This is a genomic window from Nesterenkonia sp. LB17, assembly GCF_022565915.1.
GTDB lineage: Bacteria > Actinomycetota > Actinomycetes > Actinomycetales > Micrococcaceae > Nesterenkonia.
The window spans coordinates 1-57,112 of sequence record NZ_JAJOYX010000001.1 but is presented as its reverse complement, the minus strand read 5'-3'; the positions used below and the strand labels follow the sequence as shown (position 1 = coordinate 57,112).

Sequence of the window (57,112 nt, the reverse complement as noted above, 5' to 3'; positions counted from 1 at the left end):
GCTGGTAGAGCGCAGTCTGGTACGGGAAGCGATCGGTCAGTCCGCGCAGCTCCGACTCCTCCACCACGGCGTCGGTCAGCCGCGCGGTGCCGGAGCCGGTGGTGCGCTGTCCAAAGCCGTCCCAGTCGTCGTCGATCTGCACTCCGGGCTGGTCCCGGCGCACCAGCACGGCGAGCTCATTGCCCGCGGCGTCCCGGGCGGTGACGTCGAGCCAGTCCGCGAAGATCGCACCGGTGGTGTAGTACTTCACCCCTGTGACCCTGGGCCCGTCGTCGGTCTCGCTGACCACGGTGCCGGACTGGTGGAAGCCGCCCTTGCCCGGTTCGGTCCAGGCGTTGCCGACCAGCTCCCCTGCGGCCAACCTGGCGAGCCAGCGCTGCACGACGCGCCGGGCATCGGGCCCGGCGTCAGGCGCGGAGTCAGGGGCGGGGTCAGTTCGGGCGTCGCAGCGCCACAGCAGATCCTCCTGGACCGCGAAGTGGCCGCGCAGCACCTGCGGGATGTTGCTGTCCTGGGCGGCGAGCTCCAGGAGGACCTCGGTGGTCTGCACCCAGTCCAAGCCGTATCCACCAGCCGGCTCCGGCACGCGAAGCCGTCCGATGCCACCTGCCACGAGGTCCGTGACCTCATCGCGGGCGAGCTCACGGCTGCGCTCTCGGTCGAGCGCGGAGAGGCCGACACGCTCAATGGCGTCGCGCAGATTCTGGGGCACAGGCAGCTGAATGTTCATTCTTTCCTCCATCGATTCTGGCGGTAGCACCCGGCATGTCCGGGTTGCTGCGACGTCTTCGGGCCAGATCCCTCGGTCGCTCTGGATGGTGATGACGCTAAATATAGAGGGTGTGGGGGCTCATTCGTCAAGTTCGGACGACGGCGGAAGCCAGACTCCGACTGACGGGCCAGCGCCGAGCCGGGCGAACCATATCCATGAACGTCGTCCACCCTGACCTCCGTTGTGACCAGGTGTGTTCATCCAGCAGATCAAGGACACGTTCGGTGGTGACACCAGCGCCGAATGTCATATGGCGTCTCACAGTGCGAACGATTCTTGCTGGTCGGCGAGACGACGCGTAGCGTTGAGGTGTCACCATCCCGAGCGGCTGAGAGATCTGGCTCAGAGACGCCGCAGCAACCCGGATTCGCCGGGTGCTAACGCCAGGACCGATGGAGTTGATCTGCATGTCTGTTCCTGCTCGCACCCTTGAGAACCCCACCGCCGCGTCCCGTGTGGACTCCTTTGCGCTGCGCCACGCCCTGGCACAGTTTCCGCAGGGCGTCGTCGCCGTCGGCGCGGAGGTCGATGGGACACCTGAGGCGATCATCGCATCCACCTTCACGGTGGGCGTCTCGCTGGAGCCACCCCTGGTCACCCTGGCGGTGCAGCACGATTCCTCCACCTGGCCGAAGCTTGAGCGCAGCGGCGGCGAACTGGGCATCTCGGTGCTCGGCCGCGATCAGAACGGGCTGTGCAGGCAGATCGCGTCCAAGGACCGCGCCAACCGATTCACCGGGGTGGACTACCAGCTCCACGGCTCGGCGCTGCTGCTCGATGGGGTCCCGATGTGGCTGCGCACCCGGATCTACGACCGGGTCCGCGCCGGGGACCACGACATCATCGTGCTGGAGATCCTGGACCTGGGCTTCACCGAGGGCGCTCCTGGGCTGGTCTTCCACCAGCACGAGTTCAAGACCCTGACCACCCTGAGCTGACCCGAAGGACCCTTGTTGAGCATCCACCCTCGATCCACCGTGCCCGCAGCCGCGGCCACTCCCGAAGAGCCGACGCACCGCGCCACCCCCGAAACCACACCCTCGTGCAAGGCCCAGCGCTCCGCGATCGTGCCCTCGCATCCGTTGAGCGCCGACGTGCACGCCTGGACGGACCCGCAGGACGAGGACCAGCGCATGGCATTCTGGTCCGCGGCCGCCACCCTGTTGGACTGGTCGACCCCGTGGGAGACCACCCACTCCTGGACCCCGCCGAACCCGGTCACCCAGCGCGGCCCGAAGATCGGCTGGTATGAGGGCGGGACGCTCAACGCCGCGGTGAACTGCGTGGACCGCCACGTCGCCGCGGGACGCGGGGATAAGATCGCGCTGCACTTCGAAGGCGAGCCCGGAGACCGCGAGGACGTCAGCTACGCCGAGCTGGGCCGTCGGGTCAACCAGGCGGCGAACGCGCTGACCAGCATGGGCATCACCCGCGGGGACCGCGTGGTGATCTACCTTCCGGTGCTGGTGGAGACCATCGTGATCACGCTGGCCTGCGCCCGGGTCGGCGCGGTGCACTCGCTGGTCTTCGGCGGATTCTCCGCCGAGGCGCTGAAGTTCCGTGTCGAGGACACCGGGGCGAAGCTGCTGGTCACCACCGATGGTCAGTTCCGCCGCGGCAGGGCCGTGCCGGTGAAGGCCAACGCTGATGCCGCCGTCGTCGAGGCCACCGCCGAGCACGGCGGCAACCTCGAACACGTCCTGGTGATCAACCGCACAGACTCCCCCGTGGAATGGACGCCGGAGCGGGACCTCTGGTGGCACGAGGTGGTCGAGACCGCCTCCCCCGAGCACACCCCGGAGTTCTTCGACGCCGAGACCGAGCTGTTCATCATGTACACCTCCGGGACCACCGGCAAGCCCAAGGGACTCGTCCACACCACCGGCGGCTACCTCACCGGGGCCCTGTACACCTACCTGCGGCTCTTCGCCCACCCTGACCCGGAGCGGCGCACCCAGGACGTCCACTGGTGCACCGCCGACCTGGCCTGGGTCACCGCGCACACCTATGAGATCTACGGCCCGCTGGCCGCCGGCGCCACCCAGGTGATCTTCGAGGGCACGCCGAACACTCCGCATGAGGGCCGCCACTTCGAGATCATCGAACGCCACCAGGTCACCACCTACTACACCGCCCCCACGCTGGTGCGTTCCCTGATGGGCTGGTTCCCCGACGGTGTTCCGGCGCAGTATGACCTCTCCTCGATCCGGCTCGCCGGGACCGTGGGCGAGGCGGTCAACCCCGAGGCCTGGCACTGGATCCGCCGCGAGATCGGCCGCGACACCACCGACGACGCCGGCCGACCGGCGCTTCCCATGGTGGACACCTGGTGGCAGTCCGAATCCGGGTCCACGGTGCTCTCCCCGCGGCCCGAGGACGCCCGGTCGACGCACCCAGGGCTCAAGCCCGGGGCCGCGACCCGTGCACTTCCCGGCTGGGGCGCCGCCGTCGTCGATGAGGCCGGCCAGCAGGTGCCCGCGGGCACGCAGGGCAACATCGTGCTCACCCACACCGGCCCCTCGATGGCCAGGACCGTCTGGGGCAACCCGGAGCGGTACTTCACCTCCTACTGGGAGAAGTACGCGGAGCAGGGATGGTTCCTCGCCGGGGACGGGGCGCGGAAGGACGAGGACGGGGACATCTGGATCCTGGGCCGGATCGATGACGTCATCAACCTCTCCGGACACCGGCTCTCCACGATTGAGATCGAATCGGCGCTGATCTCCCACCCCGATGTGGTCGAGGCCGGGGTCTGCCCGGTCTTCGATGCCATGACCGGTCACGCGGCCGTCGCGTTCACCGTGCTGACCACCGCCGCCCGCGAGCGCCTCGACGCCGTGGGGGGTGCGGGCAGCGCGGCCGAGCGGGAGCTGCTCGGGACGCTGCGCAGCCATGTGGGCGAGGTGATCGGCCCGGTGGCCAAACCACGCACGGTGATCCCCGTGCCCGAGGTGCCCAAGACCCGCTCCGGGAAGATCATGCGCCGGCTGCTGACCCAGCTGCATGACGGCGAGACCCTGGGAGACACCACAAGCCTGCAGAATGAACCCTGTGTACCGAAGATCGAAGAGATCTGCCAACGGCGCGGAACCGCGCCGAGAAGAGAAGAGGTAGCTACATGAGCGATCGCCAGTTCGGCTTCCGCACCCGCGCCCTGCACGCCGGGGCCGTCCCCGATGCCGTCCACGGATCGCGTGCTGTGCCCATCCACCAGTCCACCTCCTTCGTGTTCAAGGACACCGACGACGCCGCGAACCTCTTCGCGCTGCAGAAGTACGGGAACATCTACTCCCGGATCGGCAACCCCACCGTCTCGGCGCTGGAGGAGCGCGTCGCGTCGCTGGAGGGCGGCATCGGCGCGGTGGCCACCGCCTCCGGGATGAGTGCTGAGTTCCTGGTCTTCGCCGCACTCTGCGGCTCCGGGGACCACATCGTGGCGAGCTCGAAGCTCTACGGCGGCACGATCACCCAGCTCGACGTCACGCTGCGCCGCTTCGGGATCGAGACCACCTTCGTGGACTCCCTGGAACCGGAGGACTACGAGGCCGCGATGCAGGAGAACACCAAGGTTCTCTACACCGAGGTCGTCGCGAACCCCAGCTCTGACATCGCTGACCTGCGCGGACTCTCAGAGGTCGCGCACAAGCACGGAGTCCCGCTGGTGGTGGACTCCACCCTGACCACCCCGTACCTGATCCGCCCGTTCGAACACGGCGCGGACATCGTGATCCACTCGGTCACCAAGTTCATGGGTGGCCACGGCACCACCCTGGGTGGAGTGATCGTGGAATCCGGCGAGTTCCCCTGGGACAACGGGAACTTCCCCGCGATGACCGAGCCGGTGGCCTCCTACGGCGGGCTCTCCTGGTGGGGCAACTTCGGCGAATACGGCTTCCTGACCAAGCTGCGCGCCGAGCAGCTGCGCGACATCGGACCCTCACTGGGCCCGCAGGCCGCGTTCAACCTCATCCAGGGCATCGAGACCCTGCCGCAGCGTATCGACGAGCACGTCGCCAACGCCCAGAAGGTCGCCGAATGGCTCGAAGCCGATGACCGGGTGGTCTACGTCAACTACGCCGGTCTGCCCTCCCACGCCGATCATGACCGGGCCAAGGAGATGCTGCCCAAGGGTGTGGGCTCGGTGTTCAGCTTCGGCATCCGCGGAGGCCGGGCGACCGGCGCCCGCTTCATCGAGTCCCTGCAGCTGGCCAGCCACCTGGCTAATGTGGGGGATGTGCGCACCTTGATCCTGCACCCAGGATCAACCACCCACCAGCAGCTTTCCCCGGAGCAGATGGCCGCAGCCGGGATCCCGGAGGACCTGATCCGCATCTCGGTCGGCATCGAAGACGTCGATGACATCATCTGGGACCTGGACCAGGCGCTGAGCACCGCAGTCGAAGGAGACAAGTGATGAGCGAGCAGACCCTGCAGCACCACGACGAGGCTACGGCCGAACATCCCCACGGCCGCTGGGAAGCGCCGTCGCCCTCCCGCCGGCTGCAGCTGCTGCGCAGCGCCAAGTCGGTGGCGATCGTGGGCATGTCGGACAAGCCAGCCCGGGCCAGCTACTTCGTGGCGACCTACCTGCTGAGCTCCTCGAGCTACACGGTCTACTTCGTGAATCCGCGACTCAAAGAGGTGCTCGGCCAGCCGGTCTACGCCTCACTGAAGGATCTCCCCGAGGTCCCCGACATCGTGGACATCTTCCGCCGAGCCGAGGATGTTCCCGACATCGCCCAGGAGGCTGCCGAGATCGGCGCCAAGACCATCTGGGCCCAGCTCGGCATCGAGACTGAGCAGGCCATGCAGCTGGCCCAGGACGCCGGGCTCAACGCGGTGCAGAACCGGTGCCTGAAGATCGAGCACGGCCGCTTCCACGGCAACCTTCACCTCGCCGGCTTCAACACCGGTGTCATCTCTGCGAAGCGGCAGATCATCGACCGCTGAGTGAGACACGCTTCGAGGGCGCGGCACTGAGGGACTCCGTCTCCGGGTGCCGCGCCCTCGTCCGTCGGTGCTGCAGCAGCCCGAAGAACAGCGCGAACAGCGCGAAGCTGCCGAAGTGGTTGTAGTTGATGAAGAGGAACTCTGTGGGTGACGCGATCAGGAAGATGACCATCACCATCAGCAGTCCCACACCGGTGCGCGTGTCTGTGCTGCGGGCGTAGAGATACGCCCAGCCGGTGGTGCAGCCCAGCACCAGGATCAGCAGCAGCAGGCCCAGCAGACCCAGGTCGACGCCGGTCTGGATATAGGAGTTGTGGAAGTGCGCGATGGCGTAGTCGTCGAACTGCGGCACATACAGGCTGGGAACTTCACCCTCAGGCGAGTGGAAGTAGCCGGTGAAGCCCCACCCCGTCACCGGCCGTTCGGCGATCGCGCGGTAGCCCCATTCCCAGAGCACCGTGCGTCCGGTCAGCGTCGGATCGCGCCCGATCGCCTCCAGCAGAGGCACCCAGACCTGGTTCAGCACCGCCCCAGCGGCCACGCCCACCGGCACCAGGACGGCGAGCAGGCCTCCCAGCGGGATGCGCGGGACCAACAGCTGGGCAAGCGGCACGATGATCACTGCGGCGCCCGCGAGCAGGACCCCCGTGGCGGAGCCGGCCCAGAGGACGAAGAGGATGAACGCCGCGAGCACCAGCACCCGGCGAAGACCGCGCAGCAGCGTCATGGCCAGGACAGCGCCGGTGGCCCCGTAGAAGCCGGCCATGATGTTGTGCTGGAAGAAGCCGCGGATCGGATCTCCGCCGAGGAGGTTAGCGCGGCCATGCGGATCGATGTACAGCACCTGGTCAACGCCGACGAGAGCGAAGGCCATGCCTGCCAGCACCAGCACGGTCAGCACTCGGAGGAACACCCGGGCAATCTGCTGCAATGAGTATTCGGCGGCCAGCATGCACGCGACGAGGATGTTTCCGGCGGCCATGACTCCATAGACCAGTGAATCCGTTGGAGAGACGGACCAGGCGGCGCTGAGGACCACGAGTCCCCCGATACTCACGGCGATCGTGATCGGCACCGGGCTCAGTGACCGTGAGGTCAGCAGGACCAGCACCGAGATCAGGTGAAGCAGGACCCAGCTTGCGGAGAAGATCGAGTTGTCCACGACGCCACCGGCGGGGTCGTACGAGATCAGGATGACGGCATTCGCCCCGAGGGTGCAGGCGATGTAGACATAGAAGAACCAGGTCCGCAGCGACCTCACCAAGGCACTCCCTGCGCGAGCTTCCGCACCGATCCGTGGATGCGCGCCAGCGACTCCTGGACCTGTTCGGCGGACGCTCGGTAGACCTTCGGGGCATGCCCGTAGGGGTCGAGCACGTCCATGGTGTCCGGATCACGGGGTGGAATCATCCCGCGCTGGGCAGCCGCACGCTCGACTCCCTGGCGCAGCTGGTCCGGCAGCAGCGGCGACGCGAGACCCGAGCGAGGTGAGGGCAGCGGCTGGAACCGATGAGCCGACGCCCGCTCGACACCTTCGAGAAGGTCGGCAAACTCGGTCAGCAGGAATGCCTTGCGTGACGCCCGTGGTGCAGCGCGAACCACCTCACTGCGGTGTTCACGCGCCATGCCCAGGACGAGATCGGCTTCCTCGACCATGGTCGGGGTGAGCTGCCTGGCTGTGTGGCCGGTGGCATCGGCTCCCAGTCTCACGGAGAGCGCTGCCGCCTGCTCATCCATGGGGGCTCCTTCCAAGGCTCGGGTCCCCGCACTGGCGATCACCACCGCCGAGCGCCAGGACTCCCCGGCCTGCGCAACCGCGGCCTGCAACAGCTGCGCAGTCTGGGGCGAGCGGCAGATGTTCCCGGTGCAGACCACCAGGACCCTGAACGGGTCGTCACTGACCGGCATCATCGCGGAACCACCCCCACCTGCTGACGGTATGGAGTGCTGTAGCCGTCGACTGCCTTCGGGGGCAGCATCGTGGGCACCACTCCGAACAGCGTCACGTCCACTATGCGCATCGCCTCGATGGCCTTCTGCAGCTGCGGCTTGTGCACCCTGCCAACCGCCACCACCAGAAGCACTCCGGAACACAGGGCGCCCAGCACTCGGGCGTCGCTGACCGGCAGCAGCGGCGGGGCGTCGAAGATGATGATCTCGTACTCACGCTGAAGCGCCGCGACCAGCTCTTCCATGGCCTCGGAGCCGAGGAGCTCGATGGGATTCGGAGGCACCGTCCCGGCTGGCAGCATCTCCAGGTTATCGGGTCCCCAGAATTGGATGACGTCGGGCAGCTCCACGCGTCCGCTGAGCACATCGGTGAGTCCCACCGCGCCCTCGAGTCCGAGCATCTGGGCGGCCATGGGCCTGCGCAGATCTGCATCGACCAGCAGAACCCGGTGGCCTGCGGCGCGCAGGCTGATGGCGAGGTTGACCGCTACCGATGACTTCCCCTCCGCCTCGATCGAGGAGGTGACGACGAAGCTGCGCGCCGACTGTCCCACGGCCAGGAACTGCAGATTGGTCCCGAGCGTGCTGAAGGATTCGGTCAGCGGACTGCCCACATCTGCCTGGGCTATGAGCCGACCCTTCTGCAGCTCCCGGTCGAACTGCACGCCTCCCAGCACTGCCTGATCGGTGACCTCCGTGATGTCCTGCTCGCTGCGGACCTTCGTGTCGAGGACTTCGCGCAGCGCCAGAATCACGATCCCGATGGCGAGGCCGGCCAGCAGTCCGAGTCCCAGGATGCTGATCGGCTGCGGAAAGCTGGGAGCATCCGGGACGAAAGGTTCTTCCACGGCGGTCAACGTGACGTTTCCGTCGCCCTCCGTCGATGTCGTGAGACCCTGGACCACATCATCGAGCGCAGCAGTCATCGACGTGGCGATTGCGGCAGCCCGCTGAGGATCCTCGTCGGCGACGGTGACCTCCAGGATCACCGTGCCGGTCTGCGCGGCCACCGTGATCTGTTCGGCGAGCTCTCGCGGGGTGTCCTCAAGCTCCAGGTCCTCCACCACAGGTCCAAGAACGGCTGAGCTCCGGGCGAGCTCGACGAAGCTCCTTACGAGTTCCTGGCTGTAAATCGACCGCTGGCTCAGGTCGTAGGCCTCGGCATCCTCCACCGCGACGTAGATGCGCGTCTCCGCCTCGTAGGTCGCCGGCAGCAGCGCGACCAGCGCGGCCGCGGCACCGACGGTCACGACCACGGCCAGGACCAGGGTCAGCCATCCTCGCTTGAGGACTCGGACATATTGCTGGAGCTCCATTGAGAAACCTGCTCTTGTAGAGAAACGACGGCTACAGACTTAGATTACGGTGCAGAATGCGAATCGAGAAGGGTTTTTCGCGGGAGAAGCCAAGGTCAGTCACGATTTGACAGGTTCGTCCACGGCCTGGCGACCTGTTTTGTCTTGACCCCGCAGAGATGAATGAGCTGCAAGAGAAGCGCTGCCCGTGAGCGCGGGGCGGCAGGCTCCCCGCAGGGCCCGCCGCGAGCGGCCGCGTGCCGGGTGAGGCATCACGCAGTCGGTGCCGAATCTCGTAGCGGGACGAGACGTAGACCTTCGTCATCGCATTGCGCACATGGAAATCTACGGTGCGCAAGGACAACCCCCAGCGCCTCGATGATCTCCTTGTTTGTCCAGCCGTCAGTGATGAGCACGGCGGCCTGGCGCTCTCACGCCGAGAGCCCCTCCAAGACTCCTGCCCCATCGACAGCGACCTCGGCGCAAGCTTCCTGCGGAGGCGTCTCCACGGATTTCACCGCTGAGGGTCGGAGCGGAGCCGTCTCCTGCGCGCGTGAGATCCAAGGTTCCCAGGGCAAGGAAATTGAACGCCCGAAATACGCGGTGGGCGCCGAAATCCGAGACGTGCTGCGCGGAATGGATCGGCTGAGTGCGCGGCCCGCACCACGAGCAGCATCAAATCTGCTCCAACGTTCCACCACGCCCCGGACTCGCCTCGAAGGCGCAACAGGTGCTTCACGGTCTGCTTATGACCCGGCTCCACGATGGCCTCCAGGCATGGAATCGCTCTTGCCCGGCCGAGACCAGCACTCCGGATTCCCGGCGCACGGCGGTGATCTCGGCAATCATGGGCTCGGCGTCGTCGCACTGGCTCCGACTGATCGAAATCAAGGCCCAGGTCAGGTTCGCGACAAAGACCCCGGCATCCTCGCATCCGGGGACACTGTCACGGCAGTGGAAAGATCGGCAAAGGCCGCGATGGGGTCACCCAGCTGGCGAGAGACGTCTTCCTCTGCTTCGCGGATCTTCCCGGGCCCCGATGACGCTGCAGGCCGGGGCCTCATTCTTCTGCCTCACCTGAAGGCCTACACGCGATGCTCGGCGGTGTCGCCCCGATGCAACCACGCGACATCTAGACACTATGCCCAGCTACCAAAGACCTTCTGGTCGTCTGAGAAAATAGATCATTGATGGAATTGCATAGATCATGGAATCTGAGAAACGTCGACATATGGCCATCCGCTTCACTGATATCAGCTCCAGTTACCGCGCCAAAAATCTAGTCTTTCTACTAGAAGATACTTGAAACAAGCAACAAGTTGCTGCTCCGTATCACACCCTCGAGAGCGCACGATTCGACGAGTCACCAGACTTTCTTCGGAAGACTGCGGACAATCACCCAGAATCCCCCTTGCGCCCCACCTGGTTTCATCCTTATGCGGACGCGTGTACGCATTACCGCGCGGGAGATCTAGTCGGAATGGCCAGCAGCTCTTGTGAGTCATATCACTACACTGCGTTGCGGTTACCTGCCATTTTCCTCAAAACCTTGAATACTGCACTTGATTGTGTTTTAGTTAGAACGTCTAAGCGTCTTGCACCGCTTGGATCTGTCACCAGCAGCGAATGCGCGAGTACTTCGCTCCACCCTTGTCCGTTTACTTTTCCGTCCACTGTGCCGTGGATTCATCCGGTACAGCATGCCTGCGCCCAGGAGATCATCCATGACTGCAACACCCCCTGCCTCACGCCCAGAAACCTTCGAATCCCAGACCCGCGCTCACTCACGCCGCCGCAAGATCAAAGCCGTCGTCGCCGCAGGCACCGTCCTCGGCATCGGCGCCGTGGCCACCCTCGCGACCTGGAACGACTCAGAATTCGCCCAAGGCCTGTTCGGCGCCGGGTCATACAACGTAGAGAGCTCCGAAGACGGCAACGGTTTTGCAGAGCACCCCGAAGGCGAACCCGCACAGCTGCAGTTCTCGGCGGCCAACGCGGCCCCGGGCGACAAGTTTGCGGCCCCCCTCTGGCTTCGCACTGATGAGGAAACCACAATTGACGGCATGATCACCGGCATCACATCTGTGGGCACTGGCCAGGTTGAGAACTTCGTCGATGTCCGGGTATTGGAAGTGACCGGTGGCACCTGCGCCGCAGGAAGCAATTCCGGCAACGTCATCGCGACTGGAGCCCACCTCGGAGAGCTCGAGGGCGCGCTTAGCAAGGATGAGCAAATCCGTCTGGTCAACGGCGAGTCCGACACCGCAGGCACCTCCGTTCAGCTCTGCTTCCAGGTGACCGCCGCTGACGAGAACATCCTGGAGCCCAAAGCGAAGGCTTCCGCCACATGGAAGGTGCAGACCGAGTCCGTCGAAGACTGACCTGAGCCCCGATAAGCTCAGTCAATGAAGATGTCCGCCGCTGGCCCCACGCATGACCGCGTATGTTCCCCACGTGGCAGGCGTCTCGCGAAGTTGCGAGCCCTGCTGGCGAGCGGCAGCGTTCTGGGTCTGGGCGCGTTCGCCACGGTGGCATCCTGGACTGATCAACAGGATGCCACCGGCACGCTGACCGCGGGGGAGTTCGTACTGACCAGTTCGACCAATGGTGAAGACTTCTCTCAGTACAGCCCCGATGCCCCGGCTCCACTGTTCATCGATGCCGCAGAAGTGGACATGATCCCTGGATCTCCGGTCTACGCCCTGCTGAGCGTGAGCACTGATGAGGGTTCGGTCGGCGGCGCAGTCGCCCTGCTGGCTCACCCGGACAACATCACGGGACTGGGCGCGCACCTGACCTACGGAGTCCAGCGGCTCCCCCCGAGTCCGGCCGGCCCCCCTTCCTGCAATGCCGACAGCTTCACAGCCAGTGAGACTGCGGTCGTCCCGCTCGGGTCATCCTTGGCCGATGGCGGCGGTCCGGGCAGTGAACAGGCACTTCAGGCACAGGGGTCCGACCAGGTCGACTTCTGCTTCGCCATCACTCTGCCGCCCGAGATCAGCCCCAGCCCCGACGCGACCTCAGTGGAGGCCTCGTGGGAGCTGGCAGGAACCGCGAATGGAACTGGCAGCAACCAATGACATCGAACCCCCGCATGCTCAGCGCCTGGGCCGCGATCCTCGGCGTGGCCGCGCTGGCTCTGGCCTCCGTGCACCATCCGGCCGAGCTCACCGAAGCGTCCTGGACCGACTCCGAATATGCGGCGGCAGAGCTGCGCTATGAAGCTCCTGAGCCTGAGGAGACGGAGGAGCCCCCGGAATCTGACGCGCCCACCGAGCCAGAGGATCCCTCCGAGACCGAAGACCCTGCTGATCCGTCGGAACCCGAAGACCCCCGAGACCCCGAAGACCCCGACTCCTCCCCAAACCCAGAAGACCCAGATGAGGGCGAACCAGAGACCCCCGACGTTCCCATCGCAGACGGTGGCGCCGAGGTGGATCAAGCCCGCGTCGACGAGATCAACACACTCCCCGCCCTGCAACCCAAGAATGACCTCGCCGCAATGGGGCTGACCTTCCAGACCACCTCGGTGACCCCCCTCGGAGGACGCACACTCGACTTCTGCCACGACTTCACAATCAGCAACTCGTCTGAAGAGCCCGTGGAATGGGAGCTTGAGTTCGACACATCTCAGGCACCGCTCTGGGGCTGGACTCCCTACGCCACATCGGGGGAACCACGCTTCCAGACCCAGGGAAACCCTCGACAGGGGGCCTTCACCGGCGATTTCGATACAACCTCATCGATCTGGAGCATTCGCGGGCAAGACTTCAGATCTGACGCTCGGCAGTCTTGGCTCGGTGACACTCGCACCATTGAGCCCGGGGCCGATATGGCAATCCGCTTCTGCACGCTGCGCGATTCCGTGCCATACCCCGAGGTTGACACAGCGCTGTTCACCTGGGACTTGAGCAATGATGGCGGATGGTCACTTGGCATCAGCGCAGACGTGCAGACTCCAGTGGAGACGTACATTCCCTGGGCGATCACCATAGATCTGTCCCAGATCGTCTGCCCCGAGTTCCTGGACGACGCGACCCTCCGCTGGCAGGGCGGCGAGGTGACTGCCCTGGATGATTCCGGGCATCGGTTCTCCTACAGACTTTCCCAAAACGATGAGTTCGACCTCATTCGCGCCGATGCACCGGTCCATCGGGGCATCGTTCGCGTCCAGCTGCCCGGTCGATCCGCGGGCGCCAACCTGCAGCCCAACTGCTGATGGGCGTCCAGCGCTTCATGAAACGCGCCCTCCACCTTCTGGGCGAACTCTTCCTGTGGCTGGCTGCGGTCCTCGGCGGAATCTCGATCCTGCTGGTCGTCCTCGGGTGGGCCATGAACATCTCACTGATCATGTTCCGCACCGGGTCGATGGAACCGACGATCCCCACCGGAGCTGTCGCCGTCGTCCAGGAGATCTCAGCCGAGGAGGTGGAGGTCGGCGACATCCTGACGGTCGACCGAGACGACCAGCTTCCAGTGACGCACCGTGTGACGAGCATCGAACCCGGAGCCGGGTCCGCTGAGCGCGTCATCCGCATGCAGGGAGACGCCAACGAGACGGAGGATCCTTACCCGTACACGATCACCGAAGCGCGACTCTCGCTGTTCCACATCCCGCACATCGCCAACGCGGTCAACCAGCTCAACAACCCCTACCTGCTGGGTCTGATCACGGTCGTGGCGGCGGCTGGCGTGGGCTGGACCTTCTGGCCCCGAGAAGAAGATCGACCGCGCAGCTCCGCTGCGCCTTCCCCTGCTCCCGCCTCACCGCCTCCACGGCACCGGCCGCGCCATACCTCAGTGGAGTGACGCTGACCGGTCTGGCTCAGTCCTCGATCAAGTCGTGGATCGCGATCACCTGGTCGCGGCCAGGCCCCACGCCCACGCCCGAGATCCGGCAGCCGCTGAGCTTCTCCAGCGCAAGCACGTAGTTCCGCGCGTTCTCCGGGAGGTCCTCCAGTGTGCGGGCGCCGGAGATGTCCTCGGTCCAGCCGGGGTAGTTCTCGAAGACCGGCTTCGCGTGGTGGAACTCGGTCTGGGTCATCGGCATCTCGTCCTGACGGACGCCGTCGACCTCGTAGGCCACGCAGACCGGGATCTCTTCGATGCCGGTGAGCACGTCGAGCTTGGTCAGGAAGAAGTCGGTGAAGCCGTTGATGCGGGAGGCGTAGCGCGCCATCACCGCGTCGTACCAGCCGCAGCGCCGCGGGCGTCCGGTGTTGACGCCGAACTCGCCGCCGGTCTTCTGCAGGTACTCGCCCCACTCGTCGAAGAGCTCGGTCGGGAACGGGCCGGCACCGACGCGTGTGGTGTAAGCCTTGACGATGCCGATGGAGCGCGTGATCCGGGTCGGCCCGATGCCGGACCCGACGGACGCGCCGCCCGCCGTCGGGTTGGAGGAGGTCACGAACGGGTAGGTGCCGTGGTCGACGTCTAGGTAGGTCGCCTGACCACCCTCCATCAGCACCACTTCGCCGCGGTCCAGCGCGTCGTTGAGCAGGATGGTGGTGTCCACGACCATGGGCCGCAGTCGCTCGGCGAAGTCCAGGAAGTACTCGGCGATCTCATCGACCGCGATGGCTCGGCGGTTGTAGAGCTTGACCAGGAGCTCGTTCTTCTGCCGCAGCGCCCCTTCGATCTTCTGCCGCAGGATCGACTCGTCAAAGATGTCCTGGACCCGAATGCCGAGGCGGGCGACCTTGTCCATGTACGTGGGACCGATGCCGCGACCGGTGGTGCCGATGGCGCGCTTTCCGAGGAACCGCTCGGTGACCTTGTCCATGGTCTGGTGATAGGGCGCGACGAGGTGCGCATTGGCCGAGATCTTCAGCTTCGAGGTGTCGGCGCCGCGCGCCTCGAGGCCATCGATCTCGTGGAAGAGCGCCTCCAGGTTCACGACGACGCCGTTTCCGATCACCGGCACGGCGTTCGGGGACAGTATCCCGGCCGGAAGGAGCTTGAGCTCGAACTTCTCGCCGCCGACGACGACGGTGTGACCTGCGTTGTTGCCGCCATTGGGCTTCACCACGTAGTCGACCCGGGAACCGAGCAGGTCCGTGGCTTTGCCCTTACCTTCGTCGCCCCACTGGGCTCCGACGATCACAATGGCTGGCATGGCAGTCCTTTCCCGAGCTGAGCTGGTCTGGGAGCACCCGCAACCGCAAAGGCGTCCTTGTAGATCCTACCAACGTCGACCGAAACCAGGATTGGTCCTGACACGGTCAGCCCAGTCGACCGCCCGAAGCCTCGAGATAGCAGGCGGCGCAGAGGGATTCGTACCAGATGTCGGTGCCGTCGATCGCGACCTGATCACCGTCGAAGATGATCGCGTCACCGGCGCGTCGGGTGTTGAACACCGCCTTGCGCCCGCAGCGGCAGATGGTCTTGAGCTCCTCGAGTGCATGGGCGAGGTCCATCAGCCGCGCCGACCCGGGGAACGCCATCGTCCGGAAATCCGTGCGGATGCCGTAGGCGAGCACCGGAACGTCATCGAGCACGGCGATGCGCAGCAGGTCCTCCACCTGCGCCGGGGTGAGGAACTGGGCCTCATCCACGAGCAGACAGGCCACGGGTTTGATCTGCCGGTTCAGCGCCCCTGACTCCGCTTCCATGTCATCGAGCAACGTTCCCGGCGTGGTCCCCGCCGCATGCTGTGCCACCAGTTCGCGCAGCGGAGCCTGCGGCGGGATCAGGAAGTCCACGTTGCGGGTCACGCCGAGACGGGAGACGATCTCGTCCTCGCCCTTGGTGTCTACCTGGGGCTTCGCCAGCAGAACCCGCTGACCGCGCTCCTCATAGTTGAACGCGGCCTGCAGCAGCCCGGTCGACTTGCCCGAGTTCATCGCGCCATAGCGGAAGTAGAGCTTAGCCATTCTCAGAAGAACCCTTCGGCTTGGACAGCGCAGGGCTCAGCGCAGGCGGCTGATCGCCTCGGGTGCGGAAGCGTCGCAGTCGCGCAGCAGCTTGGTGATGCGTTCAACCTCGGCGGTCTCGCCGATGGCGGCCGCAGCCTGGCCCAGCGCGCCCAGGGAACGCAGGAAGCCGCGGTTGGGCTCGTGGCTCCACGGCACAGGGCCGGCACCGCGCCAGCCGGAGCGGCGCAGCACGTCGAGGCCGCGGTGGTAGCCGACCCGGGCGTACGCGTAGCCCTCCACGGTGTATCCCTGGTCCAGCGCGTCCTCTGCGAGCAGCGCCCAGACCAGGGAGGACTCCGGGTGTTTCGCCGCGAGATCCACGGGCTCCTCGCCGGTGGCCAGCGATTCGGAGACTTCGGGTTCAGCCGGAAGCAGCGTGGGCTCCGGCTCCATCAAATTTTGACCAACGATGCTCATGGCCACATCCTACTGCCAAGATTCCTCACCGGGATTCGCATCCAAAGCCGCTCCCGCACGGGCTGTGCGGCCCTCTCGACGTGAAGATCTCGGCCGGCGCCCGGCGACGGCCCGCGTGGACTCCAGCGGGCCGCCGCCTGATGTGGCTGCGCGAATCACTTCTTCTTGCGGCTGGACCTCTTGCCGGAGTCGACGAGGGCGATGGCGATCGCAGCGAGCCAGGCGTCCTTTGCCAGCGGAGTGCCGTCCTGGGTCGGGCGGACGCCGTCGGACTGGGTCATGCCGTCATTGCGGAAATACATGCTGAGCATGCCTGCGGTGAAGGTGCCGAGTGCGAGACCTGCGACCCGGTTGCTCACGAAGGGTGCCAGCAGCGCGCCACCGAGGGCGATCTCTCCCCATGCCAGAGCCTTGCCGAACTGCTCCGGCGAGAGCTGCTTGACTGCGGGCACGCCGGTGGCGGCCATGCCCTGCATGCCGGCGGCGGAATCGGCATCAAGGCCGAGCTTGCCGATCCCGGCGTTGAGGATGAAGGCACCGGGGACGGTGCGCAGCGCGATCGTGGACATGTTCATGAGGTTCTCCGACCTGTTGGGGACGTCCGGCCGCCTGAGACGGCGGCCGTTGAAGACGATTTCCCAAGGCTCAACCCTACCGAGGGCGCGGCCATTCCCACGCTCGGGACCAGTCAGCGGCCCGGTCGGCTGGGAACGACGACGGCGGCCGCCGCTTCACGGAGAAGGGACGGCCACCGTCGTCGTCGTTGCTCGGCGCGGGACGCTGAGCGAGAAGTATTACTTGATGGACTTGCCGGCGGAGCCGAGGCGCTGGGAGGCCTCCACGATGCGGGCGGCCATGGACTCTTCGGCCTTGGCGCCCCAGACGCGCGGGTCGTAGGTCTTCTTGTTCCCGACCTCGCCGTCGATCTTCAGCACGCCGTCGTAGTTGGCGAGCATGTGACCGGCCACCGGGCGGGTGAAGGCGTACTGGGTGTCGGTGTCGATGTTCATCTTGATCACGCCGTAGGAGACCGCGTCGGAGATCTCCTGCTCGGAGGAGCCGGAACCGCCGTGGAAGACCAGGTCGAAGGGTGCCGCCTTGCCGTACTTCACGGCGGCCTCCTCCTGGATCGCCTTGAGGATCTCCGGGCGCAGCTTCACACCGCCGGGCTTGTACACGCCGTGGACGTTGCCGAAGGTCAGCGCGGTCATGTAGCGGCCGTGCTCGCCCAGGCCGAGCGCCTCGATGGTCGCGGTGGCGTCTTCGATGGTGGTGTAGAGCTTCTCATTGATCGCGTTCTCCACACCGTCCTCTTCACCGCCGACGGTGCCGATCTCTACCTCGAGGATCTGCTTGGCGGCCGCGCTGCGGGGAAGCAGCTCGGCGGCGATGCGCAGGTTCTCCTCGAGCGTCTCTGCGGAGCCGTCCCACATGTGGGAGTTGAAGATCGGGTCGCGTCCGGCCTTGACCTCGGCCTCGGAGGCTTCGAGCAGCGGCAGCACGAACCCGTCGAGCTTGTCCTTGGGGCAGTGGTCGGTGTGCAGCGCGATGTTTACGCCGCAGCTCTTGGCGACCTGCTTGGCGAAGGCGGCGAAGCCCAGGGAGCCGACCACCATGTCCTTGACGCTGGCGCCGGACCAGTACGCGGCACCGCCGGTGGAGACCTGGATGATGCCGTCAGACTCGGCCTCGGCGAAGCCGCGGATGGCGGCGTTCAGGGTCTGCGAGCTGGTGACGTTCACCGCGGGGTAGGCGTAGCCGCCAGCCTTCGCGGAATCGATCATCTGGTTGTACTTGTCCGGGGTTGCGATAGCCACGTGTGAGCTCCTTATTGCATAAGTCAGAGACGGCAACGTCATTGGTGCGCTGCCGTCATCCTATCGGGGTTGAGCCGCCAGAGCCGAGGAATCTTTCGCTCGATCTGCAGAATCTTCAGGTCCCGACGTGGTCACAGGGTCGTTGCTCCAGCGGTCGCCTCTGCCGATCTTCGAGGGCCACCAGAACCGATGACCGAGGTCCACGCCGATCGCCGGGACCTGCAGGGTACGCACGATGAAGGTGTCGATCAGCACGCCCAGTGCGACCAGGAAGGCCAGCTGCACCATGAACATCAGCGGCAGCACGCCCAGGGCAGCGAAGGTCGCGGCCAGCACGATGCCGGCGCTGGTGATGACTCCGCCGGTGATGACCAGTGAGTAGAGCAGCCCCTCCTTCGGCCCGCGGCGGATGGTCTCCTCCCGGGCTCGGGTGGCCAGGAAGATGTTGTAGTCCACCCCCAGGGCGGTGAGGAAGACGAAGCCGAACAGCGGCACCGTCGGGTCGGCTCCTGGGAATCCGAAGATGTAGTTGAACACCAGCGCGGAGATGCCCAGTGCTGCGGTGTAGGAGAGCACCGTGGTGACCAGCAGGATCAGCGGGGCAGTCACCGAGCGCAGCAGCACGATCAGGAAGGCCAGGATGACCAGCAGCACGATCGGGATGATCGTGATCAGGTCACGCTGGGCGGTCTCGTTGGTGTCCAGCTGGGTGGCGGTGGTGCCGCCGACCAGCGCTTCGCCGTCGAGCGCGTTGAGCTCCTCGCGGAGCTCCCCGATGGTGCGCTCAGCCTCCAGGGAGTCCCCGGAGTCGGTCAGCGTGACCGAGAGCTGGTTGTAGCCGTCGACCTCATTGGCATCCTCAGGACCCTGGGCCGGTGCGCCGTTCTCGGCCACCGCGTAGACCTCGCCTACGCCGTCGCGGGCATCGACGATCTCGAGTGCCGCGGCAAGCTCATCCGCAGGCACGAAGACGTTCGCGGGGGCACCGGTGCCGGCATCGAAATGCTCCTCGAGCATCGCCTGGCCATCTTTGGCGTCGGTCTGGCCCAGCACCTGTTCCGACTGCGGGACGCCCTCGGCGCGCAGATCCAGCACGCCCACCGAGGCGATGAGCAGCAGGCCGGTGACCACGAGCCAGATGAACCGGGGACGGGCGCGGACCTTCTCCGCGACCACGGCCCAGAGGGTCCGACGCCGCGAGGTGTGCTTCGTGCGGCGCGTCTCCAGGTCTGGGTTCGCGGCCAGGGCCTCCTCCACGGCGGGCTTGGGCGCATGCGGGACCTTGGGCCAGAAGACCGGGCGGCCGAAGAGCGCGAGCATCGCGGGCAGGAAGGTCAGCGTGGCGAGCATCGCGAAGACGATGCCGGTGCTGGCCACGGGGCCCAGTGCCCGGTTGGAGTTCAGATCGGAGAAGAGCAGGCAGAGCAGCGCGGCGGCCACGGTGCCGCCGGAGGCGAGGATCGCAGGGGTGGAGCGGCGCCAGGCTTCCCAGAGCGCATCGAAGCGGTTCTCTCGGGCGAGCAGCTCTTCGCGGTAGCGGGCGACCAGCAGCAGCGAGTAGTCGGTGGCGGCGCCGATGACCAGGATCGAGAGGATGCCCTGGGCCTGGCCGTTGAGCGTGATCCACTCCCACTTGGCCATCTGGAAGATCACGGTGATGGCGCTGGAGAGCGCGGCGATGGAGGAGAGCAGCACCAGGAAGGGCAGCAGCACCGAGCGGTAGACCACCACCAGGATGACGAAGACCGTGATCACGGCGACCAGCAGGAGCAGCCCGTCGATCCCGGCGAAGGCGTTGGCGAAGTCATCGGAGAGCGCCGCCGGTCCGGTGACGTGGGTGGTCCACTCATCTTCCGTGAGCTCGGAATCGACGAGGTTGCGCAGCTCTTCGACAGCACCGTCCTCGACCGCGGCCTCTTCCATGAGCACCAGCACCTGGAAGGCCTCCCCATCTTGGGAGACCTGCGGGGGCAGGGAGCGGTCGACGCCGCCGAGCTCGTTGATCTCGCCCACCAGAGCCTCCAGGGAGACGAGCGCCTGCTCATCAACCTCACCGCCGGCGGGTTCACCGATGAGGGTCGCCGGGACGGAGTCATCGTCGGAGAAGCCCTGGCTGAGTTCGAGCGCCTGGGTGGACTCCGCGTCGGCGGGAAGGAAGGTGGTCTGATCATTGGTGGTGACCTCGCTGACCTTCCCGAAGGTCTGACCGCCCACGGCGGTCACCCCGAGCCAGACCAGCACCAGAATCGCGGGGATCAGGATCCGGATCCAGCCGGGCTGGGTGCGGCTGCGCCCCTGCTGAGTCTTGTTCTTCACGTCTTCTCGCTATCGTTCCCGCCGTACCTAGACGCTGCGCCGCGCCACATGGCACGAAACGCTGCACCGTTCGGGCATAACCTCGGCCTTCACCGGCAGGTGTTCATTCCTGCGTCGAAGACATCTGACGAAGACACTGTACTGCGCTCGAGTATTTCTAATTTGTAGCAGATTCCCAGGCTTGGGTGGACGTGCGAGATGCGACTGTCGACTCCCCCACATCTCGGCTCGCTTCGCGCGGGACGCGGAGACGCGGCACGCGCAGCGTCACCTGTAGGCCCGGAGGTGGCTCAGGTGACGCTGCGCGGTCGGCGGCGTCGAACAGAGGGTGAGGTGCTCGCGTGCTGACTATTCGACGACGACGAGCAGATCTCCGCCGTCGACCTGCTGCACCCCGCTGATCACCGCTCGGGTCACGGTGCCCGCCACCTGGGTGGTGATCCCAGCTTCCATCTTCATCGCCTCGATGGTGGCCACGTTCTGTCCGGCCTCCACGGTGTCACCCTCCTCGACCGTGAGCGTGACCGCTCCGGCGAAGGGTGCGGCGACATGGCCCGACTTGGAGGCGTCGGCCTTCTCGGCGACCGCCACGGTGGCTTCCACGGAGTCATCCCGGGCGCCGACCTGGCGGGCCTGCCCGTTGAGCGTGCACATGACGGTCCGCACACCTTTGGGGTCAGGGTCTGAGACGGTCTGCAGCGTGACCAGCAGCCGCACACCTCTGCCCAGCGAGATGACGTGTTCGTAGCCGGTGCGCATTCCGTAGAGGAAGTCCCGGGTGTGCAGGACTTGGACGTCGCCGTACTTGTCCCGGGCGGCCTCGAAGTCCTTGGTCGGGCCGGGGAAGAGCAGCCGGTTCAGCGTGCGACGCCGGACGGCGGCGTCGTCGGAGCGCAACGCTGCGGAGTCCTCCTCGGTGAGATCCTGATCCAGCGGCTTGATCGTGCGGCCCTCCAGCGCCTTTGAGCGGAACGGCTCGGGCCACCCGCCTGGCGGGTCTCCGAGCTGTCCGGCGAGGAACTGGATCACCGAATCGGGCAGGTCGAAGCTCTGCGGGTTCGCCTCGAACTCCTTGGGGTCGACGTCCATGCCGACCAGCTGCAGCGCCAGATCCCCGACCACCTTCGAAGACGGGGTGACCTTCACCAGCCGGCCCAGCATGGTGTCGGCTGCGTGGTACATGTCCTCGATGTTCTCGAACCGCTCCCCCAGGCCCAGCGCGATGGCCTGCTGGCGCAGGTTCGAGAGCTGACCACCCGGGATCTCGTGCCGGTAGACCCGGCCGGTGGGGCTGGTCAGCCCTGATTCGAAGGGCGTGTAGATCGAGCGCACGGCCTCCCAGTAGGGCTCCATGGAGGCCACGGCCTCCAGGCCCAGCCCGGTGTCGCGCTCGGTGTGCTCCAGGGCTGCCACGAGCGCCGAGGCCGGAGGCTGCGAGGTGGTCGCCGCCATCGAGGCCACCGCGACGTCGACGGCGTCGACGCCTGCCTCGGCGGCGGCCAGCAGGGTGGCCAGCTGTCCGCCGGCGGTGTCGTGGGTGTGCAGGTGCACGGGCAGGTCGAAGCGTTCCCGCAGGGCGGTGACCAGGGTCTTCGCCGCGGAAGGGCGCAGGAGCCCGGCCATGTCCTTGATTGCGAGGATGTGCGCGCCGGCGTCGACCATCTGCTCAGCCAGGCCGAGGTAATAGTCCAGGGTGTAGAGGTCCTCATCCGGGTCGGAGAGGTTGCCGGTGTAGCAGATGGCGGCCTCGGCAACGGCTGTACCGGTCTTGCGGACCGCCTCGATGGCCGGGACGATCTGGTTCACATCGTTGAGCGCGTCGAAGATCCGGAAGATGTCGACCCCGGTGGCGGCGGCCTCGGCCACGAAGGCGTCGGTGACCTCCAGCGGGTAGGGGGTGTAGCCCACAGTGTTGCGGCCGCGCAGCAGCATCTGGATCGGGATGTTCGGCAGCTCAGCGCGCAGCAGGCGCAGCCGGTCCCAGGGGTCCTCGGAGAGGAAGCGCAGCGCGACGTCGTAGGTCGCGCCGCCCCAGGCCTCGACCGAGAGCAGACCGGGGGTCACATGCGCGACGGCGGGCGCGGCGGCGAGCAGGTCGCGGGTGCGCACGCGGGTGGCGAGCAGCGACTGGTGGGCGTCACGGAACGTGGTGTCGGTGACGGCCAGCGCGGTCTGTTCGCGGAGCTTCCGGGCGAAGCCCTCGGGGCCCTCGCTGATGAGGACCTGGCGCCAACCGTCGGGCTTGGGGTGGTCCGAGGGGCCGTCGAAGGGACTGCGGTCCGGCTCGTCGCGCTTGTCGCCGGGGAAGTGCGGGAGCTTGTCGCGCGGGTCGATGCCTTCGACCCGGGGGCCGTAGGGCTGGTTCACGGTGACGTCGGCCAGGTACTGCAGGGCCTTGGAGCCGCGGTCCTGGGAGCGGTTGATCTTGGCCAGCTCGGGGTGGGCGTCGATGAAGTCGGTGGCCACGTCCCCTGCGAGGAACTCCGGCGAATCCAGCACGTTGAGCAGGAACGGAATGTTGGTGGCGACCCCGCGGATCCGGAATTCCGAGAGCGCGCGACGGGCGCGGGCGATGGCGGTCTGGTGGTTGCGGCCACGGGCGGTGAGCTTGACCAGCATCGAGTCGAAGTGCGGGCTGATCTCGGCGCCGGCGTAGACGGTGCCGCCGTCGAGCCGGATGCCGGAGCCGCCGGCGGAGCGGTAGACGGTGACCGTACCGATGTCCGGGCGGAACTCGTTGGCCGGGTCCTCGGTGGTGATCCGGCACTGCATGGCGGAGCCGCGCACGCGCAGGTCCTCCTGCCGGATGTCGAGGTCTTCGAGGGTCTCCCCTGCAGCGATGCGCATCTGGGCGGAGACCAGGTCGATGTCGGTGATCTCTTCGGTGACGGTGTGCTCCACCTGGATGCGCGGGTTCATCTCGATGAACACGTGCTGCCCGGCGCGCTCACCGACGGTGTCCACGAGGAACTCCACCGTGCCGGCGTTGCGGTAGTTCATGGCCTTGGCGAACGCGACGGCGTCACGGTGCAGCGCCTGGCGGATGTCCTCGTCCAGGTGCGGGGCCGGGGCGATCTCCACGACCTTCTGGTAGCGGCGCTGCAGCGAGCAGTCGCGCTCGAAGAGGTGGACCACGTTGCCTTCGCCGTCGGCCAGGATCTGGACCTCGATGTGGCGGGGACGCAGGACAGCCTGTTCGAGGAAGACGGTGGGGTTGCCGAAGGCGGTCTCGGCCTCGTGCATGGCCGAGCGCAGCGATTCGGCGAGGTCTTCACGCTTGTCCACCCGGCGCATGCCGCGTCCGCCGCCGCCGGCGACGGCCTTGACGAAGATCGGGAAGCCGATCTCCTCGGCGGCCTTGATGAGCTCTTCGGTGTCCTTGGAGGGCTCGGAGCTCTGCAGCACCGGGACTCCGGCCTTCTTCGCGGCACGCAGGGCCTTGACCTTGTCTCCGGTGGATTCCAGGACGTCGGCAGGCGGACCGATGAAGGTGATGCCCGCCTCGTCACAGGCTCGGGCCAGGTCAGGGTTCTCGGAGAGGAAGCCGTAGCCGGGGTAGATGGCATCCACGCCGGCGTCCTTGGCGACGCGGATGATCTCTTCGATGTTCAGGTAGGCGCGGACGGCGTGGCCCTCTTCGCCGATCCGGTAGGCCTCGTCGGCCTTCTGCCGGTGGAAGGAGTTGCGGTCCTCATGCGGATACACGGCGACGGTGCGCGCGCCGAGTTCGACGCCGGCGCGGAACGCGCGGATGGCGATCTCCCCGCGGTTGGCGACCAGGATCTTCGAGAACATAACTGCGGTCTCCCTCACTTCGTGGCGCCGCCACCTCATTGTGGCGGCGTTGGAGCGATCCTACCGGGCTGGGGGTTCGAGGAGGAGGGTCTCCCTCAGTCGCGCGGGTCTCCTCGTGTTCACTCGTGGTGTGAGAGGCCCGGCACCGAGATCTGATCCACCGGGACCGAGAAGCAGATGCCGTGAGACTCCCCGCGCTTGAAGAGGACCTGATGCAGGGAGTCCGTGATGGGCTGCACCTTTTCCTCCTGCACGACCATCATGAGCACCGACTGCGCGCCCGTGAAGCGGACCCCGAAGAACGTCTTGTGCGGATGAGCGCCCACGCCTCGGGCCGACAATGCTGTCACGCCGGTGGCTCCGGCGTCCTCGACCAACGAGATGGCTCTCTCCTCCTGATCGTCCGGGATCACGACGAAGACGACTCGGTGCGGCATCAGGTCTCCTTGGGGGCGGTCGATGAGGATCTTCGAGCTTGCGCCGTGGCGGCGAATCTCACGACGCAAGCATAGGCGAGGACCGCGATGACCGGACCGACCGAGGCGAACGCGATGAGCCCGAAACCGTCCATGAGCATGTCCCTGCCGGGCGTCGCCGTAGCCAGGCCGATTCCCAGAGCGGTGATCAGCGGGACGGTGATCTCGCTGGTGGTGACTCCACCGAGGTCGAAGGAGAGCGGAACCAGGTCCTTCGGCGCCAGCAGCAGCAGGAGCAGCGCGAGCAGGTACAGCCCGATGATGATCGCCACGAATGACCCCCCGGTCAAGATCCGCAGCACGCCTACTCCGATGCCCACCGCGACGCCGCAGGCCACCAGGACCCTGAGCGTGTTCGCGCTCAGACGCTTCTCGGAGATCTCCTGCGCCTCCTCGCTGATGGCCATCAGCGCAGGCTCTGCCATGGTCGTGGCGAACCCGATCAGCACGCCGAAGGCGACGATGAGCAGGACCTGGTCCGTCTCGATGAGCTGCTCCGCCATCCGACTGCCCATCGGCAGGAGTCCGATCTGCAGCCCCACGATGAACCCGTAGAGGCCGAGGACGACCATCGCGAAGCCGACTGTGACCCCGATGGGGTTGCCGAGTCTCCTGCGCAGCACGACGAACTGGAAGAAGAGCACCACGGCGATCACCGGAAGCACGTCGCGGATCACGGTCATCAGGCCCACCAGCAGATCCAGCCACCATGCCGCTTCATCCGCTGAGTCAGTCGAGACGACGGCCGCGGCATCTCCGAGCTGGTAGACCACGATCCCGTAGAGCTGGACGCTGATCATCGGAACCATCACGCACAGCGCCACGAGACCGAATCCGTCTCCGAGGCGACTCCTGCCGGTGATAGAGGCGGCCATCCCGATGCCGATCGCCGCGATGAGCGGGACCGTGACGATGTTCGTGGTGACCCCACCGGAGTCGTAGGCCAGGCTGGCGACCTCCTCTGGTGAGATCAGGGTCAGCCCGATGACGACGGTGTAGCCGATGAGAAGGACTCTGTGCAGGGCCCAGCCCAGGAACACGCGCAGCGCGCCGATCACCATCACAAGCCCCACGCTCAGCGCGATCACGAATCGCAGAGTCATGCTGTTGATCCGGCCCTCGCTGACCAGCTCCGCCTGATCTGCGACCGAGATCAGCGCCGGCTCGGCAATGACCGCTGCGAACCCGATGAAGAAGCAGAAGGGAAGAAGCTTCCACAACGACGCCGTCTTCACCAGCTTGTTGGTGATCGACTTCCCGACCGGAAAGACGCTGCGCTCCAGTCCCTCGAGGAAGAGCGCGATCCCCGCGGCGACGATCAACAGCCCGATGAGGATGGAGCCGGCCCCCTCCGGGACCTGTCGGAAGACCGCGGCCTGGAAGAGGACGACGACCAGAAGGATGGGCAGAAGTGCCCTGAGCGCGTGGATGAACCGTCGTCGCAGCGAACCCAGCAGCTTCACATCAGATCCCTCCCGTGCAGCTGCTGCACCTCGACGTCGAAGAGTGGAGCTAAGGGGAGTCGAACCCCTGACCTCGTCGATGCGAACGACGCGCTCTACCAGCTGAGCTATAGCCCCGCGCCCTGCCGCCGTGCTGCAGACCAGACTTCTCCGGCCATCTGGACCCGCGGCGTCGGCCCTCACAGGATAATGGACAGGAGACGCCGGCTGCTGAGGCTGCCGCCGCCGATCCCACGCCCTAGGGTCTCCACCCCAGCCCGTGGTAACGTCTCTGACCCTCCGCAGCACTTGCGCCAGCAGCGACACGAGCAGGTCTGAGCAGAACGGATCAACAATGTCCTCATCTCTCCCTGAACTCATCCACCAGGACTCGATTCTGCTGGATGCGGAAGCAGCCGACTGGAAATCCGCCGTGCGCCTAGCAGGTGGCCTCTTGGAACAGGCAGGCGTCGCGTCTGCTCAATACACCCAGGCGATGATCGACAACGTCGTCGACAACGGTCCCTATATCGTGATCGCACCCGGCTTCGCGTTCGCGCATGCCCGCCCCTCCGAGGCTGTCCAGCGCACCGGCATGTCCTGGGTGCGGCTGAAGGAGCCGGTCGACTTCGGAAGTGGGGACAACGACCCGGTCTCCTTGGTCGTGGCACTTGCTGCCGTAGATTCCAAGCACCACACGCATGCCCTGGCCGAGCTCAGTGGCGTCCTGGGCGATGAGGACACCCGGGCCGCGTTGGACGCCGCCCCGTCCCCCGCAGCCATCTCCGCCATCCTTCGAGGAGAAGACGAGTCCCCTACCTCTGCAGGCCCGGCGACCCGGTCGTCGGGCGGGAACGAACAGCACCTGATTCTCACCGTCTGCGGCAACGGCCTCGGGACCTCGTTGTTCTTGAAGAACACTCTTGAAGGTGTTCTGGACACGTGGGGCTGGGGTCGGTACCTCAACGTTGAAGCCACCGACACCATCTCGGCTCGCGGACGGGCTTCAGAGGCGAAGGCGATTCTCACCTCCGGAGAGATCGCCAAGTCCCTCGGCGACGTCGGCATCCCGGTGAAGGTCATCGAGAATTTCACCAGCAAAGACGAGCTCGACGGCGCTTTGCGCGAACTCTACAACGTCTAAGGAACTCACATGGACTGGCTCGTCGCAGTAGCCGAATTCCTCGTCAACGAGATCCTCTCCGTCCCGGCGTTCCTGATCGGCATCATTGTCGCCGTGGGACTGATCGCGCTCAAGAAATCCACCGGACAGATCATCGGTGGCGCGATGAAGGCGATACTCGGATTCCTGCTCATCGGTGCGGGAGCCGGGCTCGTCGTCGCATCTCTGGACCCGCTGGGGATCATGATCCAGGGGGCCACCGGCGCCCAGGGCGTCATCCCCACAAACGAAGCGATCGTCGGCATCGCCCAAGAGACCTATGGCGCCCAGGTGGCGTGGCTCATGATCCTAGGATTCGCCATCAGTCTGGTGCTGGCGCGCTTCACCCCGCTGAGCTACGTCTTCCTCACTGGCCACCACATCCTCTTCATGGCGACGCTGCTGACTATCGTGCTGGCCACTGCCGGGTACTCAGGGCCACTCACCGTGGGACTCGGCGGCGCCCTGCTGGGCATCCTGATGGTCTCTCTTCCTGCCTTCTCACAGCCCTTCACCCGCAAGATCACCGGCGATGACAGCATCGCCATGGGGCACTTCGGCACCGCTGGCTACATCGCGGCAGGAACCGTGGGTCGCCTGGTCGGCGGCAAGTCCAGTCGATCCACTGAAGACCTGAAACTGCCTGAAGGCCTGCGGTTCCTCCGAGACTCCATGGTCGCGACTGCACTGTCTATGGTGATCATGTACGTCGTCGTGGCATTGATCTTCTTCGCCCGCGAAGGTGAAGCGGCTTACGAGGCATTCGACGGTGGAGCCGAGAATCTCGGCAACTTCATCATGCTCTCGGTGACGCAGGGGCTGCAGTTCGGCATTGCGGTAGCAGTGATACTTTTCGGTGTCCGCACCATCCTCGGAGAGATCGTCCCCGCGTTCCAGGGCATCGCAGCCAAGATCGTGCCGGGTGCCAAGCCGGCCCTCGATGCTCCAATCGTGTTCCCTTTCGCGCAGAACGCAGTGCTTATCGGTTTCCTCTCGAGCTTCACCGGTGGATTGGTGGGACTCGCGGCGCTGACCCTCTGGCTCAACCCGGCACTCGGACTGGCCCTGATCCTGCCGGGGCTGGTGCCGCACTTCTTCACCGGCGGCGCAGCCGGTGTATACGGCAACGCGACTGGTGGTCGGCGCGGAGCAATCGCAGGAGGCTTTGTCAATGGGCTCCTCATCACGTTCTTGCCCGCACTTCTGCTCCTGGTCCTTGGAGACTTTGGAAGTGCCAACACGACGTTTGGAGATACTGACTTCGGCTGGTTCGGGATTCTAGTCGGCTACGGAGCAGGCATCGGCTCTGTCGCCGGCATCGTGGTCGTCTCGGCCCTGGGCCTGGTGATTCTTGGTGCTGCGATCCTGGTGCAGCGTCGCGTCGTAGACCGGAACTGGGACCCATCGCCCAATCGGCCCGACCAGGGAGAACGGGCCTCGATCGACACTCCCGCAGCAGACGCCCACGGTCAGTATCCAAAGATTGCCCCACCCGAGGGAGCGCCCGCACCGCCTCCGCGAGGGTAGCTCTGCTGCGTGCCGTCCTCTGCAAGGCCAGGAGTCGCTCCAAGAGCGCTCGGCAGAACGAATGCTGCTGCGCCCACCACTCAGCGTCAGAACCGAACTTCCCCGCCACGCCGACCCGCGGAGTCACCGACTACGGGATAATGGACACGTGACTTCCACTGCTGAGGCTGCGGCCTTCAATCCCACCCCGCCCTTCGGTCTGCTGCTCGACGTGGACGGGCCCATCGCCTCTCCGGTCAGCCGCACCGTCGCCATCGAGTCCATCGCCCGGGATCTCACGGCGATGGCCAACCAGGGCATCCCGGTCATCTTCAACACCGGACGATCCGACGACTTCATCGCCCGACAGGTGATCCCACCGATGCGCGCCGCCGGCCTGCTCCCCGACGCCCCGGTCTTCACCATCAGCGAGAAGGGTGCGGTGTGGGCCGAGGTCACCCCTGAGGGTCTCGGCGAGATCCACATCGACGAGGAGCTCAAGCTCACCACCGGCCTCTCCGACGATGTTCGGACCCTGGTCACCGAGCGCTTCAGCGCGCACATGTTCTTCGATGAGACCAAGCGCGCCATGATCTCTGTGGAGCAGTCCACCGAGGTCGAGAACAAGGACTACCTCGAAGCGCAGAAGGAGTTCGACGCCGCGATCCCCGGCCTGCTGAGCAAGCACCAGCTGGAACATGTGCGGATCGACCCGACCATCATCTCCACCGACGTGGAGCACGAACGCGTGGGCAAGGACCTCGGCGCCGAGCGCTCCCTGAATCTGCTCAAGGCCCGCGGCATCACCGCGGAGACCTGGTTCACCATGGGTGACTCCCGCACCGACTACGCCATGGCCACCTGGCTGCACGAGCGCGGCCTGCCCGTCTCCCACGTGGACGTGCGTCCCGAGGACGGGATCCCCGAGACCGCATATGAGGTGCTCACCTCCTCCACCGGCGCGATCCATGACGAAGCGGGTGCTGAGTTCCTCAGCCGCTGGGCCGCAGACCCCGCCACCACCAAGGCCGGCCGCGGGGAGACGTCGTAGGTTCCAGCGGTGAAAGTGATGTCGTTGCGGAGCCGGTCAGCTGTCGAAGCGGTGCTGCCGGATCCAGGCGTGCATCGCGATCCCGGCCGCGGTGCCGGCATTGATCGACCGGGTGGAGCCGAACTGCGCGATGGACAGCGTGTCCAGCGCGGCCTCCCGCACCTCGTCGCTGAGCCCCGGACCCTCCTGGCCGAAGACCAGCACGCACCGCTTGGGCAGCTCATAGGTCTCAATCGGCATCGAGTCCGGGAACAGGTCGACGCCGAGCACCGGCAGTCCCTCCGACTCGGCCCAGGCCACGAAGTCCTCCACCGATGCGTGGTGGCGGACGTGCTGGTAGCGGTCGGTGACCATCGCGCCGCGGCGGTTCCAGCGGCGGCGCCCGATGATGTGGACCTCTTTGGCCATGAACGCGTTGGCGGTGCGCACCACGGTGCCGATGTTGAAATCGTGCTGCCAGTTCTCGATGGCCACGTGAAAGTCGTGCCGGCGGGAATCAAGGTCCGCGACTATCGCCTCATGGGACCAGTAGCGGTACTCGTCGACCACATTGCGGCGGTCGCCCGCGCGCAGCAGCTCCGGGTCGTAGTGCTCACCTGAGGGCCAGGGTCCCTCCCACGGGCCCAGGCCGATCTCACGTTCGGTGGGCTGCCCAGATTCATCCATGGATTCGAGGCTATCCCACCGGTGGGGTGTCAGGATTCGGTGGTCTGCGCGCGGGGGTCCGGGGCTCAACGTGCCGAGCAGAGTGTGCGTGGCGGGGCGTGCAGAGTCAGTTCACGCGCGCCAGGAGGAACCCGTCCCAACCCTTGAGCCCCACGGTCTGCAGAGCGGTGGCGCTGAGCCGCTCATCGGCCTGGATCAGCTCCATCAAGGCGCGGATGCCTTGGATGTCCGGGTCGGCGCTGTCCTGCTCGAGCACCGCACCGGAGCGCACCACGTTGTCGATGACGATCACCGTGCCCGGGTGCGACAGCGTCAGCGAAGCTTCAAGGTAGTGCGGGGTGTTCGCCTTGTCGGCGTCGATGAACACCAGGTCGAAGGGGTGGGTTCCCTCATCGATCAGCGCGTGCGCGGATTCCAATGCGGGGCCGATGCGCAGCTGGATGCGCTCTGCGACGCCGGCGGCATGGAAGTTCCGCCGGGCCACCTGCGCTGCCGCCGGGTCGATGTCCAAGGTGACCACGGCGCCGTCGTCGTCCATGGCTCGGGCCATCCAGATGCTGGAATACCCGGCGAGGGTGCCGAACTCCAGGACGCGGGTGGCGCCGGTCATCTGCACCAGCAGCGCGAGGAAGGCGCCCATGTTCGCGGTGACATCGATCCCCGGGGTGGCGGTCTCCGCAGAGCTGAGCCGGGTGTCCGCGAGCGCCTGGTCCTCGTGCACCAGGTGATCGATCAGGTAGGCGTCGACGGCCGCGAAATCATCGTGTGCTGTGACCATGCCAGCACCCTAGGCCGGGAATGGTCTTGGGCACCAGGGGGCGTGTGTCCTGAGGAGGGGCGGAGCGGGGATTATGCTCCTGCTATGCCTGATGCCGACGCCCTCGCATCCCCCGCCTCCCCGGTGCGGATCCGCGATGCAGAGCTGCCCGATCTGCCCGCGGTGGTGGAGATCCAGACCCACTACGCCCACCACACCGTCACCACCTTCAGCGAGGAGCCGCTGAGCCTGGCGGCTTGGGCTGAGAGCCTGGAGGAGAAGCGCGCGGCGAATCATCCGTTCCTCCTTGCGGAGCAGGACGGGGTCGTTCTCGGGTTCGCCTACGCCGGGCACTGGCGGCGGAAATCCGCCTATCGGTACACCGTGGAGGACACGATCTATCTGCGTCCCGGGGCGGAGGGCCGTGGGGTCGGGCGGGCGCTGCTCACCGAGCTGCTGGCCCGGTGCGAGGCCGCCGGGCACCGGCAGGTGATCGCGGTGCTCACCGACGACGTCTCCACCCGCGCCTCCTACGCGCTGCACCTGAAACTCGGGTTCACCCAGGTGGGGCGGTTGGCCGATGTCGGGGTCAAGCGCGGGCAGACGCTGAGCACCGTGCTGATGCAGCGCTCACTGGGGAGCTAGGTCGGGGGCTGCTGCTGCGGGTGCAGACCCGGCGCGCATCGGCTCAGCCTCCCGCGAGCGCCGCGCGAACCTGCGTCACGGCCCGCTGGAACCCTTCCCGGGAGTCTTCTGCATTGAACCGCAGCACCCGCCAGCCCTCCGTGAGAAAGACGTTGTCGCGTCGCTGATCCGCGCGCTGCTGCTGCGGTGTGAAATGGGTGTCACCCTCGTATTGGATCGCGACCTTCAGGGCCGGGTAGCCCAGATCCGCGCGGGGAGACCAGCGAAATCCCGGCTGCGCGGGTACCTGCAGCTCAGGTTCAGGCAGTCCCGCCCGGATCAGCGCGAGTCGAAGCAGCGTCTCCTGCACGGAATCAGAGCCCACCCGAATCCAGGTCAGGGCCGTGAGGCAGCGTCGTCGTCCCGCTGCTCCAGGGGTTGCCTGGAGGAGGTCTCGCAGTTCATCGATGGTGGTGTGCGGGGTGGTTCGGGCGTCGAACCGCGGGTACGGGTGGCGCACGAGCAGGTCTCCCATGATGATCAGCTCCCGCACGCTGCAGACCCTGGCGACGTCGAGCCAGGTCCTCGCTGGGGTGCTGAGCCGGAGGCCCTCACGCGTGGTGATGTCCTGGGGCCGCAGCGATACCCGGTGTCCGCAGACACCCCGTCGGCGAGTCCAAAGGCCTGGTTCCAGTGGATGAGAGAGGTGCAGGCGCTGATCCGTCAAGGGCCCGCCGGGAAGCCATAGCCGATGGATCTGTGCGGCGCTCGAGTGGGAGATCCACGCGTCTGGGCGCTCGCGAAGGAGTGCGGCCGCTTTGAGCTGGAGCGTTTCCAGTGGGGTGCGTGCATCTGCGAGCGTCTGCACTGCGTAGACGCCTGCCCCGAGCGCCACCACGTCTTTGCGCCGCAGTCGCTCTCGCGGGACACCCTTGCGCAGGGCCTCGGCCGCGGTGAATGCCCCTCCGGTGAGCTCCTGCGGCAGCGGGTACATGGGGTCAGTGTGCCCAAAGTCCCCGAACAACCCTCTGGTTTTCCACACCGCCACATCTACTGGGCGATTTGAGGGAATTCTGCCTCCGTTTCGGCCCCCATTTCCCCTCATATTGCACAGTAGATGGCGGGCGGGAGGGGACACGGGTCGAAGAGGGCGATCCGTGATTCAGCCGCGGGACGCCTGCGCGGGGATGCTGGCCGCGATCGCACCCAGGCCGAGCACCGCCAGTCCCGCCAGGACGCCGAACATCGCCTCGTAGCTGCCCAGCCAGTCGGCCAGGATCGCGCCCACGAAGGGCGCGACCGCCACGGCGAGCATCATCGGCCCGTTGAGCACCCCTGAGAGGCGGCCGTAATCCCTGATCCCCCACCGGTCGGTGACCGCGGTGGCCTGAAGCAGCGTGACGATCCCGCGCGCGACGCCGGCCGCCATCGAGATCATGATCAACAGCACCGCGGCGGTGATGTTCCAGGCCAGAGCCGCCGTGGTGAGGGCGAGCAGCGCGTAGATGAGCACGCTGCGCTGCCGCACGCTGGTCCCGCGATCCAGCCGGGCATAGAAGATGCGGCCGATGACCTGCCCCACCCCACCGAGGCCGAGCACCCAGGCGGCCACCATCGGGGAGACCCCGCGCTCCACCAGCATCGGCACCAGGTTGATCAGCCCGGCATACATCGCCACCGCACCCAGTGCCATACCGGTCACCAGCAGGATGTAGGGGCGGCTGCGCATGATCGTGGCGGCGTAGTCCCGCGGAGATGGCTGGGGCGGGAGCTCCGCAGCGGTGGCGCTGACGGGGGCGGCGGCAGCGTCGGCGGCACCCGGGACGACGTCGGCGGACTCACCTGTCTGCTCCTTCGGCCAGGGCCGGCTCAGCACCACCGCGTGCACCGGGACCACCAGCACACCGAGCACCACCGCCAGCACCACGTAGGTCTCTCGCCAGCTCAGCTGGGTGGCCAGCGCCTCCGTGACCGGCGCGAACACCGTGCTCGCCAGGCCGCCGGCGAGGGTGACCATGGTCAGCGCGAAGATCCGCCGCCGTCCGTACCACCGGGTCAGCGCTGCGAAGGCGGGCGGGTAGAGCGTCCCGGACATCGCGACGCCGAGGAGAAGCCAGCCCAGCAGGAACACCCAGTACGACGGCGCGGCGGCCACTGCCAGCAGCCCCGGGACTGCGAGCGCCGCACCCATGGTCATGATCAGCCTGGGACCGCGTCGGTCCAGCACCCGTCCAAGTGGAATCCCGAGCAGTCCAGAGATCACCAGCGCTGCAGAGAAGGCCGCGGTCAGCGCCGTGGCGGACCAGCCGGTGTCAGCAGCGATGCGCGGCTGCAGCACCGGGAACGCGTAGAAGAGCACCCCCCAGGAGGTGATCTGGGTGAGGCACAGCCCGAGGAGGACCGCCCGTTTGGAGGGGTGCACCTGATCAGTGTCGCGGACTGCGCCGGGCCGGGGTCAGCCCGGCTCAGTCCAGTCCGAGGTCGTTCTTGGAGTACGCGAACAGGTAGGGCACGCCGGCCGTGGCTTCGATGTGCTCCTTGGCGCCGGTGTCGCGATCGACGATCACCGCCACCGCCTGCACGATCCCGCCGGCGCCACGCACGGCCTCGACGGCGGTCAGCGCGGAGCCTCCGGTGGTGGAGGTGTCTTCCAGGACGACGACCTTCTTTCCGTCCACGCTGGGGCCCTCGACCTGGCGGCCCATGCCGTGGGACTTCTGCGCCTTGCGCACCACGAAGGCGTCCGTGGCGGTACCGTCCTGCGCGGCAGCGTGCATCACGGCGGTGCCCACCGGGTCCGCGCCCATGGTCAGCCCGCCCGCGGCGACGTAGTCGATGCCAGCTTCGGCGAGAAGCATCCGGATGACCCGCCCGACCAGCGGGGCGGCCTCATGCTGGAGGGTGATCCGACGCAGGTCGATGTAATAATCGGCTTCCTTGCCTGAAGACAGAGTGACCTTGCCGCGCACCACGGCGAGCTCGCTGATGAGTTCTTGGAGGCGCTGGCGATCGGCGGCATGGTCGGCGGGCTGCGGGGTTCCGGCGGCGGTCTCAGTCATGTGACCATCCTAGCTATGGGCCCGGCTGCGGCTCGGCCTCCTTGGGATTCGGTCGAGCCCCGCCGCCCGGTCCGGCCGGGCCGCCCGGTCCGCTCTCCTGGCCGGTGGTGACCTGGCGCTGGGCCTCGGTGATCCGCTCCACGAACCACGAGGCGATCGTGGCGGTGATCGAACCGATGAGCGCGATGCCGGCGATCATGAGGCCTATCGCGATGAGCCTCCCCAGACCGGTGACTGGATAGTAGTCGCCGTAGCCGACCGAGCTGATGGTGACGAAGGCCCACCAGAGCGCATCTGAGAAGCTGGTGATGTTGGCGCCCTCGGCGTTCTGCTCCGCATCGAGGACTCCCAGCGCGGCCACCAGCACCAACATCCCCGAGACGCCGGCGACGTAGACCGACACCTTTCCGCGCAGCGCAGAGCCCATCGTCCGATGCATCACCGCGACCACCTTGACCAGACGGAGCAGCTGAAGCGGACGGAGGAAGGGGAGCGCCGCCATCGCGAGTTCATGCAGGTGGGTGACGAACCAGCGTCCTCGATTCCGCACCAGCACCAGGCTGATCACGTAGTGCAGAGCGAAGACGACCCAGACTCCGATGAGGAAGATCGGCGGCCAGGAGACATCGGTGGGCCTGGTGTTCGCGAGCACCAGATAGGCATACACGACGAGGAAGGCCAGCGCCACGATCGCCATCGGCAGCTCCGTGGCCTTGTCCCAGCGTTGATAACGGGCCCCGAAGTCAGCCTTGGACCGCTCCCGTCTTCCCAGGACCACGGGTTCGGATGCCTCTTCTGGTGCCATCAGAGTGTTCCCCCTTCGCCCTGCGGGGTGGTGTCGCCTCAGCGTACCGAGCCGCCCATCTCGACAGCCATGCCTCGCGCACCCGGGAAGGTCCTTCTACGGTCTTCTCGAAGCCGCCAGGCCGGAGGGTCCCGGGCCGGAGGGTTCAGCGCCGGAGGGTTGCGCACGACTCGCTGCCCCGCCGGCCTCCGCCTCGGCGTCGATCTCCTGCTGCGCCTGCGCCCCGGTGCAGCGGACACACAGGCTCCAGTGACCTGACCGAAACCTGCTCCTGAGTAGACTCGGATCATGCGTGAGCTACAGACAGACATTGTGGAAGAGATGGGCGTCAAGCCCGAGATCGATCCCGCAGAGGAGGTCAGCCGGCGCGTGGACTTCCTGGTGGAATACGCCAAGACCGCGAAGGCCAAGGGCTTCGTGCTGGGCATCTCCGGCGGAGTGGATTCCTCGCTGGCGGGCAAGCTCTGCCAGCTCGCGGTGGTGAAGCTGCGCGAGGAAGGCCACGAGGCCGAGTTCCACGCGGTGCGGCTGCCCCACGGTGTTCAGCACGACGCCGACGACGCCGATGCCGCCCTGGACTTCATCGCCCCAGACCAGACACACACCTTCAACATCGAGAAGGCCGTGACCGGAGTGAACGCCGCTTTCGACGAGGCCCTGGGCCGCCCCATGCAGGATTATCACCGCGGCAATGTGAAGGCCCGGCTGCGGATGACCGTGCAGTACGCCATCGGCGGCGAGAACAACCTGCTGGTCGCCGGCACCGATCACGGGTCCGAATCCATCACCGGCTTCTTCACGAAGTACGGCGACGGCGGCGCAGATGTGCTGCCGCTCTTCACCTTGAACAAGCGCCAGGTCCGGCAGCTGCTGAAGCACCTCGGCGCCTCCGAGATGCTCTGGTCCAAGGCGCCTACCGCGGATCTGCTCGATGACAAGCCCGGTCAGCTCGATGAGACCGAGCTCGGGATCAGCTACGACCACATCGATGACTACCTCGAGGGTCGTGCGATCCCGGACAGCGAGGCCGCGGTCCTCGAAGAGCACTACCTGCGCACCCGGCACAAGCGCACCGTCCCGGTGTCCATCCAGGATGACTGGTGGCGCCACGGCTGAGCACCTCGCAGGGAGCATCAGTGCGCCGCTGGTAGTTTTGGGCCATGCGGATTGCGACATGGAATGTGAACTCGATGCGAGCTCGAGCCGACCGGGTCGAGGCCTGGCTGGATCGATCAGAGGTGGACGTCCTGGCGATCCAGGAGACCAAGTGCAAGGACGAGAACTTCCCCTGGGAGCTCTTCGAGGCCAACGGCTACGACGTCGCCCACTTCGGACTCAGCCAGTGGAACGGCGTCGCCATCGCCTCCCGGGTCGGCATGAAGGACGTGGAGCGGACCTTCCAGGACCAGCCGGTCTTCGGCAAGGGCGGCAAGGACCCGATCCAGGAAGCCCGCGCCATCGCCGCCACCTGTGGCGGAGTGCGCATCTGGAGCCTCTACGTGCCCAACGGGCGCTCCCTGGAGGACGAGCACATGAGCTATAAGCTGGCCTGGCTGCGACAGCTCAACGAGCACGCCGAGTCCTGGCTGGGCGAGGACCCCAAGGCCCAGATCGCGCTGATGGGCGACTTCAACATCGCCCCGCAGGACGAGGATGTCTGGGACATCGACTTCTTCCGCGAGCAGGGCCTGACCCACGTCTCCGCCCCCGAGCGCGAGGCGTTCCAGGGGTTCCTGGACAGCGGCTACACCGAGGTCGTGCGGCCGCACACCCCAGGCCCCGGGGTCTACACCTACTGGGACTACACCAAGCTGCGCTTCCCGAAGAAGGAAGGCATGCGCATCGACTTCGTGCTCGGCTCACCCGCCCTGACCGAGCGTGTCACCTCTGCCTCGATCGACCGCGAGGAGCGCAAGGGCAAGGGCGCCTCCGACCACGCCCCCGTGGTGGTCGAGCTGAACTGACGCGGTACCGCTAGACCTGCTTGGACGACGACGGCGCCTGATCCCCCACGTGGAGGATCGGGCGCAGAGACCTTGAGCCGGCGATCATCATCTACGCAGGTCAGCCTGGTATCTCGGGTTGCTCAACAGCCTTCGCATCACGCCGCCATCGGCCATGAAACACGAGGCTGGCGTCAGCCATGCATCAGGACGGCGAGTACGACCTCGACCGTCCATCTTCGCCGTCTGAATCTCGGTCAGCTTCGAAGGTTGATCTGCGGATCCGTTCCTCAAGGCCTGGAGGTGGGGCCTCCTCCTGCCAGGTCACGTTCGCCGCATCAAGACGAGCGGCCGTTGCGCGAAGCTCCGCGAGCTCCACGTCGATCGACGGGTCTGCCGCCCGGGCCTGGTCGAACTCCTGCCACTCAGTGTCACTGAGATCGCCCGTCAGCGCCCCGGCGATAAGCTCCTCCCGCCGCGAAGGAATCTCCCCCATCGTGAGCATTCCCCCCCAGTGCCGTCCGCAGTGATCTGAGCCCGTAGTACATCCGCGTCCGTAAGGTCGCGACCGGAACCCCCGTCTGTTCCGAAAGCTCTTGATAGCCTACGCCGTCCAGTTGAACAGCGGCAATGACCTCCCGGTGCTCGAAGGTGAGGGTGGCCAGGGACTCATACAGGACGAGCCGCTCCACGATGAGCAGGTCTTCCGTCACCGGCTCGCTCGCCCATTCGATCTTCTCCGCGTCCGAGGGCGCCGGGCGCCGGGCGCGCGCCCGGAGGCAGTCGATGACGAGGTTCCGCACGATGGCGAACAGCCAGGTCCGCACCGAGCCGCGCGAGCTGCTGTATCGCTCTCGGTTCCGCCAGGCTCGGATGAACGCTTCCTGCACGCAGTCCTCCGCCTCGGCTCGGTCACCCAGCGCGTTGAGGGCGAAGGAGAAGAGGGCTCCTCCGTGTTCGGCAAAGGCTTCCCGTACATCGAAGGGCTTGTCATCCTCGGGGTCCATCGAAGACACCCCCTCGCGAGCCAGGGCTCCGGAATACGGATGAGCTGCCATCGAATGAAAAGGTCCGCGTGATGAGCTGGCGACGTCCAGATGGAGGTGCGATTCTCACGCCTGACTCAAACACCCTCACCAGCGCCGAAGGCCGCTGTACCAGAGGGGTCAGCGAGGGCGAATCAGGCTCACGAGGGGGCTGCGCCGTGGTGGAAACCATCTTCCCAGCGGTGCTGCGTGGAACGGTTGGGGAGATAGGCATAAGAACTCACCTTCCTGGTCCCCGAGCGCGTCCGGTGCAAGGAAGTGACCCGGGGACGGTCCTTAAGTACTGAAGCCTCTAGCAGAATAGCCGGGGAGTCCTGGTTTCCACAAGATGTGGTTGAACTCACATTGTCGGCAGAGCGTCTCGTGCGCCCCGCCTGCTCCCCTGCCCCCCCCCCCCTGCGCCGCGGGCGAGGAGCTTGATTGCCCTTCTACAGAACGCTGGCATTCGCATCACATCGGCGTTCCGGACGCGATCCACACATGAACCGGGACGCGCGCCCTGAGCAACAAGTCACTGTCGAGCTGCACCCTTCGCCGTGCGCCGTGACCCAAGACATCGTCAGCCCTGTCCACCAATTTGACCCTGTGGGCACGACCTCCCCCTGCATCCATGTGCGCAGTCTTTTTGAAACTTCATTGAACGTTGCGACGGATGCTCCCGTATCCCTATTCACAACCGTTCCGCCATACGGACCGGAAACCATCGGTCGCGCCCTGATACCGAAGAGACGCTGACATTTCCATCCGAAAAGGTGATTCATGGTTCTATACGAAGGCTCGCCGAAGGCCCTCCCCTCGCTGGCCCCGGACCTTGCACTCAAGACTTCCTCAGTCCCAGTCCGCCGAGAAGAGACACCCCATGAGGTCCTGGCACTGACCGCTCCGGCAGGCTCCTCCAAGTACAGAGGCAATTTCGCGCCGTCGACCGCCGTGTACTCCGGCGGGACTGTGCCCGCTCCGCGCACCCTGTTGGACATCTTCTTCCACACCGTGGACAACTATCCCGATGCAATCGCAATCGACGACGGTGTCGTCGCGCTGACCTACATGGATCTCCTGGGCCGCATCGAATCGGTGGCGCTGACCATGAGGGAATCCGGCATCGGCACGGGTGACCGCGTAGGCATCCGGGTGCCGTCAGGAACTGCGGACCTCTACATCGCCATTCTTGCGGCCCTCATCCGCGGCGCCGCCTACGTTCCGGTGGACCACGACGAACCGGAGGATCGCGCCAGGCTGGTGTGGACAGAGGCCGACGTCACCGCCGTGGTGGAATCTGGACTGAATGTTCGCCTCAGGCCCGAGTCACCCCCGCGTGGAGCGGATCGTCCTCCCACCGGCGATGACGATGCCTGGATCATCTTCACCTCCGGCTCCACCGGCAAGCCCAAGGGCGTCGCCATCTCGCACCGCTCGGCGGCGGCGTTCGTGGATGCCGAGGCCTCTGTGTACTGCGTCGATTCACCGCTTGGACCCGGCGATCGAGTACTGGGAGGCCTTTCCGTCAGCTTCGACGCCTCCTGCGAGGAGATGTGGCTGGCCTGGCGCTACGGAGCCTGCCTGGTGCCTGCACCACGCGACGTCGTCCGCTCCGGCGAAGACCTCGGGCCCTGGCTGACTGAACGCGGCATCACTGTCGTGTCGACCGTTCCGACGCTGGCTGCGCTGTGGCCGGCGAAGTTCCTGAAAGACATACGACTTCTGATCTTTGGAGGCGAGGCCTGCCCTCCGGAGCTTGTGGCCCGCCTGGCCACCTCCGGCCGGGAGGTCTGGAACACCTACGGCCCAACCGAGGCCACCGTGGTCTCCACCGCCGCTCTGGTCAACGAGTCCATGCCGGTGCGCATCGGCCTCCCCCTTCCGGGCTGGCAGCTGGCCGTGGTGGATGCCGAGGATCAGCCTGTCGCCTGGGGCGAAGTCGGAGAACTGGTGATCAGCGGGGTCGGGCTGGGACGCTACCTGGACCCGCAGAAGGATGCCGAGAAGTACGCTCCGATGACGACGCTCGGCTGGCCTCGGGCCTACCGCAGCGGCGATCTGGTCCGAGCCGAGATCGAGGGGCTGATGTTCGTGGGCAGGTCTGATGATCAGGTCAAGCTTGCAGGTCAGCGTGTTGAGCTGGGCGAGGTTGATGAGGCCCTCAGTCACCTGCCGAACGTTGCCGCGGGTGCCAGCGCGGTGCAGAGCAGCCCGGACGGCAATGGCATCCTCGCGGGATACCTTGTGCCGGCAGCGGGCCGAACCATCGACCTTGTCGAGGCCCGCGCCCAGCTCAGCGAGCAGCTGCCAGGGCGGCTCATCCCCGCACTCGCGGTGATCGATGAACTGCCGGTGAAGACCTCCGGCAAGGTCGATCGCAAGGCGCTGCCCTGGCCCCTGCCCGCCGACCCGAGCGCAGCAGCCGCAGCCACCGCGCTGCACACCGACTTCGTCTGGCTGGCAGAGAAGTGGACCAGCCTGCTGGGACCGGTCCCGCTGAGCGCGGACAGCGACTTCTTCGCCATGGGCGGATCGAGCCTGACCGCAGCACAGCTCGTCTCGACGCTGCGCAAGCGCTACCCGGACGTCTCTATCGCTGACCTCTACGCTCATCCCACACTTTCCGCGATGTCCTCACACCTTCGACAGCTGGATCCGGCAAGCGCCGTGGAACGCACGACTCGTCCCACGCCACGATGGACCGGCTTCCTGCAGATGCCGCTGATCGCGGGCCTCTACAGCATCACTGGCCTTCGCTACGTGACCGGCATCGCGATCGTCTGCCTGGTGCTCTTCCAGATCGGTGAAACACCCTGGGTCCCGAACCCGCCGCTGGTGCCGACACTGATCGCCTGGCTGGTCCTGTTCAGCCTGCCCGCCAGGGCGGTGGCCGCGATCGGCTCTGCCCGCTTGCTGCTTTTCAAGGTCAGACCGGGCATCTACCCGCGAGGCGGGCAGATACACGTCCGTCTCTGGGCCGCGGAACGGATCATGACCTTCTGCCAGTTGGACGGGCTGATGGGGACTCCTTTCGCCCCGGCATTTGCCCGCGCCATGGGTTCCGGGGTCGGCAAGGACGTCCACCTGGACGCGCTCCCGCCGGTCACCGGCCTCGCCGCGATTGAGTCCGGCGCCTCCATCGAACACGACGTCGACCTTGCCGGCCACTGGCTGGAGGGCGACGAGCTGCACATCGGCGTGGTCCGAATCGGCCAGGACGCCCGCGTGGGCACCAGGTCGACCCTGCTCGGCGGGGCAGTGATCGGTGACAACGCAGAGATCGCCCCCGCCAGCGTGGTCACCGGCATGGTCCCGGCGAATGAGCACTGGGCGGGTTCCCCGCTGGAACTGGTCGGCGTCTCCGGACAGGACTGGCCGGACACTGAGGAGGCCAAGGAGCACCGCTCCCGCGGCATCGATCTGCTGTACCCGCTCGGGCTCGTCCTGCTGGGGCTGCTGGGGCTGCTGGCATCTCTGCCCGGAGCGGCACTCATGCTCTACCTGATCTCAGACTACGAATCACTGGTCCCTGCGCTGTGGACGCTCGCCGCTTGGACACCGGTGTTCATCATCATCTCGGTGATTGCATACCTCGGCCTGCTGGCGGGTTCCGTCCGGCTGATGGGCCGACTGATGCCTCGCGGCACCTATTCGGTGCACAGTGTTCCCGCGTGGGCCGCCTGGATGTCCGGTCAGCTGATGTCGAAATCGCTGACCAACATGTATCCGCTCTACAGCAGCATGCTCACCCCCGTCTGGCTTCGCCTGCTCGGTGCCCACGTGGGGAAGGACGTCGAGGCGGCCACCGTTGAGGCCATCCCACATCTGACCAGCGTCGGTGACAAGTCCTTCCTGGCCGACCATTCGCTGGCCTCCTCCAAGTACGTTCGTCGCGGCTGGCTGAAACTCGAAAGCGGCAGCGTCGGCCAGAAGGCCTTCCTGGGCAATTCGGCGATCCTCGGTCCGAACCAGAGAATGCCCTCCAACTCACTCGTCGCCGTGCTGTCTTCGGCACCGAAGGACATGCCGCTGAACTCCCTGTGGCTGGGCAACCCTCCGATCGAGCTGCCGCGAGCCGTGGAGGAGGTCGACACATCACTGACCTTCAATCCGCCCCGCAGGCTCAAGGTCGCCCGGGCAACGATCGAACTGTGCCGCATATTGCCGATGTTCATCACCGCATGGCTGGCGCTGGTCACGGTCTGGGTGCTCGCCATGGTGTACACCAACTACGGATTCGGGCTCGCAGTGCTGCTCTCAGGGCCCGTGCTGCTGGCAAGCGGGATCGTCGCCGCGCTGATCGCGGTGACCGCCAAGTGGCTGCTCGTCGGTCGGTTCAAAGCATCCGAACGCCCGTTGTGGAGCTCGTTCGTCTGGCGCAACGAGCTGGCCGACTGCTTCTCCGAAGCCCTCGCCGTGCCGGGGCTCATCCGAATGAGCCTGGGCACCCCGCTGCTGAACCTCTGGCTGCGCGCCATGGGAGCGCGAATCGGTCGAGGAGTCTGGTGCGAAACCTGGTGGCTGCCCGAGTTCGATCTGATCCAGCTCGACAAAGGCGCATCGGTCAATCGCGGGACCGTCCTGCAGACACACCTCTTCCATGACCGCATCATGCGGCTGGATCGGGTCCATCTCGAGGAGGGCTCCTCGCTCGGGGCGAACAGCATCGTGCTCCCCGGCAGCTCCCTGGGGGCGCATGCGATCGTCGGCGCCGGCTCACTGGTGATGCGTTCGGAGAGCATCCCTGCATCAACCACGTGGAACGGCAACCCCATTCGGCGGACCCACGACGCTGCAGACACCCGAAAGTCTTTCGAAACCGCCGAAACGCTCCGTTGAGACGGCACAAGGTTGAGAACCCAGAAGAAGGAGACACAATGGACTCGGCACAAGACTTCAGGTTTCGGATCACACCCCAGTTCGGCACAGTGATGACGGCCATGGTGACACCCTTCGACAAATCCGGGCAGCTGGACTTCGAAGGGGTCAGAGACCTGGCCCGCTGGCTCACCCGTGACGGCTGGAACGACGGACTCGTCGTCAACGGCACCACCGGCGAGTCGATCACCACCACCGACGCCGAGAAGACAGCCATCATCAGGACGGTGTCCGCCGCGGTCGGCGGCACGGCGACAGTGATCGCAGGAGTCGGGGTGGCAGACACCCAGCACAGCATCGAGCTGGCCCAGGCTGCCGCGGCGGCCGGCGCCGATGGACTGATGGTGGTCGCGCCCTATTACTGCCGTCCCGACCAAGCGGGCCTGCTGCGGCATTTCACGGCCATCGCGGACAGCACCTCGCTGCCCGTCATGCTCTATGACATCCCGAAGCGCACCGGCGTTGAGATCCGCCGGGAGACTCTCGTCGCGGCCGCGGAACACCCGCAGATCGTCGCGGTCAAGGATGCCAAGGGTGATCTGGCCTCGAGCTCCTGGGTCATGAGGCACACCGATCTCGCCTACTACTCAGGCGATGATGTGTTGAACCTGCCGCTGCTTTCGATCGGGGCGACGGGTTTCGTCTCAGTAGTCGGGCACGTCGCCGCGGATCTGCTGCGCCACCTGCACCGCTGCCACCAGCAGGGAAGGACGGCACAGGCTGCCGGAATCCACCGCCAGCTGCTCGCCATCTATGAGGGCATGTTCCGCTCGCCCGCAGCCGCTTCGGTCAAGGCGGCGTTGGCGATGCGGGGGCTGCCCGCCGGTCCGGTGCGGATGCCCCTGGTGGAGCTCGACGAAGCGCAGCGGGAGCAGCTGTCTCAGGACCTGACGGCATCCGGCATCCCGGATCGATCGATGCCGAGCCGACCTTTGGTGTCAGCCGAGGCCACGGTGTCGCAGTCCGGTCAGTCGCGACCTGTTCTGAGCCTGCGGCTGCCGTGAAGGGTGTCCTCAGAGCTTCCGTCTCCGGCACTTCGCCGCAGACATCCGCACCCGGGGACACGCGCAGACGTCGTCTGATCGGGGTCGATGCAGCGCGAGGCCTTGCGCTGATCAGCATGATGGCCATCCACATCCTTCCATCCTGGACGGACAACGATGAGCCGACCTTCATCTGGACTGCATTCTCAGGTGTGTCGGCCACGCTCTTCGCCCTGCTGGCAGGCTTGGCTCTGGCATTCATGACGGGCGGCACTCGTCCGCCGCACGGCCCCGCGCTGACCGCCTCCCGGGCGGCGCTGGGCGTCCGGGCGGCGCTGATCGCCGTCCTTGGACTGTTGATCGCCTACGTCGATCCGCCGGCATCCATCATCCTGGTCTACTACGGCGTCATGTTCCTCCTGGCCATCCCGCTGCTCCGGCTCTCCGTCAGGGCACTGGTGGGCGTCGCAGTCGGCATCGCGGTGCTGGGTCCGGTCATGGTCCATCTGACGCAGAACGCCCTGCCGAACCTCGACGGCTACGATCCCACCTTCACCACCCTTCTCACCGAGCCGATCACGTTCGTCAGCGTCGTGCTGTTCACCGGCAGCTTCCCGGTGATCCCGTGGATGGCGTACGTATGCGCAGGTCTGGCTATCGGTCGCCTGGACCTGAGGAACCGGCGCACCGGGCTTCGACTGTTCCTCACCGGCACACTGGTCGCCGTCGGCGCCTGGTTGACCTCATCGCTGCTCCAGGGACCGCTGGGAGGCCGGGAACGGCTGCTCGCGGCGACCCCGTGGTCAGCACGGGAGATGACTGAGTTCCTCACCTGGGGTCCGCCCCCGGACCTTCCGACGACGACATGGTGGTGGCTGACTGTTCTGGCCCCCTATACATCGACGCCGTTCGAGGTGTTCCATTCACTCGGCATCGCGGTGGCGGTGCTCGGAGCCATGCTGCTGATCGCTCGATCGGCGAGGCGGATGTTGCACCCGTTGGCGGCGATCGGAGGCATGACGTTGACGCTGTACTGCGCGCATCTGCTCCTGCTGGCCACCGGATTCCTTGCGGACGCGCCCTGGGTCTCGCTCATCGTCCAGACGATGGCGGCCATCGCGTTCGCCGTAGTCTGGCTGCACTTCAAGGGGCCGGGCCCGCTGGAGCGGGGGGTCTCGACGGCCGCCCGGATCGTGCGGGGCCGGGTCGAGACTCGGCTGCGGGGAAGGACACCGGGATAGCGACGCAGAGACGCCTGCAGTTCTCGGTCCACTAGACTGTCTCCGAGAATCAGGCGTTGCCATATGCGCACGCCTTCTTGTCTTTTGTTTTCCACGGTGCTGGAGGGGTACGTGCGCAGTAACCGGGACGAGGCGGGCAAATCCTTGTACGACGAACGAAGGAAGATGCTTGCCGGTCTGATGATGTCGGAGGCTGAGCCATGGGAAGATCTGCCCGAGGACGTGAAGGAACGATGGCGGCGCAAGTGCGACAGCGCCGGAACGCCCGGTGACGCCGCCGAGCCCGGGCGGTCCTCCGAGGGCCGACGCAGGTAGCATCGTCGGATCGGGCCGTCTTCCGCCCGAGGATTCACCGGCGCGGGCGCCTGACCGGGCCTGTGTTCTGGGCCAGAGCCAGCATCACGGGCCCAGAGTCCCCGACGTCGTCCCGGGTGGGCAGGTCGGTCAACGTCACCAGGGCGTGGCTGAGACACGCGGGGGCTTCCCAGGGCTCGTTCAGCACCACGGCAGTGGGCGGCATGCCGCCGCGGCTGGTGTCGAAGCCCGTATGCAACGACTTCAGCACCGCCTCCTTGCGCACCCAGGTTCGCAACAGCCAGGACAGTCGCTGCGCCTCAGCGACACGTCTGGTCGCGCGGAACCACCGGATCTCCTCCGGCGCCAGCACCACCTCCGCAAAACGGCGTGGCTCTGTCGCCGAAGCCAGAAATGGCCTCACCGCCTCGATGTCGATCCCCAAGGAGAACTTCTCACTTGGACCGGCACAGGCCGCCGCGACATATCCCTGCGAGCGGGACCTGGAGACCTCTATCCGCTGCCCCTCGATCCTGGCCTCCGGTGCTCCACGCCTACGGGGCAGTTCCACCCGTGCCGGCTCGACACCATAGGTTTCGGCAACCAGGGCGCGGACGACCGAGTCCACCTCGCTGCCGAAACGATACGTCCACTCCACCGAACCACCTCCCGAAACCCTGACTCGCGGTGAACACTGAACCTGATCGAATCAGCTCATTCTCACACCGTTTCGCTGCGCACGAGGGTCGCGAACCGAAATCTGACGATCTTGCAGAAGGACGCGTGTTTCTCCCATGAGCCAGCTCGACTCCTATACTCCGACCTCTGGATCGACTGATCTCCAGATCGACCACTACGACCTCGATCTGGACTACGAGATCCGGCCGAACCGACTCACCGGCCGAGCAGTGCTCCACGGCCGGGTGCTCGCCGAGGCGTCCACCATCGAACTTGATCTGTGCGGGCTGAAGGTCAGCCAGGTGCTGCTCAATGACACCAAGACCCGGTTCAAGCAGACTCGCGCCAAGCTGGTGCTGCACTCACACTTCGTCGCGGATGAGCCGATCATCATCGACGTGCGCTATGCCGGAAAACCCCGACCACAGCGCGGCGCCTGGGGCGACGTCGGATGGGAGGAGCTCTCCGACGGCGTGCTGGTGGCCGGCCAGCCGAATGGAGCGGCCACCTGGTTTCCGTGCAACGACCACCCCAGCCACAAGGCCACCTACCGCTGCACAGTTCTGGTCGATTCGGACTACACGGCGATCAGCAACGGCGAGCTGCTGGAGGTGACCCGGCATGGCAGCCGAACGGCATGGACCTGGGAATCCGCACACCCGCTGGCCACCTACCTCGCGACGGTGCAGATCGGTGCGTATCGACGCGACCGGATCTCACCCGCCGGACACGCGCCCGCACGAGTGCCCCTGTGGCTGGCCTGCGGGGATCATCTGTGGAAGCAGGCGCAGGACTCTCTGGGCAAGCAGCACGCGATGATGACGGTCTTCGAGCGGCGTTTCGGGGAATACCCCTTCGGCTCCTACACGGTCGTCGTGACCGACGAGGCGCTGGAGATGCCGCTGGAATCCCAGCCGCTGTCGATACTCGGCTCGAATCATCTCAGGGCGGGTTGGAACAGGGAGCGCCTGGTCGCCCACGAGCTCGCTCACCAATGGTTCGGCAATTCGGTGACCCCGCATCGATGGGCTGACATCTGGCTCAACGAAGGCTTCGCGACCTACGCGGAGTGGCTGTGGTCGGAGGACTCCGGCCAGCGCGGCATCGACACCCACGCGCGCGAAGCGCACGATCGACTGGCGACCCTGCCGCAGAACATCGTGCTCGCTGATCCCGGCGGACCGGGCATGTTCGACGACCGTGTCTACATGCGCGGTGCGCTCACGCTGCACGCCCTGCGTTCCCTCACGGGGGACGACGTGTTCTTCCGGGTGCTGCGCTCGTGGACGGCGGAGAATCGATACCGCACGGTGTCCACCGCTGGTTTTCTCGACCACGCCGAGCGAGTCTCTGGCCAGCCGATACGGTCACTGCTGCACGCATGGCTGTTCGAACCGAGACTCCCCCGCCTGCCCTGAGCAGCGCTTTCATCAGTGGACACCGTGCCCCTCCTGCGCATGCGCTCAACTGCCGCCCTGCATCTCATACACTCGTCGCAGAAGCCACTCAGGCCGATGCACGAACCCCATCAGATCTACCGTCCGGCGTCTCCGAAGAACCTTCGGAGCCGACGCCCGGTGCAACCACGAGGAATGCAGCTATGACGAAGCGTTGGGCATTGTTGTCCGGAATGGGGGTAGCCGTGCTCGCCGTGCTCTTCGGGTTCTTCATGCTGACCATGCTCTTGGGTGAAGAGGAGGACACGGAGGCTGCTGAGGAATCCCCTGCCAGATGTGAAGCACACGGGATCGCGCCACCCGACCCGCGGGCGAACCCCGATCCCGTCAGCGGCGGCGAGTCTGGGGATGCAGTGGACTCTGTGCAGCTCGGTCGCGAGTTCACCTCGGGCTATTCGACCAGCAGCTACCACCTATACACCAGGGGTGTGAATTTCGACGAGCCGGTAGGCGTGGTGGTCAGACTCCATGGCGACGGCGGGGCCGAAAATCAGGACCCCGACGGGCTGCTGAACTGTCTCGCCGCCGTCGCGGCATCGCACAATATGATGTTGCTGGCACCGCTCACCCCGGATGTGCAAGGCGAAGTGACCTGGTGGAACGACATCTCAACGAACCTTCCCTGGCTGCGCGATCTGCTCAACGAACGCGTGCTGGAGCCCTACGCCGTCGACGCCGGGCGCGTCTGGTGGATGGGGTACTCGGGGGGCGCTGAGATGATCACCTATGGCGTGCTCCCCCGGACCCCTGAAGCTGTGACCGGGGGCGCCGTGATGATCGGCGGCGGAGGAGCTCCACAGGCCGCCGTCGCAGAACCCACATCGGCGCAGCGGGAGTCCCTTGAATTGATCTGGGTGACGGGCACATTGGATGACGGCTCTGTGGCTTACGCACCCTTCGACGCAGTGACGGCCGCCCAGAAAGGCTCCGCCTGGTATCGCCAGCAGGGGTTCCAGCAGGTGAGGTCCGAGTACCCGGAGGGAGAGGATCATTTCTCGCTGCCCCAGGCGCAGATCCTTGATGAGGCGCTGGCGGAATAGTCCAAGGCGAAATCTCGAACGAGCGAACTCCTCGATCTATGGGTTCCTCAGGCCCGTTGCTCAGCCAGGAGCGCGGCGATGGCCTCCGCGCGGGAGTCGGCCTTCAACGTGTGCAGGATCCGGGAGATGTGAAACTTCACCGTGTTCTCGCTGATCCCCAGCTCATCAGCGATGGCACGATTCCTGCTTCCTGATGCCAGAAGGTTCGCGACTTGCATCTCCCGTGGCCGGAGAGCGGCGATCGCTGCCGTGGACGGCAGAACCGGGGGAGGATCCAGCGGAAGGACCACCTTGAGCTCTGCACCCCAACCTGATGTCGAATTCACCGAAATCTGCCCCCTGAGTGCATGGACGCGCTGCTGAGCAATCTGCAGCAAGGTATCTGCATCGGCGGTCCCGCCATCGCCATCATCGCGAACATTGACGATGAGATCGGTGCCGTCGCAGTCCCACTGCACGCGCACACGGCTGATCTCAGAACTCTCCATCCGGCTGAGAATGACTCGATGGACCACGGCCCTGGCTCCACGAGCGATGTCATCGGGGACCAGGTGGTCACCCTCAGGCGGTTCTATGAACTCGAGTTCAACGTGCCAGTAGCGCGCGGCGGACCAAAGTTCTTCTTTCAGACGCGCGAAGGACCTGGCCACCGGCTCCTCTGCCACGGTGCGTGCCTGCCCGGTCATGGTGTGAAGTCGAGTCAGTCCTGCGGCGGATCGGGCAATGGCAGCGTCTCGAGCTGAGGCATCAGAAAGCTGTCCTGATCTGAGCGGAACAAGGATGCTGTCCAAAATCGCCGAGTACTCGTCTCTGATCTCACTCAGCGCCTGGAGACGGACCCCCGCAGTCGACCGTGCATGGCGGAGATAGTCCGGCGCGGCTTCGTCTGCGCGCTCCTGCACATGCAGAGAGACGATGTTCCAGATGTCCAGCAGCCGCTCGACATCAGACACCGGGCCTGGATCAGTGATCACCAAGAGCGCACCGTTGCGGGCCAGAACCTGCAGTGTCGAGCGCTCATCATCCCCGACCCGCAGCGTGGTCTGGTGGACGCCCTCGACACTGCCGATCGTTCTCCGGATCTGATCAAGGTCCAGTCCACGCACACCGCGGTGAACAGCCGGATCGCCAGAATACTGAGAACGGCCGCCACTGATGTCGGCGGTGAACATGACCAATGCTGAGTGCGACACCAGCGGGCCCAGCAGCTCAGAGAGCCCGCGAGCGATCGAGCCGAGCGGCGAGCCGAGAACTTCGAAGAGCCGGTGGAGCAGATCGTCGGAAAATGTGACGCGTTCCATATTCCGAATACTACTGATGTGACCTACCCGAAGGTAGAGGTGTAACCAACCTCAAGGGTCATTGAGAAGAATCACGCCCAAATAGAGACTTGATGCATGTGGCGGAACCCACCCGCCATGGTCCAACGAGAGGATAGCAATGTCTGCAAACAGTGCAATCGCGTACAAGAGTCCGGGTGTGGTGGAGGTCGTAGATACTCCTTATCCCGAGTTCGAGCTCAAGGACGGGCCAGGCGTCAATCCCGCCAACATCGGACGCAAAGTTCCGCACGGCGCCATCCTCCGGACAGTGGCCACGAATATCTGTGGCTCCGACCAGCACATGGTGCGAGGCCGGACCACCGCCCCCGCGGGGCTCGTTCTCGGACATGAGATCACCGGTGAAGTGGTGGAGGTAGGCCCTGATGTTGAATTCATCAAGGTCGGCGACATCGTCTCAGTGCCGTTCAACATCTCCTGTGGGCGGTGCCGCAACTGCAAGGAACGCAAGACCGGAATCTGTCTCAATGTGAATCCAGACCGCCCTGGCAGCGCCTACGGATACGTGGACATGGGAGGGTGGGTCGGAGGGCAGGCGGAGTATGTGCTGACGCCCTATGCCGATTGGAACCTGCTGAAATTCCCAGACCGGGACCAGGCATTGGAGAAGATCCTTGATCTGACCATGCTCTCGGACATCTTTCCGACCGGCTTCCACGGCGCCTACTCTGCCGGTGTCGGACCCGGATCTACCGTGTACATCGCCGGTGCTGGCCCCGTCGGACTGGCCGCTGCCGTCGGTGCACAGCTGCTGGGCGCAGGTGCGGTGATAGTCGGTGACCTCAATGAGGAGCGATTGGCTCAAGCCCGTTCCTTCGGGTGCGAAACCGTCGATGTCTCCAAGGGCGATCCCCGCGACCAGATCGAGCAGATCCTCGGGGTGCCGGAGGTCGAGTGCGGCGTTGACGCAGTCGGCTTCGAGGCCCGTGGACACGGCGCTGGTTCAGCACAGGAGGCACCTGCAACCGTCTTGAACTCGCTGATGGACCTCACCGAAGCGGGCGGCGCGCTCGGAATTCCCGGCCTGTACGTCACCGGAGATCCAGGCGGAGTCGACGAGGCAGCCCAAGTAGGATCCCTCTCGATCCGTCTGGGATTGGGCTGGGCCAAGTCCCTGTCCTTCGCCACCGGTCAGTGCCCGGTGATGAAGTACAACCGTCACCTCATGCAGGCGATCCTTCAAGAGAAGGTGCAGATCGCCAAGGCCGTCAGCGCCACTGCGATACCACTTGATGAGGCGCCGGCTGCATACGCAGAGTTCGACGCAGGCGCGGCGAAGAAGTTCGTGCTCAATCCCAACGGCTACATCAAGAACTGATTCGCTTCAGGGGTGACCCCTGCCGTTCAAAGGAGAACGACGGAACCCCCTGGCGAATACCGCGTCCAGCGACTCCGGGATGTCGATCTCTCGACATCCCGGAGCGCAGCCGGGGTCAAGCAGGCGAGTCGAAGCTCCCCATCTTGCGCTTCCGCTCAGGTCTTGCCGCCGGTAAGTTCTCCGCTGTTGACCAGGTCTTCGGCAAGGACCTGCAGCTTCTTGTTGGTGTGCTGACTGGCCTTGGCCAGCAGCAGAAAGGCCTGATGTCCAGTGATCTTGTAGCGCTCCATCAGGATTCCCTTGGCCTGTCCGATCACGTCCCGGCTCTGCACCGCCTCGTGGAGCTGGCTGACCTGCTGGGCGTCGGCGAGGGCAACCGCGGCATGTGAGGCGACGATCAGCCCGACATGCTCAGAGTCATCGTCGAACGCGTCGACCTGACTGGAGTAGAGGTTCAGCGCGCCCAGGTTGTCTCCCACCACGAAGAGCTGGAAGGCCAACATGCTGCCCACTCCGGCTTCGGTCGCCTTCTCAGCAAAGCTGGGCCACCGGGTCTCGGTCGCCATGTCACGCACGCGGATGGTTCGTTCCGAGTAGATCGCCTCGAGGCAAGGACCTTCGGTCAATTCCACCTGCAGATCGTCCAATCGTCTGAGCAGCTCGCTGGAGGGAGCCACCGTCTCGACCTCCTTGCGCCCGGTGACGATGCTCAGAGAGGCCTCTTCGACGCCGGGGATGAGTTCGATGGCGGCGGCCACCACGAGCTCGAGAACAGCCTCCGGACTCTCCTGGTTGAGGGATCGGGCCAGATCGCCGAGCTGTGAGGCCAGCTGATGCGCCCCGGCAGAGCTTCCTTGGTCGTGCGCGGAAGGCTGTCCCTGTTCTGTGTTCGCCTGCGTCCGAATTTCTTCTACGCTCTGCATGATGTCTTACCCCTGAAGTTCTTTCGTCGGCGGGCCGCCGTCGTCCGTGTCATCGCTGTATGACGCCCGGGGCGGCGGCGGGAGCATGTCGATCATCTCGTTCACGGCCTGGGCCAAGATGTCCTGCTGAAGATCAGGCAACGAGTACGAGGCGTTGATGTAGGCATCGAGCTCGTACTCACCGGCCGTGCCGCCCATGCTGAAGTAGTGCAGCCACAGCCCTTTCAGTGGAAGCGCCGAATGGCGCACCGCCCGGCCAAGGATTCGGCGCTGCGACTCCCCCGAACCACCGGAGGGCAGGTCGCCCTCAGGCCGTGAAGGCTTCGGTGGATTGGGATCCTTCACAACTGATTACCGCCCTGGCGCTGGCCGTCTGCGATGATGTGTTCGGCGACCTCCAGCACAGTGATGCGTTCGGCGCGGGCGACCTGAATCAGGCGCAGGGTCGCGGCTTCCTCGTCGAACCCGGATTGGGCCATGAGGATGCCTTTGCCGATATTGATCATGTCGCGCCTGCCCATGGCGTTCCGCAAGGATCCGCTGAGCTTCACCGGAAGGTCCTTGGTCTGCACATGAGACAAGAGCGCAGCGGCCGGAACGGCGAACATCGTCAACAGCCGTTCGGTCTCCGAGGTGAAGGCGGAGTCCGCGGCGGAGTAGACCTTCATGGCGCCGACGGCGATCTCCTGATGCTGCAGCGGCGCGCTGAGCACGGACCGAATTGGCAGCCCGACGACGGCCGCGGACCAGTCAGGCCAGCGGGGATCGGACTGGACGTCTTGGACGTTGACAACCATGCGCGATGCCCAAGCACTCAGGCAGGGGCCCTCCCCTGTCACGTATTGGAGATCATCGGCCTCGCGGACCACCCGGTCAGTGCTGCCGGCGCTCTCCTTGCTCCCTGCATCGCTGATCAACGTCACACCGGCGCCGATCGCGCCCGGAACAGTGCTTTTCGCCGCCTGGGCGAGGAGTTCAACCGCGCGTTCGACGGTTTCTTCACTGAGCAACATGCCATTGACGCGGGCGAACACCAGCGACAATTCGTCCAGTGGCAGTTCGGTTGGCATCATCATCTCCCTGTGGCGGCACCGGTGACGCGCGCAGAACGCAACACCGACAAGATTTGATCCAGTCCCCGGCTCGAAGAGAGCTTCACACGTGAGCGTGGAGTCCTGCTCACGGGTGGATGTGGGAATGGCACGGAACTCACCGGACGCACCTGACCTGCGGTCATTGTTGCGCCACTGTGAAATCGATCCGGCTGCTCTGCGCCCTGTCCTGCAACCACTCGACGGCCCTCCTCCGTGAGGGCAACCATACGCCTTCAACCTGTGCGGTCCGCACAAGGCGGGGCCCCACCCATGGCGCGATCCCGCCTCGCGTGAGCAGGTCGTGGCTACTCCTTCCTCAGCTTGTCCTGCCACCGCACCGGCCGTCTTCTCCACGATGTTCGGCACCTCGGTGGCGGGGTCTCCACATAGCTGAACTCACCGAGTCCGTCCGGGCTGGGTCCCGAGGCCCACGAACCGTCAGCCATAGCAGGTCCCGGTACTTTCCGGGAATGCGGGCGTTTCATGCCTGGAAGGCTGTACTGCATGGCCACGGTGATCTCTCCGTACTGACCACCTATGACTTCCTGGAGTTTGCGGGCGTAGACGGCGTCTGGCTTCTCGGGCGTTGCGTAGTACGCAGAGCTTGTTCTGCAGAACCATGAGGCTTCTTCTGGCTGGTCCGGATACCTGAACATGTTCCCAACGACGGGCAGTATGCGCCATGGACCACCTGGCAGCCCCTGGGCTGCGGGTCTCATGTCAGCAGCTACGGGATGCTTCTTGCTTACTCAAACGGGGCGAAGGTCCTCTTGACTGCGCAGAACAGCACTCTTCGATGAACGCCAGCGAAGGAACGGGCGCCGTTCGTAGGTGTTCTCAGACCGCGGTTCCGAGCGCGAGCGGGAGTCCCAGTGCGGGTCCCGAGTTCTCATGGCAGCAGACTCATCGGCCACGCACGGCCGCGGAAAACGCGGTGTCGCCAGAGATATCTCTGGAAGACCTTGGGGAACACGGTGGCCAGCGAAGTACATCTCCAACGCCGCCAGCCCCACGGGCTCGATATGCGCCGTGCCCCGCAGGTCGACGATCAGATCCGGAAACGAACGGACGGCCAGCAACTGGTCAAGGACTGCAGACGCTGCCGAGAAGCTTTCCAAGGTCAGGCATCCCACGACCTCCACGGTGATCGGTCCAGACAGCCCGGAGGTGCTGATGACTACTCGGGAAATGTGCTCCATGGGGCACCCTTGTCTGAAGAAACAAGAACCCATCTTCTTGAGCTATGGCCACAGCGTAGCTCACCGATCCATCGCCGCATGCAGCACACAGTTCGCTCTCGCCTCTCTGTCGCTGAGATGAGTTTCCACGCGAGCTGTCTGTGCGAGGTCTTTCGAGTTTCAGTCGCTGCGAACGGTTTGCTTCTGAGGGAATAGCCCGTAGTCTCGGAGCAGAGTTCAAGTAGCGGACTCCTCCTACCGATCTGTTTAGGTAATGATGGAGCACACGCTACGTACCGGTATAGCCGTCGAACTTCTTCCCGGTCCTCTCCCCATCGATCTTGATGGTTGTCTGACCCAGGACCGCATCCAGCTTCCTTCCCGAGGCGACGAGCAAGCTTCGCCGTCTCCGCGCCGGGACGCCCCTTTCGTCGGACATGAGCCGTCCCCGTTCGAGAAGCACGCGGACCATCCCCCGTCAATCCTCCCCACGTCCTCGGACATGGCAGGTGTCTCATGACACTCACCGAGGCAGACGTAGGGCTGGATCCGGGCGCTCCATCGCGAAGCCGCACGGTGATTCCGCTGGTCAGCGGCACCGAACAGAACCTCCGCGACTCCCTTCGCCCGCTGAGCCCGGAGGTCTCGTCATCGACGAGATGTGTGGACTTGATCGAGATCCCCGTTCCCTCTCTGCACCCAGAAGACTCCTTCGACGTCGATGTCTCGACGCTCCAGGTTCACGGAGTCCGACCCCTGCTGGTCCGCGACGAGGGAGAACTCATCGGTGTTCTCGAACCCACCACGGTCTTCCAATGGTGCGCACAACACCGGCCGGCGGTCCTGGAAGAGCTAGCCGCTCTGGCCAGCAGAGGAGACATGCCCGACTGGAACCTCGGCTTGTCCGGCGAGCCGTGACACCACGATTTCCCTGGTTCAATCCCCCCCTACACGAAGGAATCCCCAATGACGCAGAACTCGTACACCCCTGAATCCCGCCCCAACACTCCGGCTGCGAACCGGCCCAAAACCGATCGCACCGATCATGCTCCGGCCCCCAAGCAGCGGCGCGCCGCCGCGACCGGCCTGATCGTCACCGTGGTGGGCGTGCTCCTCTTCAACATCGCGCCGTTCCTGGACTGGGTGACCACCGAAGACTCCGAGTCCTACAGCGGTTATGAGACGGACTCCCTGATTCCGTTCATCGCCTACCTGGGGGTGGGTCTGCTGGTCGCCCTGTTCCTTGCCCGCGGACGTGCTCGACGCGGCCAACACCGCGGTCTGACCTTGGTCTCGATGGCCGTCGGCATCGCAGCTGCTGCGCAGTGCCTGGCCTTCGCCATGGAACCCATGGGAGCGCTGGAACGCGGTGACAACCTCTCCATCGAGCTCGGCGTGTGGCTGGGACTGATCGGCGCAGCCATCTGGGCGATCGGCTCGGGTCTGTTGGCCAAGGAGATCGAGGGCGACGACAACGATCGCACCCATGATCACATCCGCGGCGCCAAAGCTGCACACTGAGGCACCAGGTACGCCCAGTCTGAGCCCCACCCCGCTCATCGCCTCGTCGAAGATCACAACGAAAGGCAGTCATGACTGACTCCACCAACACTTCACAGAACCGCCAATTCCCGGAGAGCGCGGGCGACGTCACCCCCCGCTCCGGCATACCCCACGCATCGCGACAGACCACGGGCACGACCGACCAGTTCCGGTCCGGTCCGGCCAGCGCGAGCCGGCCCAGCACTGGCCAGAGCACATCAGACCAGAGCACATCAGATCAGGGCTCATCCGAGCAGGGCAGGTCAGATCAGGCCAAGTCAGATCAGGCCAAGTCAGATCAGGCCAAGAGTGCGGCCCAGGACGTGGCCGGTGATGCCAAGGACGCCGGCCGGGCCGTGAAGGACACCGCGGCGCAGGAGGCCGCTGGGGTCAAGGACGACGCG

50 protein-coding genes, 1 tRNA gene, 1 pseudogene and 2 riboswitches (1 of these 54 cut by a window edge) are annotated in these 57,112 nt (G+C 65.7%); of the genes and pseudogenes, 24 read left to right on the top strand and 28 right to left on the bottom strand.

Going from position 1 to position 57,112, the window contains the following annotated elements; genetic code table 11:
* A protein-coding gene (locus LTH96_RS00260; protein WP_241463614.1) for an acyl-CoA dehydrogenase family protein crosses the window boundary here: on the bottom strand, positions 1–730 show its 5' portion. The gene continues 560 nt to the left of window position 1, outside the view; the window shows 730 of its 1,290 coding nt (coding positions 1–730); it begins with the start codon at positions 728–730; its stop codon lies beyond the left edge, outside the window.
* Between the two features lie 5 nt (positions 731–735).
* A riboswitch (SAM riboswitch) is annotated at positions 736–822 on the bottom strand.
* 262 nt (positions 823–1,084) lie between these two features.
* A riboswitch (SAM riboswitch) is annotated at positions 1,085–1,171 on the top strand.
* An 8-nt stretch (positions 1,172–1,179) separates the two neighbouring features.
* Here LTH96_RS00260 and LTH96_RS00255 point away from each other — a divergent pair.
* Genes LTH96_RS00255 through LTH96_RS00240 form a run of 4 tightly spaced genes read left to right on the top strand, consistent with a single transcriptional unit; the run spans position 1,180 to position 5,722 of the window.
* Complete coding sequence (locus LTH96_RS00255; RefSeq protein ID WP_241463613.1) at positions 1,180–1,710, top strand: flavin reductase family protein; 531 nt, start codon at positions 1,180–1,182, stop codon at positions 1,708–1,710.
* A gap of 21 nt (positions 1,711–1,731) precedes the next feature.
* The gene (gene acs, locus LTH96_RS00250; protein WP_370644374.1) at positions 1,732–3,894 is read left to right on the top strand and encodes an acetate--CoA ligase; all 2,163 of its coding nucleotides are present in this window, start codon (positions 1,732–1,734) and stop codon (positions 3,892–3,894) included.
* Positions 3,891–5,186 (top strand): O-acetylhomoserine aminocarboxypropyltransferase/cysteine synthase family protein, encoded by a 1,296-nt coding sequence (locus tag LTH96_RS00245; protein WP_241463612.1) that lies wholly within the window; start codon positions 3,891–3,893, stop codon positions 5,184–5,186. Before acs ends, LTH96_RS00245 begins: the two co-directional genes overlap by 4 nt.
* A complete protein-coding gene (locus LTH96_RS00240; protein WP_241463611.1) occupies positions 5,186–5,722 on the top strand; it encodes a CoA-binding protein in 537 nt (178 codons plus the stop codon). The genes LTH96_RS00245 and LTH96_RS00240 overlap by 1 nt, the downstream gene beginning before the upstream one ends.
* Here the strand turns inward: LTH96_RS00240 and LTH96_RS00235 are convergent.
* From LTH96_RS00235 to LTH96_RS00225, 3 genes are read right to left on the bottom strand one after another with little or no spacing between them, the layout of a single operon-like run.
* A complete protein-coding gene (locus LTH96_RS00235) occupies positions 5,709–6,983 on the bottom strand; it encodes an O-antigen ligase family protein (protein WP_241463610.1) in 1,275 nt (424 codons plus the stop codon). The genes LTH96_RS00240 and LTH96_RS00235 overlap by 14 nt on opposite strands.
* Positions 6,980–7,633, bottom strand: a complete 654-nt coding sequence (locus LTH96_RS00230; protein WP_241463609.1) for a low molecular weight phosphatase family protein — start codon at positions 7,631–7,633, stop codon at positions 6,980–6,982. The genes LTH96_RS00235 and LTH96_RS00230 overlap by 4 nt, the downstream gene beginning before the upstream one ends.
* Positions 7,630–8,988 carry a polysaccharide biosynthesis tyrosine autokinase gene (locus LTH96_RS00225; RefSeq protein WP_241463608.1) on the bottom strand — a complete coding sequence of 453 codons (1,359 nt, stop codon included), beginning with the start codon at positions 8,986–8,988 and terminating at the stop codon, positions 7,630–7,632. Before LTH96_RS00225 ends, LTH96_RS00230 begins: the two co-directional genes overlap by 4 nt.
* Positions 8,989–10,667: 1,679 nt before the next feature.
* On the opposite strand from LTH96_RS00225, the gene LTH96_RS00220 reads away from it, so the two are divergent.
* Genes LTH96_RS00220 through LTH96_RS00205 form a run of 4 tightly spaced genes read left to right on the top strand, consistent with a single transcriptional unit; the run spans position 10,668 to position 13,776 of the window.
* A complete protein-coding gene (locus tag LTH96_RS00220) occupies positions 10,668–11,348 on the top strand; it encodes a SipW-dependent-type signal peptide-containing protein (protein ID WP_241463607.1) in 681 nt (226 codons plus the stop codon).
* A 24-nt stretch (positions 11,349–11,372) separates the two neighbouring features.
* Positions 11,373–12,047: a SipW-dependent-type signal peptide-containing protein gene (locus tag LTH96_RS00215; protein ID WP_241477485.1), complete on the top strand. Its 675-nt coding sequence runs from the start codon at positions 11,373–11,375 to the stop codon at positions 12,045–12,047.
* Positions 12,044–13,186 carry a hypothetical protein gene (locus tag LTH96_RS00210; RefSeq protein WP_241463605.1) on the top strand — a complete coding sequence of 381 codons (1,143 nt, stop codon included), beginning with the start codon at positions 12,044–12,046 and terminating at the stop codon, positions 13,184–13,186. The genes LTH96_RS00215 and LTH96_RS00210 overlap by 4 nt, the downstream gene beginning before the upstream one ends.
* Positions 13,187–13,203: 17 nt before the next feature.
* On the top strand, positions 13,204–13,776 hold the full coding sequence (locus LTH96_RS00205; RefSeq protein ID WP_241463604.1) for a signal peptidase I: 573 nt from the start codon (positions 13,204–13,206) through the stop codon (positions 13,774–13,776).
* Positions 13,777–13,792: 16 nt separating this feature from the next.
* Here LTH96_RS00205 and LTH96_RS00200 read toward each other — a convergent pair whose 3' ends face one another.
* The 10 genes from LTH96_RS00200 to LTH96_RS00155 form a co-directional block, all read right to left on the bottom strand.
* Positions 13,793–15,082 carry an adenylosuccinate synthase gene (locus LTH96_RS00200; protein ID WP_241463603.1) on the bottom strand — a complete coding sequence of 430 codons (1,290 nt, stop codon included), beginning with the start codon at positions 15,080–15,082 and terminating at the stop codon, positions 13,793–13,795.
* A 106-nt stretch (positions 15,083–15,188) separates the two neighbouring features.
* A complete protein-coding gene (locus LTH96_RS00195; RefSeq protein ID WP_241463602.1) occupies positions 15,189–15,839 on the bottom strand; it encodes a thymidine kinase in 651 nt (216 codons plus the stop codon).
* Positions 15,840–15,875: 36 nt separating this feature from the next.
* Positions 15,876–16,298: a DUF3151 domain-containing protein gene (locus LTH96_RS00190; RefSeq protein WP_241463601.1), complete on the bottom strand. Its 423-nt coding sequence runs from the start codon at positions 16,296–16,298 to the stop codon at positions 15,876–15,878.
* A gap of 155 nt (positions 16,299–16,453) precedes the next feature.
* Positions 16,454–16,873, bottom strand: a complete 420-nt coding sequence (locus LTH96_RS00185; protein ID WP_241463600.1) for a hypothetical protein — start codon at positions 16,871–16,873, stop codon at positions 16,454–16,456.
* Between the two features lie 219 nt (positions 16,874–17,092).
* Positions 17,093–18,115, bottom strand: coding sequence for a class II fructose-bisphosphate aldolase (gene fbaA, locus LTH96_RS00180; protein ID WP_241463599.1), 1,023 nt, complete (start codon positions 18,113–18,115; stop codon positions 17,093–17,095).
* A 60-nt stretch (positions 18,116–18,175) separates the two neighbouring features.
* Positions 18,176–20,431: an MMPL family transporter gene (locus LTH96_RS00175; protein ID WP_241463598.1), complete on the bottom strand. Its 2,256-nt coding sequence runs from the start codon at positions 20,429–20,431 to the stop codon at positions 18,176–18,178.
* A gap of 348 nt (positions 20,432–20,779) precedes the next feature.
* Positions 20,780–24,226 carry a pyruvate carboxylase gene (locus tag LTH96_RS00170; RefSeq protein WP_241463597.1) on the bottom strand — a complete coding sequence of 1,149 codons (3,447 nt, stop codon included), beginning with the start codon at positions 24,224–24,226 and terminating at the stop codon, positions 20,780–20,782.
* Positions 24,227–24,345: 119 nt separating this feature from the next.
* Entirely contained in the window at positions 24,346–24,663 is a 318-nt protein-coding gene (locus LTH96_RS00165) for a transcriptional regulator (RefSeq protein WP_241463596.1), read from the bottom strand.
* Complete coding sequence (locus LTH96_RS00160) at positions 24,663–26,165, bottom strand: DUF1538 domain-containing protein (RefSeq protein WP_241463595.1); 1,503 nt, start codon at positions 26,163–26,165, stop codon at positions 24,663–24,665. The genes LTH96_RS00165 and LTH96_RS00160 overlap by 1 nt, the downstream gene beginning before the upstream one ends.
* Positions 26,166–26,209: 44 nt before the next feature.
* Positions 26,210–26,282 (bottom strand) — tRNA-Ala (locus LTH96_RS00155).
* Positions 26,283–26,499: 217 nt separating this feature from the next.
* Between LTH96_RS00155 and LTH96_RS00150 the strand changes: the two genes are divergently transcribed.
* The 3 genes from LTH96_RS00150 to LTH96_RS00140 all read left to right on the top strand — a co-directional run bounded on the left by LTH96_RS00150 (position 26,500) and on the right by LTH96_RS00140 (position 29,863).
* Entirely contained in the window at positions 26,500–27,288 is a 789-nt protein-coding gene (locus LTH96_RS00150) for a PTS sugar transporter subunit IIA (RefSeq protein ID WP_241463594.1), read from the top strand.
* A 9-nt stretch (positions 27,289–27,297) separates the two neighbouring features.
* Positions 27,298–28,833 carry a PTS ascorbate transporter subunit IIC gene (locus tag LTH96_RS00145; RefSeq protein WP_241463593.1) on the top strand — a complete coding sequence of 512 codons (1,536 nt, stop codon included), beginning with the start codon at positions 27,298–27,300 and terminating at the stop codon, positions 28,831–28,833.
* Between the two features lie 148 nt (positions 28,834–28,981).
* Positions 28,982–29,863, top strand: coding sequence for a hypothetical protein (locus LTH96_RS00140; RefSeq protein WP_241463592.1), 882 nt, complete (start codon positions 28,982–28,984; stop codon positions 29,861–29,863).
* A gap of 36 nt (positions 29,864–29,899) precedes the next feature.
* Here the strand turns inward: LTH96_RS00140 and LTH96_RS00135 are convergent, their stop codons facing one another.
* Both LTH96_RS00135 and LTH96_RS00130 read right to left on the bottom strand, forming a co-directional pair.
* Positions 29,900–30,529: an RNA methyltransferase gene (locus LTH96_RS00135; protein ID WP_241463591.1), complete on the bottom strand. Its 630-nt coding sequence runs from the start codon at positions 30,527–30,529 to the stop codon at positions 29,900–29,902.
* 106 nt (positions 30,530–30,635) lie between these two features.
* Positions 30,636–31,307, bottom strand: a complete 672-nt coding sequence (locus LTH96_RS00130) for an O-methyltransferase (RefSeq protein ID WP_241463590.1) — start codon at positions 31,305–31,307, stop codon at positions 30,636–30,638.
* Between the two features lie 84 nt (positions 31,308–31,391).
* On the opposite strand from LTH96_RS00130, the gene LTH96_RS00125 reads away from it, so the two are divergent.
* Positions 31,392–31,931 (top strand): GNAT family N-acetyltransferase, encoded by a 540-nt coding sequence (locus LTH96_RS00125; RefSeq protein ID WP_241463589.1) that lies wholly within the window; start codon positions 31,392–31,394, stop codon positions 31,929–31,931.
* Between the two features lie 43 nt (positions 31,932–31,974).
* Here the strand turns inward: LTH96_RS00125 and LTH96_RS00120 are convergent, their stop codons facing one another.
* From LTH96_RS00120 to LTH96_RS00105, 4 genes are all read right to left on the bottom strand, one after another.
* Positions 31,975–32,904 (bottom strand): endonuclease domain-containing protein, encoded by a 930-nt coding sequence (locus LTH96_RS00120; protein ID WP_241463588.1) that lies wholly within the window; start codon positions 32,902–32,904, stop codon positions 31,975–31,977.
* 168 nt (positions 32,905–33,072) lie between these two features.
* Entirely contained in the window at positions 33,073–34,332 is a 1,260-nt protein-coding gene (locus LTH96_RS00115) for an MFS transporter (RefSeq protein ID WP_241463587.1), read from the bottom strand.
* A 43-nt stretch (positions 34,333–34,375) separates the two neighbouring features.
* Positions 34,376–34,969, bottom strand: coding sequence for an orotate phosphoribosyltransferase (gene pyrE / locus LTH96_RS00110; protein WP_241463586.1), 594 nt, complete (start codon positions 34,967–34,969; stop codon positions 34,376–34,378).
* A gap of 13 nt (positions 34,970–34,982) precedes the next feature.
* Positions 34,983–35,774: a potassium channel family protein gene (locus tag LTH96_RS00105; RefSeq protein ID WP_241463585.1), complete on the bottom strand. Its 792-nt coding sequence runs from the start codon at positions 35,772–35,774 to the stop codon at positions 34,983–34,985.
* A 288-nt stretch (positions 35,775–36,062) separates the two neighbouring features.
* Here LTH96_RS00105 and nadE point away from each other — a divergent pair, with 288 nt between their 5' ends.
* Complete coding sequence (gene nadE / locus LTH96_RS00100; RefSeq protein WP_241463584.1) at positions 36,063–36,890, top strand: ammonia-dependent NAD(+) synthetase; 828 nt, start codon at positions 36,063–36,065, stop codon at positions 36,888–36,890.
* Between the two features lie 44 nt (positions 36,891–36,934).
* Complete coding sequence (locus LTH96_RS00095) at positions 36,935–37,738, top strand: exodeoxyribonuclease III (protein ID WP_241463583.1); 804 nt, start codon at positions 36,935–36,937, stop codon at positions 37,736–37,738.
* Between the two features lie 410 nt (positions 37,739–38,148).
* Here LTH96_RS00095 and LTH96_RS00090 read toward each other — a convergent pair whose 3' ends face one another.
* Entirely contained in the window at positions 38,149–38,775 is a 627-nt protein-coding gene (locus tag LTH96_RS00090; protein WP_241463582.1) for a sigma-70 family RNA polymerase sigma factor, read from the bottom strand.
* Between the two features lie 747 nt (positions 38,776–39,522).
* On the opposite strand from LTH96_RS00090, the gene LTH96_RS00085 reads away from it, so the two are divergent.
* From LTH96_RS00085 to LTH96_RS00070, 4 genes are all read left to right on the top strand, one after another.
* Entirely contained in the window at positions 39,523–43,581 is a 4,059-nt protein-coding gene (locus LTH96_RS00085) for a Pls/PosA family non-ribosomal peptide synthetase (protein WP_241463581.1), read from the top strand.
* 38 nt (positions 43,582–43,619) lie between these two features.
* The gene (gene dapA / locus LTH96_RS00080; protein ID WP_241463580.1) at positions 43,620–44,624 is read left to right on the top strand and encodes a 4-hydroxy-tetrahydrodipicolinate synthase; all 1,005 of its coding nucleotides are present in this window, start codon (positions 43,620–43,622) and stop codon (positions 44,622–44,624) included.
* 116 nt (positions 44,625–44,740) lie between these two features.
* Complete coding sequence (locus tag LTH96_RS00075; protein WP_241463579.1) at positions 44,741–45,844, top strand: heparan-alpha-glucosaminide N-acetyltransferase domain-containing protein; 1,104 nt, start codon at positions 44,741–44,743, stop codon at positions 45,842–45,844.
* Between the two features lie 63 nt (positions 45,845–45,907).
* The gene (locus tag LTH96_RS00070) at positions 45,908–46,159 is read left to right on the top strand and encodes a hypothetical protein (RefSeq protein WP_241463578.1); all 252 of its coding nucleotides are present in this window, start codon (positions 45,908–45,910) and stop codon (positions 46,157–46,159) included.
* A 34-nt stretch (positions 46,160–46,193) separates the two neighbouring features.
* On the opposite strand, the gene LTH96_RS13110 is transcribed toward LTH96_RS00070, so the two are convergent.
* A complete protein-coding gene (locus LTH96_RS13110) occupies positions 46,194–46,796 on the bottom strand; it encodes a 4'-phosphopantetheinyl transferase superfamily protein (RefSeq protein WP_241463577.1) in 603 nt (200 codons plus the stop codon).
* 136 nt (positions 46,797–46,932) lie between these two features.
* Between LTH96_RS13110 and LTH96_RS00060 the strand changes: the two genes are divergently transcribed.
* Together LTH96_RS00060 and LTH96_RS00055 are read left to right on the top strand one after the other, a co-directional pair.
* The gene (locus LTH96_RS00060) at positions 46,933–48,234 is read left to right on the top strand and encodes a M1 family metallopeptidase (protein WP_241463576.1); all 1,302 of its coding nucleotides are present in this window, start codon (positions 46,933–46,935) and stop codon (positions 48,232–48,234) included.
* Positions 48,235–48,416: 182 nt separating this feature from the next.
* On the top strand, positions 48,417–49,313 hold the full coding sequence (locus LTH96_RS00055) for a hypothetical protein (protein WP_241463575.1): 897 nt from the start codon (positions 48,417–48,419) through the stop codon (positions 49,311–49,313).
* 47 nt (positions 49,314–49,360) lie between these two features.
* Here LTH96_RS00055 and LTH96_RS00050 read toward each other — a convergent pair whose 3' ends face one another.
* On the bottom strand, positions 49,361–50,614 hold the full coding sequence (locus tag LTH96_RS00050; RefSeq protein WP_241463574.1) for a LuxR C-terminal-related transcriptional regulator: 1,254 nt from the start codon (positions 50,612–50,614) through the stop codon (positions 49,361–49,363).
* A gap of 139 nt (positions 50,615–50,753) precedes the next feature.
* On the opposite strand from LTH96_RS00050, the gene fdhA reads away from it, so the two are divergent.
* Positions 50,754–51,971, top strand: a complete 1,218-nt coding sequence (fdhA, locus tag LTH96_RS00045) for a formaldehyde dehydrogenase, glutathione-independent (protein ID WP_241463573.1) — start codon at positions 50,754–50,756, stop codon at positions 51,969–51,971.
* 155 nt (positions 51,972–52,126) lie between these two features.
* Here the strand turns inward: fdhA and LTH96_RS00040 are convergent, their stop codons facing one another.
* From LTH96_RS00040 to LTH96_RS00020, 5 genes and pseudogenes are all read right to left on the bottom strand, one after another.
* Positions 52,127–52,894, bottom strand: a complete 768-nt coding sequence (locus LTH96_RS00040; RefSeq protein WP_241463572.1) for a GAF and ANTAR domain-containing protein — start codon at positions 52,892–52,894, stop codon at positions 52,127–52,129.
* Positions 52,895–52,900: 6 nt separating this feature from the next.
* Positions 52,901–53,239 carry a hypothetical protein gene (locus tag LTH96_RS00035; protein WP_241463571.1) on the bottom strand — a complete coding sequence of 113 codons (339 nt, stop codon included), beginning with the start codon at positions 53,237–53,239 and terminating at the stop codon, positions 52,901–52,903.
* Complete coding sequence (locus LTH96_RS00030) at positions 53,236–53,970, bottom strand: GAF and ANTAR domain-containing protein (protein ID WP_241463570.1); 735 nt, start codon at positions 53,968–53,970, stop codon at positions 53,236–53,238. Before LTH96_RS00030 ends, LTH96_RS00035 begins: the two co-directional genes overlap by 4 nt.
* Before the next feature lie 460 nt (positions 53,971–54,430).
* Positions 54,431–54,578: pseudogene (locus LTH96_RS13105) on the bottom strand (manganese catalase family protein); the annotation flags it as partial.
* A 159-nt stretch (positions 54,579–54,737) separates the two neighbouring features.
* Positions 54,738–55,187 (bottom strand): hypothetical protein, encoded by a 450-nt coding sequence (locus tag LTH96_RS00020; protein WP_241463569.1) that lies wholly within the window; start codon positions 55,185–55,187, stop codon positions 54,738–54,740.
* Between the two features lie 495 nt (positions 55,188–55,682).
* Here LTH96_RS00020 and LTH96_RS00015 point away from each other — a divergent pair, with 495 nt between their 5' ends.
* The 3 genes from LTH96_RS00015 to LTH96_RS00005 form a co-directional block, all read left to right on the top strand.
* Positions 55,683–56,084, top strand: a complete 402-nt coding sequence (locus LTH96_RS00015) for a hypothetical protein (protein WP_241463568.1) — start codon at positions 55,683–55,685, stop codon at positions 56,082–56,084.
* A gap of 48 nt (positions 56,085–56,132) precedes the next feature.
* Positions 56,133–56,687, top strand: coding sequence for a hypothetical protein (locus tag LTH96_RS00010; protein WP_241463567.1), 555 nt, complete (start codon positions 56,133–56,135; stop codon positions 56,685–56,687).
* 71 nt (positions 56,688–56,758) lie between these two features.
* Positions 56,759–57,112: hypothetical protein (locus LTH96_RS00005; RefSeq protein ID WP_241463566.1), on the top strand; the 354-nt coding region annotated here is incomplete at its 3' end.

Bases quoted from the DNA above. Each gene is read 5' to 3' on its own strand.
- LTH96_RS00255 (WP_241463613.1), top strand. From the start codon at position 1,180: ATGTCTGTTCCTGCTCGCACCCTTGAGAACCCCACCGCCGCGTCCCGT.
- LTH96_RS00245 (WP_241463612.1), top strand. From the start codon at position 3,891: ATGAGCGATCGCCAGTTCGGCTTCCGCACCCGCGCCCTGCACGCCGGG.
- LTH96_RS00240 (WP_241463611.1), top strand. From the start codon at position 5,186: ATGAGCGAGCAGACCCTGCAGCACCACGACGAGGCTACGGCCGAACAT.
- LTH96_RS00230 (WP_241463609.1), bottom strand. From the start codon at position 7,633: ATGATGCCGGTCAGTGACGACCCGTTCAGGGTCCTGGTGGTCTGCACC.
- LTH96_RS00225 (WP_241463608.1), bottom strand. From the start codon at position 8,988: ATGGAGCTCCAGCAATATGTCCGAGTCCTCAAGCGAGGATGGCTGACC.
- LTH96_RS00220 (WP_241463607.1), top strand. From the start codon at position 10,668: ATGCCTGCGCCCAGGAGATCATCCATGACTGCAACACCCCCTGCCTCA.
- LTH96_RS00215 (WP_241477485.1), top strand. From the start codon at position 11,373: ATGAAGATGTCCGCCGCTGGCCCCACGCATGACCGCGTATGTTCCCCA.
- LTH96_RS00210 (WP_241463605.1), top strand. From the start codon at position 12,044: ATGACATCGAACCCCCGCATGCTCAGCGCCTGGGCCGCGATCCTCGGC.
- LTH96_RS00205 (WP_241463604.1), top strand. From the start codon at position 13,204: ATGAAACGCGCCCTCCACCTTCTGGGCGAACTCTTCCTGTGGCTGGCT.
- LTH96_RS00200 (WP_241463603.1), bottom strand. From the start codon at position 15,082: ATGCCAGCCATTGTGATCGTCGGAGCCCAGTGGGGCGACGAAGGTAAG.
- LTH96_RS00195 (WP_241463602.1), bottom strand. From the start codon at position 15,839: ATGGCTAAGCTCTACTTCCGCTATGGCGCGATGAACTCGGGCAAGTCG.
- LTH96_RS00190 (WP_241463601.1), bottom strand. From the start codon at position 16,298: ATGAGCATCGTTGGTCAAAATTTGATGGAGCCGGAGCCCACGCTGCTT.
- LTH96_RS00185 (WP_241463600.1), bottom strand. From the start codon at position 16,873: ATGAACATGTCCACGATCGCGCTGCGCACCGTCCCCGGTGCCTTCATC.
- LTH96_RS00170 (WP_241463597.1), bottom strand. From the start codon at position 24,226: ATGTTCTCGAAGATCCTGGTCGCCAACCGCGGGGAGATCGCCATCCGC.
- LTH96_RS00165 (WP_241463596.1), bottom strand. From the start codon at position 24,663: ATGCCGCACCGAGTCGTCTTCGTCGTGATCCCGGACGATCAGGAGGAG.
- LTH96_RS00150 (WP_241463594.1), top strand. From the start codon at position 26,500: ATGTCCTCATCTCTCCCTGAACTCATCCACCAGGACTCGATTCTGCTG.
- LTH96_RS00145 (WP_241463593.1), top strand. From the start codon at position 27,298: ATGGACTGGCTCGTCGCAGTAGCCGAATTCCTCGTCAACGAGATCCTC.
- LTH96_RS00135 (WP_241463591.1), bottom strand. From the start codon at position 30,529: ATGGATGAATCTGGGCAGCCCACCGAACGTGAGATCGGCCTGGGCCCG.
- LTH96_RS00130 (WP_241463590.1), bottom strand. From the start codon at position 31,307: ATGGTCACAGCACACGATGATTTCGCGGCCGTCGACGCCTACCTGATC.
- LTH96_RS00125 (WP_241463589.1), top strand. From the start codon at position 31,392: ATGCCTGATGCCGACGCCCTCGCATCCCCCGCCTCCCCGGTGCGGATC.
- LTH96_RS00120 (WP_241463588.1), bottom strand. From the start codon at position 32,904: ATGTACCCGCTGCCGCAGGAGCTCACCGGAGGGGCATTCACCGCGGCC.
- pyrE (WP_241463586.1), bottom strand. From the start codon at position 34,969: ATGACTGAGACCGCCGCCGGAACCCCGCAGCCCGCCGACCATGCCGCC.
- LTH96_RS00105 (WP_241463585.1), bottom strand. From the start codon at position 35,774: ATGGCACCAGAAGAGGCATCCGAACCCGTGGTCCTGGGAAGACGGGAG.
- nadE (WP_241463584.1), top strand. From the start codon at position 36,063: ATGCGTGAGCTACAGACAGACATTGTGGAAGAGATGGGCGTCAAGCCC.
- LTH96_RS00095 (WP_241463583.1), top strand. From the start codon at position 36,935: ATGCGGATTGCGACATGGAATGTGAACTCGATGCGAGCTCGAGCCGAC.
- LTH96_RS00090 (WP_241463582.1), bottom strand. From the start codon at position 38,775: ATGGCAGCTCATCCGTATTCCGGAGCCCTGGCTCGCGAGGGGGTGTCT.
- LTH96_RS00085 (WP_241463581.1), top strand. From the start codon at position 39,523: ATGGTTCTATACGAAGGCTCGCCGAAGGCCCTCCCCTCGCTGGCCCCG.
- dapA (WP_241463580.1), top strand. From the start codon at position 43,620: ATGGACTCGGCACAAGACTTCAGGTTTCGGATCACACCCCAGTTCGGC.
- LTH96_RS00075 (WP_241463579.1), top strand. From the start codon at position 44,741: ATGATGGCCATCCACATCCTTCCATCCTGGACGGACAACGATGAGCCG.
- LTH96_RS00070 (WP_241463578.1), top strand. From the start codon at position 45,908: ATGCGCACGCCTTCTTGTCTTTTGTTTTCCACGGTGCTGGAGGGGTAC.
- LTH96_RS00060 (WP_241463576.1), top strand. From the start codon at position 46,933: ATGAGCCAGCTCGACTCCTATACTCCGACCTCTGGATCGACTGATCTC.
- LTH96_RS00055 (WP_241463575.1), top strand. From the start codon at position 48,417: ATGACGAAGCGTTGGGCATTGTTGTCCGGAATGGGGGTAGCCGTGCTC.
- LTH96_RS00050 (WP_241463574.1), bottom strand. From the start codon at position 50,614: ATGGAACGCGTCACATTTTCCGACGATCTGCTCCACCGGCTCTTCGAA.
- fdhA (WP_241463573.1), top strand. From the start codon at position 50,754: ATGTCTGCAAACAGTGCAATCGCGTACAAGAGTCCGGGTGTGGTGGAG.
- LTH96_RS00040 (WP_241463572.1), bottom strand. From the start codon at position 52,894: ATGCAGAGCGTAGAAGAAATTCGGACGCAGGCGAACACAGAACAGGGA.
- LTH96_RS00030 (WP_241463570.1), bottom strand. From the start codon at position 53,970: ATGATGATGCCAACCGAACTGCCACTGGACGAATTGTCGCTGGTGTTC.
- LTH96_RS00020 (WP_241463569.1), bottom strand. From the start codon at position 55,187: ATGGAGCACATTTCCCGAGTAGTCATCAGCACCTCCGGGCTGTCTGGA.
- LTH96_RS00015 (WP_241463568.1), top strand. From the start codon at position 55,683: ATGACACTCACCGAGGCAGACGTAGGGCTGGATCCGGGCGCTCCATCG.
- LTH96_RS00010 (WP_241463567.1), top strand. From the start codon at position 56,133: ATGACGCAGAACTCGTACACCCCTGAATCCCGCCCCAACACTCCGGCT.